46 protein-coding genes, 3 tRNA genes, 1 other RNA gene and 1 pseudogene (1 of these 51 running past the window's edge) are annotated in these 57,671 nt (G+C 31.5%); 23 read left to right on the forward strand and 28 right to left on the reverse strand.

Annotation, left to right across the window (positions count from 1 at the left end; all coding sequences use genetic code 11):
* Together ACVC5O_RS13120 and ACVC5O_RS13125 are read right to left on the reverse strand one after the other, a co-directional pair.
* A pseudogene (locus ACVC5O_RS13120) lies at nt 1–4,109 on the reverse strand (hypothetical protein); the annotation flags it as partial.
* A gap of 39 nt (nt 4,110–4,148) precedes the next feature.
* Complete coding sequence (locus ACVC5O_RS13125) at nt 4,149–4,598, reverse strand: hypothetical protein (RefSeq protein ID WP_452221943.1); 450 nt, start codon at nt 4,596–4,598, stop codon at nt 4,149–4,151.
* Between the two features lie 259 nt (nt 4,599–4,857).
* On the opposite strand from ACVC5O_RS13125, the gene ACVC5O_RS13130 reads away from it, so the two are divergent.
* The 4 genes from ACVC5O_RS13130 (at nt 4,858) to ACVC5O_RS13145 (ending at nt 8,979) form a co-directional block, all read left to right on the forward strand.
* Entirely contained in the window at nt 4,858–5,346 is a 489-nt protein-coding gene (locus ACVC5O_RS13130) for a SixA phosphatase family protein (RefSeq protein WP_452221944.1), read from the forward strand.
* Nucleotides 5,347–5,384: 38 nt separating this feature from the next.
* Complete coding sequence (gene ppk1 / locus ACVC5O_RS13135) at nt 5,385–7,433, forward strand: polyphosphate kinase 1 (protein WP_452221945.1); 2,049 nt, start codon at nt 5,385–5,387, stop codon at nt 7,431–7,433.
* On the forward strand, nt 7,433–8,335 hold the full coding sequence (locus ACVC5O_RS13140; protein ID WP_452221946.1) for a Ppx/GppA phosphatase family protein: 903 nt from the start codon (nt 7,433–7,435) through the stop codon (nt 8,333–8,335). The genes ppk1 and ACVC5O_RS13140 overlap by 1 nt, the downstream gene beginning before the upstream one ends.
* Before the next feature lie 110 nt (nt 8,336–8,445).
* Entirely contained in the window at nt 8,446–8,979 is a 534-nt protein-coding gene (locus tag ACVC5O_RS13145) for a porin family protein (RefSeq protein ID WP_452221947.1), read from the forward strand.
* Nucleotides 8,980–9,046: 67 nt separating this feature from the next.
* Here ACVC5O_RS13145 and miaE read toward each other — a convergent pair whose 3' ends face one another.
* From miaE to dnaX, 3 genes are read right to left on the reverse strand one after another with little or no spacing between them, the layout of a single operon-like run.
* Nucleotides 9,047–9,628 carry a tRNA isopentenyl-2-thiomethyl-A-37 hydroxylase MiaE gene (gene miaE, locus ACVC5O_RS13150; RefSeq protein WP_452221948.1) on the reverse strand — a complete coding sequence of 194 codons (582 nt, stop codon included), beginning with the start codon at nt 9,626–9,628 and terminating at the stop codon, nt 9,047–9,049.
* Nucleotides 9,615–10,184, reverse strand: a complete 570-nt coding sequence (locus ACVC5O_RS13155; RefSeq protein ID WP_452221949.1) for a hypothetical protein — start codon at nt 10,182–10,184, stop codon at nt 9,615–9,617. The genes miaE and ACVC5O_RS13155 overlap by 14 nt, the downstream gene beginning before the upstream one ends.
* 10 nt (nt 10,185–10,194) lie before the next feature.
* On the reverse strand, nt 10,195–11,907 hold the full coding sequence (gene dnaX, locus ACVC5O_RS13160) for a DNA polymerase III subunit gamma/tau (RefSeq protein WP_452221950.1): 1,713 nt from the start codon (nt 11,905–11,907) through the stop codon (nt 10,195–10,197).
* Nucleotides 11,908–12,114: 207 nt separating this feature from the next.
* Here dnaX and ACVC5O_RS13165 point away from each other — a divergent pair, with 207 nt between their 5' ends.
* A complete protein-coding gene (locus ACVC5O_RS13165) occupies nt 12,115–12,924 on the forward strand; it encodes an alpha/beta hydrolase (protein ID WP_452221951.1) in 810 nt (269 codons plus the stop codon).
* A gap of 62 nt (nt 12,925–12,986) precedes the next feature.
* Nucleotides 12,987–13,299: RNase P RNA component class A (gene rnpB / locus ACVC5O_RS13170), an RNA gene on the forward strand.
* 58 nt (nt 13,300–13,357) lie between these two features.
* Here rnpB and ACVC5O_RS13175 read toward each other — a convergent pair.
* The 4 genes from ACVC5O_RS13175 to ACVC5O_RS13190 form a co-directional block, all read right to left on the reverse strand.
* Nucleotides 13,358–13,885: a hypothetical protein gene (locus ACVC5O_RS13175; RefSeq protein WP_452221952.1), complete on the reverse strand. Its 528-nt coding sequence runs from the start codon at nt 13,883–13,885 to the stop codon at nt 13,358–13,360.
* 123 nt (nt 13,886–14,008) lie between these two features.
* A complete protein-coding gene (gene rsmD, locus ACVC5O_RS13180) occupies nt 14,009–14,557 on the reverse strand; it encodes a 16S rRNA (guanine(966)-N(2))-methyltransferase RsmD (protein ID WP_452221953.1) in 549 nt (182 codons plus the stop codon).
* Entirely contained in the window at nt 14,557–15,378 is an 822-nt protein-coding gene (locus ACVC5O_RS13185; protein ID WP_452221954.1) for a DUF3822 family protein, read from the reverse strand. The genes rsmD and ACVC5O_RS13185 overlap by 1 nt, the downstream gene beginning before the upstream one ends.
* A complete protein-coding gene (locus tag ACVC5O_RS13190) occupies nt 15,359–16,099 on the reverse strand; it encodes a hypothetical protein (RefSeq protein WP_452221955.1) in 741 nt (246 codons plus the stop codon). Before ACVC5O_RS13190 ends, ACVC5O_RS13185 begins: the two co-directional genes overlap by 20 nt.
* 125 nt (nt 16,100–16,224) lie before the next feature.
* On the opposite strand from ACVC5O_RS13190, the gene ACVC5O_RS13195 reads away from it, so the two are divergent.
* Genes ACVC5O_RS13195 through ACVC5O_RS13220 form a run of 6 tightly spaced genes read left to right on the forward strand, consistent with a single transcriptional unit; the run spans nt 16,225 to nt 21,488 of the window.
* Nucleotides 16,225–17,664 carry an ATP-dependent DNA helicase gene (locus tag ACVC5O_RS13195; protein WP_452221956.1) on the forward strand — a complete coding sequence of 480 codons (1,440 nt, stop codon included), beginning with the start codon at nt 16,225–16,227 and terminating at the stop codon, nt 17,662–17,664.
* Nucleotides 17,665–17,715: 51 nt separating this feature from the next.
* Complete coding sequence (locus ACVC5O_RS13200) at nt 17,716–18,282, forward strand: DUF4126 domain-containing protein (RefSeq protein WP_452222068.1); 567 nt, start codon at nt 17,716–17,718, stop codon at nt 18,280–18,282.
* A gap of 50 nt (nt 18,283–18,332) precedes the next feature.
* Entirely contained in the window at nt 18,333–19,061 is a 729-nt protein-coding gene (gene kdsB / locus ACVC5O_RS13205; RefSeq protein ID WP_452221957.1) for a 3-deoxy-manno-octulosonate cytidylyltransferase, read from the forward strand.
* 53 nt (nt 19,062–19,114) lie between these two features.
* Nucleotides 19,115–19,819, forward strand: coding sequence for an HAD family hydrolase (locus tag ACVC5O_RS13210; RefSeq protein ID WP_452221958.1), 705 nt, complete (start codon nt 19,115–19,117; stop codon nt 19,817–19,819).
* A 36-nt stretch (nt 19,820–19,855) separates the two neighbouring features.
* A complete protein-coding gene (locus tag ACVC5O_RS13215; RefSeq protein ID WP_452221959.1) occupies nt 19,856–20,938 on the forward strand; it encodes an iron-containing alcohol dehydrogenase family protein in 1,083 nt (360 codons plus the stop codon).
* Between the two features lies 1 nt (nt 20,939).
* Nucleotides 20,940–21,488, forward strand: a complete 549-nt coding sequence (locus tag ACVC5O_RS13220) for a 1-acyl-sn-glycerol-3-phosphate acyltransferase (protein ID WP_452221960.1) — start codon at nt 20,940–20,942, stop codon at nt 21,486–21,488.
* Between the two features lie 250 nt (nt 21,489–21,738).
* On the opposite strand, the gene ACVC5O_RS13225 is transcribed toward ACVC5O_RS13220, so the two are convergent.
* The 12 genes from ACVC5O_RS13225 to thrA form a co-directional block, all read right to left on the reverse strand.
* On the reverse strand, nt 21,739–22,161 hold the full coding sequence (locus ACVC5O_RS13225) for a hypothetical protein (protein WP_452221961.1): 423 nt from the start codon (nt 22,159–22,161) through the stop codon (nt 21,739–21,741).
* An 84-nt stretch (nt 22,162–22,245) separates the two neighbouring features.
* Nucleotides 22,246–22,992: a YebC/PmpR family DNA-binding transcriptional regulator gene (locus ACVC5O_RS13230; protein ID WP_452221962.1), complete on the reverse strand. Its 747-nt coding sequence runs from the start codon at nt 22,990–22,992 to the stop codon at nt 22,246–22,248.
* Between the two features lie 53 nt (nt 22,993–23,045).
* On the reverse strand, nt 23,046–24,080 hold the full coding sequence (locus ACVC5O_RS13235) for a hypothetical protein (protein WP_452221963.1): 1,035 nt from the start codon (nt 24,078–24,080) through the stop codon (nt 23,046–23,048).
* Nucleotides 24,081–26,141, reverse strand: coding sequence for a carboxy terminal-processing peptidase (locus ACVC5O_RS13240; protein WP_452221964.1), 2,061 nt, complete (start codon nt 26,139–26,141; stop codon nt 24,081–24,083). It abuts the gene before it with no gap.
* Between the two features lie 23 nt (nt 26,142–26,164).
* Nucleotides 26,165–26,455, reverse strand: coding sequence for a 4a-hydroxytetrahydrobiopterin dehydratase (locus ACVC5O_RS13245; RefSeq protein ID WP_452221965.1), 291 nt, complete (start codon nt 26,453–26,455; stop codon nt 26,165–26,167).
* Between the two features lie 62 nt (nt 26,456–26,517).
* The gene (locus ACVC5O_RS13250; protein ID WP_452221966.1) at nt 26,518–27,348 is read right to left on the reverse strand and encodes a sugar nucleotide-binding protein; all 831 of its coding nucleotides are present in this window, start codon (nt 27,346–27,348) and stop codon (nt 26,518–26,520) included.
* Between the two features lie 32 nt (nt 27,349–27,380).
* Nucleotides 27,381–28,463 (reverse strand): glycine cleavage system aminomethyltransferase GcvT, encoded by a 1,083-nt coding sequence (gcvT, locus tag ACVC5O_RS13255; RefSeq protein WP_452221967.1) that lies wholly within the window; start codon nt 28,461–28,463, stop codon nt 27,381–27,383.
* Nucleotides 28,464–28,683: 220 nt separating this feature from the next.
* The gene (locus tag ACVC5O_RS13260) at nt 28,684–29,814 is read right to left on the reverse strand and encodes a T9SS type A sorting domain-containing protein (protein ID WP_452221968.1); all 1,131 of its coding nucleotides are present in this window, start codon (nt 29,812–29,814) and stop codon (nt 28,684–28,686) included.
* A gap of 114 nt (nt 29,815–29,928) precedes the next feature.
* Nucleotides 29,929–30,753 (reverse strand): hypothetical protein, encoded by an 825-nt coding sequence (locus tag ACVC5O_RS13265; protein WP_452221969.1) that lies wholly within the window; start codon nt 30,751–30,753, stop codon nt 29,929–29,931.
* Between the two features lie 2 nt (nt 30,754–30,755).
* Nucleotides 30,756–32,048 carry a threonine synthase gene (gene thrC / locus ACVC5O_RS13270; protein WP_452221970.1) on the reverse strand — a complete coding sequence of 431 codons (1,293 nt, stop codon included), beginning with the start codon at nt 32,046–32,048 and terminating at the stop codon, nt 30,756–30,758.
* Nucleotides 32,049–32,184: 136 nt separating this feature from the next.
* Nucleotides 32,185–33,114, reverse strand: coding sequence for a homoserine kinase (locus ACVC5O_RS13275; protein ID WP_452221971.1), 930 nt, complete (start codon nt 33,112–33,114; stop codon nt 32,185–32,187).
* A 28-nt stretch (nt 33,115–33,142) separates the two neighbouring features.
* Nucleotides 33,143–35,590 (reverse strand): bifunctional aspartate kinase/homoserine dehydrogenase I, encoded by a 2,448-nt coding sequence (thrA, locus tag ACVC5O_RS13280; protein ID WP_452221972.1) that lies wholly within the window; start codon nt 35,588–35,590, stop codon nt 33,143–33,145.
* Between the two features lie 237 nt (nt 35,591–35,827).
* On the opposite strand from thrA, the gene ACVC5O_RS13285 reads away from it, so the two are divergent.
* A complete protein-coding gene (locus ACVC5O_RS13285; protein ID WP_452221973.1) occupies nt 35,828–37,393 on the forward strand; it encodes an NAD(P)H-hydrate dehydratase in 1,566 nt (521 codons plus the stop codon).
* 189 nt (nt 37,394–37,582) lie between these two features.
* Here ACVC5O_RS13285 and ACVC5O_RS13290 read toward each other — a convergent pair whose 3' ends face one another.
* The gene (locus ACVC5O_RS13290; protein WP_452221974.1) at nt 37,583–38,632 is read right to left on the reverse strand and encodes a TlpA family protein disulfide reductase; all 1,050 of its coding nucleotides are present in this window, start codon (nt 38,630–38,632) and stop codon (nt 37,583–37,585) included.
* A gap of 132 nt (nt 38,633–38,764) precedes the next feature.
* On the opposite strand from ACVC5O_RS13290, the gene hutH reads away from it, so the two are divergent.
* Entirely contained in the window at nt 38,765–40,291 is a 1,527-nt protein-coding gene (gene hutH, locus ACVC5O_RS13295) for a histidine ammonia-lyase (protein WP_452221975.1), read from the forward strand.
* A gap of 15 nt (nt 40,292–40,306) precedes the next feature.
* Here hutH and ACVC5O_RS13300 read toward each other — a convergent pair whose 3' ends face one another.
* The 4 genes from ACVC5O_RS13300 to ACVC5O_RS13315 all read right to left on the reverse strand — a co-directional run bounded on the left by ACVC5O_RS13300 (nt 40,307) and on the right by ACVC5O_RS13315 (nt 44,228).
* Nucleotides 40,307–40,696 (reverse strand): PLDc N-terminal domain-containing protein, encoded by a 390-nt coding sequence (locus ACVC5O_RS13300; protein WP_452221976.1) that lies wholly within the window; start codon nt 40,694–40,696, stop codon nt 40,307–40,309.
* Entirely contained in the window at nt 40,680–41,057 is a 378-nt protein-coding gene (locus ACVC5O_RS13305) for a hypothetical protein (RefSeq protein ID WP_452221977.1), read from the reverse strand. The genes ACVC5O_RS13300 and ACVC5O_RS13305 overlap by 17 nt, the downstream gene beginning before the upstream one ends.
* A 149-nt stretch (nt 41,058–41,206) precedes the next feature.
* Nucleotides 41,207–41,602 carry a hypothetical protein gene (locus tag ACVC5O_RS13310; RefSeq protein ID WP_452221978.1) on the reverse strand — a complete coding sequence of 132 codons (396 nt, stop codon included), beginning with the start codon at nt 41,600–41,602 and terminating at the stop codon, nt 41,207–41,209.
* Nucleotides 41,603–41,687: 85 nt separating this feature from the next.
* A complete protein-coding gene (locus tag ACVC5O_RS13315) occupies nt 41,688–44,228 on the reverse strand; it encodes an ATP-dependent Clp protease ATP-binding subunit (protein WP_452221979.1) in 2,541 nt (846 codons plus the stop codon).
* A gap of 258 nt (nt 44,229–44,486) precedes the next feature.
* Here ACVC5O_RS13315 and gyrA point away from each other — a divergent pair, with 258 nt between their 5' ends.
* Entirely contained in the window at nt 44,487–47,039 is a 2,553-nt protein-coding gene (gyrA, locus tag ACVC5O_RS13320) for a DNA gyrase subunit A (RefSeq protein WP_452221980.1), read from the forward strand.
* Between the two features lie 20 nt (nt 47,040–47,059).
* Entirely contained in the window at nt 47,060–48,292 is a 1,233-nt protein-coding gene (locus ACVC5O_RS13325) for a tetratricopeptide repeat protein (RefSeq protein WP_452221981.1), read from the forward strand.
* A gap of 54 nt (nt 48,293–48,346) precedes the next feature.
* Here ACVC5O_RS13325 and ACVC5O_RS13330 read toward each other — a convergent pair whose 3' ends face one another.
* Together ACVC5O_RS13330 and ACVC5O_RS13335 are read right to left on the reverse strand one after the other, a co-directional pair.
* On the reverse strand, nt 48,347–49,096 hold the full coding sequence (locus ACVC5O_RS13330) for a C40 family peptidase (RefSeq protein WP_452221982.1): 750 nt from the start codon (nt 49,094–49,096) through the stop codon (nt 48,347–48,349).
* Between the two features lie 87 nt (nt 49,097–49,183).
* On the reverse strand, nt 49,184–50,362 hold the full coding sequence (locus ACVC5O_RS13335; protein WP_452221983.1) for an acetyl-CoA C-acyltransferase: 1,179 nt from the start codon (nt 50,360–50,362) through the stop codon (nt 49,184–49,186).
* Between the two features lie 151 nt (nt 50,363–50,513).
* On the opposite strand from ACVC5O_RS13335, the gene ACVC5O_RS13340 reads away from it, so the two are divergent.
* The 7 genes from ACVC5O_RS13340 to ACVC5O_RS13370 form a co-directional block, all read left to right on the forward strand.
* Entirely contained in the window at nt 50,514–52,556 is a 2,043-nt protein-coding gene (locus ACVC5O_RS13340) for an HD family phosphohydrolase (RefSeq protein WP_452221984.1), read from the forward strand.
* Between the two features lie 90 nt (nt 52,557–52,646).
* A tRNA-Ser gene (locus ACVC5O_RS13345) sits at nt 52,647–52,735 on the forward strand.
* A gap of 34 nt (nt 52,736–52,769) precedes the next feature.
* Nucleotides 52,770–52,844: transfer RNA gene (locus tag ACVC5O_RS13350), tRNA-Pro, on the forward strand.
* A 14-nt stretch (nt 52,845–52,858) separates the two neighbouring features.
* Nucleotides 52,859–52,932, forward strand: a tRNA-Arg gene (locus tag ACVC5O_RS13355).
* Nucleotides 52,933–53,070: 138 nt separating this feature from the next.
* A complete protein-coding gene (locus tag ACVC5O_RS13360; protein ID WP_452221985.1) occupies nt 53,071–54,096 on the forward strand; it encodes a ligase-associated DNA damage response exonuclease in 1,026 nt (341 codons plus the stop codon).
* Nucleotides 54,093–55,679 (forward strand): ATP-dependent DNA ligase, encoded by a 1,587-nt coding sequence (locus ACVC5O_RS13365; protein WP_452221986.1) that lies wholly within the window; start codon nt 54,093–54,095, stop codon nt 55,677–55,679. Before ACVC5O_RS13360 ends, ACVC5O_RS13365 begins: the two co-directional genes overlap by 4 nt.
* A protein-coding gene (locus tag ACVC5O_RS13370) for a ligase-associated DNA damage response DEXH box helicase (RefSeq protein ID WP_452221987.1) crosses the window boundary here: on the forward strand, nt 55,680–57,671 show its 5' portion. 465 nt of this gene lie beyond the right edge of the window; the window shows 1,992 of its 2,457 coding nt (coding positions 1–1,992); the start codon lies at nt 55,680–55,682; the stop codon falls past the right edge of the window.

Genomic DNA, 57,671 nt, shown 5'->3' on the forward strand with positions numbered 1-57,671 from the left:
GTTACAGAACCATTAGTAGGATTGGTGTTAGCAGTTACAGTTTGGTTATCGCCTTCAAAATCTTCATCATTAGTTAATACATTACCAGAAACAGGTTGACCGATAAAAGTATTGTTGATATCTACGATGGCGTCTGTACAATTTGTTAATATTTCAGTACTTACAGTTGCTGTACAACCATTTGCATCTAACACCGTAATTGTATAATTTCCTATTGCTAAATCAGTAAACTCGCCACTAGGTTGGTAACTTGTACCTCCATCTATAGAATAACTATAAGGTTCAATTCCTCCAGATCCTTCAACTAGGATTTCTCCTAAACCTTCACACACAATATCGTCTTGTCTAATAATAGAAACAGAAACATTAGTTGCAGGTTCAATAATTGTAGCAGAATTAGTTGTAGTACATCCATTTTCATCGGTTATAGTTACTGTATATGTACCTGCAACAACATTAATCAAATCTTCTGTAGTTGAATTATTAGCATCATTCCAAGAAAAAGAATAATCACCAGTACCACCATTAACTGTAAGATCTAAAGAACCAGTAGCATCACCTCTACAAAATATATTAGAGATTGCAATACCAGAACTAAGAATATTAGGTTCATTAATAGTTATGGTTGTACTTGTTGTACATAACGTAGTTGTATCAGTAACAGTTAATGTATAATCACCAGCAGGTAGGTTATTTACAGATGTAGTTGTATTAGGTATAGAATCCCAGCTATAAGTAAAATTCCCAGATCCACCTATTACAGTAGCAGTTATAGTACCATTACTTTCACCATTACAAATTGCAGGAGTAGAAGTTCCGGTAACTGAAAGATTATTACAAGTTCCAGGGTTTACAGTTACAGTTGTAGAATCTGTACATCCATTAAAATCAGTAACAGTAACTGTATATGTACCAGCACTAAGACCAGAAATTGACTCTGTAGTTTCGCCTCCAGGAGACCAAGAAATGGCATAAGGCTCTACACCACCAGTAACTGTAGCTGTAGCTGTGCCATCACCAGTTGCAGGACCTAACTCATCTGTAGTAGTAGCTGTTACGTTAAGTGCGTTAGCAGGTTCTGTAATAGAAATTGTGTCTTCTACAGGTTGGCAAACTGTACCATCAATAGTTACACTGACATTATAAACACCAGCTGTTAAGTTTGATAAGGTACTCGAAGTTACACCAGTATCTATTTGACCTGTTGACCATTCGAAAGTAAAAGTAGCATTAGGATTTGCACTAGAACTAGCCGAAACAGTACCAGAACCAGTATTATCACTTGTACATAGTACATTTGTAACGTTAGTTATAGATATTTCAGCATCACAAGTATTTACACATTCTATAACTATGCTTTGTGTTATTTGGCATCCATTATCATCAGTAACTATTACGCTATGTGTACCATCTGGTAAATTTGTTGCAGTAGCAGTTGTTTGATTATTAGCAGAAGCACTCCATTGGTAGCTGTAATCTGGTGTTCCTCCAGAGACAATAGCTGTTGCTTGTCCGTTATTACAACCTTGGGCAGTAGTAGCATCAATTTTACTAATATTTAGACTTAAAGGACTGGCAGGTTCAGTAATTGTTGCACTTAGAGTAGTTGTACAACCATCTACAGCATCTGTTATAGTAACGTTATATGCACCAGCTAAAACATTAGATAGATCTTCTGTAGTTGAATTATTAGAATCATTCCAAAGAAAAGTGTAATTTCCTGATCCACCAGAAACAGTTATATCAATGTTACCTGTTGCTTCACTTGTACAAAATACATTAGTTACGTCTGTTACTGAAGCAGATAAAACTTGTTGATTAACTGTAATTACTTGCGTATGCGTCGTTGTTAAGTCACATTCATCTGTAGCAATCCAAGTTCTAGTAATGTTATAACTACCAGTACATATATCTCCAGATTGTACTTCATTAAAAGTTACAATAGCATTTCCGCAGTCATCATTAGCTGTAAGAGTAGGAGCATTTGGAATATTATTAATATCAACAGTTTGGTTACTTGGTAATGTTTCAACAAATGTAGGAGGCGTATTGTCTTCTACAGTTATAGTTTGAGTATGTGTGGCAGTTAATCCACATTGGTCAGTTGCAGTCCAAATTCTAGTTAAAGTATAATTTCCAGGACACGACCCATCAATTCTAGTTTCATTTAAAGTAACATTTACGGTACCACAATTATCAGTTGCTTGAACATTTGCTGGATCAAGAACATTGTTACAATCTGATGTAATATCACTTGGCAAAGGGGTTGTGAATTCTGGGTCAGTAGTATCATTTACTGTTATTACCTGAACATAATTAGCGATTGTCACTCCACATTCATCAACAAAATTAAATGTGTTTGTATATGTACCATTATTGGTACAATTGCCATTAGGAACAAAAGGTCCAGCTGTTTTAATTGGAGTTAATCCATTACAATTTGCTACAGGAATTAAGGCTTGTGCTTGTTGTAAAGCAGAAGAATTATTACATTCAATAGTTCTGTCCAATTCTCCAACAGCTGTAACCCAAGTTGCAGTAGGTTGATTTATAGTTACTACATCTGGAAGTAAATTTCCAACATTACATTCGTCCACTGCAGATGAACTAGTTGTTGTTTGTTGCTCAGGATTAATAACACCATTATAGGTGGCAACAAATTGCAGCGAAAAATCCAAATCACAAGATTGATCTAAAAAATAACATTCATCTTGTAGTTCGAAATCGAAACTTATATTTACAGGTAAACCTCCAGCATTTGCTAATCCATCGGCAACATTAAAAGTTAATGTGTTATTAGTAAACGTAAAAGTTACACCATTTGGCAAGTTGTTGGCTATAACATTAGCTACTTGTGGTGGAACTGCTGCGGTTATAATAAGGTTTTCTACATCATCATTACCAGAGTTTTGAATATTAAAATCAAAATTCACAAAATCTCCAGGATTAGATGCAGCACCTCCAGTATTTAAATCTAAAACAATTGGGCTAACATCAGGCTTATAAACCTCAATAGCTAATCCCATAAGGTATAAACCATACGTTTCTTGATTAGAAGTCATTCTAAATGTAGCAGATGTCTGGTTGTTACCAATTAATGAATTGGAAGGATTATTTAATGAAAATAATGCCGCATCAAAACCTAAAGTATTTGTACTAGCTGGGTTTCTGTTTGTAAAATTAGAATTACCAACAGTAATACGACTATTAAAAAAATTGTTTGCTGGTCGTTGAGGAGCAGTAATATCAACAAAAGTATTAGAGGTGTTTCTAATTTGTAAACGATCTCCAGTTAAATCTCTATCGCCTTCTAAAGCTCCAATTACTAAATTTGATCTTACATTTCCATTAGGTACAGTTTGAAAACCATCAAAATCTATATTAAAATTGTTAACAGAACTTGTGACATGAGCATAACCATCAAAAAGCGTAATATTTTTTTGAGGTAATTCTGGACTTTCGTAAACAAAAACAACTTGCCAGCCACCTGATGTTCCTGTATTACCTCCATCATGAGAAGTTAAAGAACCCGTTTTAGCTTCAACATTAGCAACTTGGTATTTTCCAAAGGGATCAAGATTATCTATTAAATTAGAAATATCTTTTACACATATATAAGGATCGTTAACAAAATGTGTGTCTCGACCTCTAAATAAAACCTGGTCTGCAGTTAAAGTTGTATAACTTGTCTGGCCAGGAAGCATTAATTTTACATCGTTGAAATTCCAATTTGGTTGGTTATCTCCGTTAGTTGAAGGCTCTCTATCTGCAGCAGCCCAATATAGATAAGCTTTAATTACAGTTAAACATTTAACACTAGGATTTGGATTGGTAAAATTGGCACTACTGGAATTAAATGTGGTATTATCATTATCAATATCTACATACACATTGTCTGTAAAATCATGATTTCCATCTTCACCATTATAGTTTCCTGTTGCAGTCCTTGATAGCATGTTATTTGCTATCATGCCAAAATCTCCCCTTACAGTTTCATTAAACCTAGGTTGAAATTGTTGTTGTATTTGAGAAAAAGCAGAGGTTACACTTAAAAACAAAAGTGCAACAAATGCTAATTTTTTTATACTCAAAATAGTAATATTCTTCATAAATCCCTTTTTTTAGAATAACTTTTTTATAGCCTATAATTAGTTGACCTTAGTTGGGTCTTGAACTAGCGAGTTCATTTTTATTGAAGTCAAGATGTTAGTTTGACTATTAGAAGCTTCAATAGCACTGCAATTCCATGCGGAATGAGGTGCAGTATTTGGAGCAATTTTCTTTAAATAAAATTTAACAGAACTGTTTCCACTAACTGAAATTTTACTAATCTGTCGCGTTCTTTCTAAATTATAAAATTCAAAAGTAAAGTCTGTGTGTTGTTTGTGAAATTCATCTCTACAATTTAAATTCTTATTCTTTAAATCTAGAGAAGTGGTACTAGAAGTGTTATTTGTAATTTGTAATACATACAAATGTGTTTTTTCAGTATTTGGCTTATCGCTTTTTTCAACGATTGTAAACTGAAAGTCTTCTTGTGCAGAAATCATATTGAGTCCAGAAAAGAAAATTACAAATAGTATTATTATATTTTTCATACTTTATAGTTTAATTTGCTTTATATTTTGATTACAAACTAATTTTCTAAAATATTCTGGAGGGAAAATCGTGCTTCAAAGAATTACGACGCAGAGTTTTAGGTTATGATTTGGGATCATCATATTGTTTAATAGCTTAACAAATTAATATTGTAATCAATTATTATTCAAATATAGAAGCTATAAAACTTAAATACTCGTTAAATTGTTCAACAAAAACTATTAATCGATAAAACACATTATTTAATCGACAAATGTAATGAAAAAAATACAAATCATTCGGCACGCTAAATCTTCTTGGAAATATGACCTTGTAGATCATCAACGACCGTTAAAGAAAAGAGGAAAAAGTGATGTAAAACTTGTCGCTAAACATCTTAAAAACAATATAATTAAACCAGATTTAATTTTATCTAGTGATGCAGTTAGAGCAAAGCAAACAGCTTCAATTTTTATTAAAAAAACAAGATTAAAAATTGTTGATTTTGAATTAAATAATGCGCTCTATGATTTCTCTGGAGACTCATTAATTGAAGTCATAAAATCTACTCAAAATTCTGTAAATATTTTAATGCTTTTTGGTCATAATTATGCGCTTACAAATTTTGTAAATTCTTATGGAAATTTAGTTATAGATAATGTGCCTACAAGTGGGTTTGTAGAGATAGATTTTGACATAAATTCTTGGAAAAATTTAAACAGAGGTAAAACAGTAAGAAGAGTATTTCCAAAAGATTTAAAAGATTAAATTTAATAGAATATATTTGTAAAAAATTGATAGAGAAAATGACAAAAAGCAACACCTATATTAATCGAGAATTAAGTTGGTTACAGTTTAATTCTAGAGTGCTTCAAGAGGCTGCAGATGAAAACGTTCCACTTATTGAGCGTCTTCGTTTTTTAGGAATTTTTTCAAATAATTTAGATGAGTTTTTTAAAGTACGATATGCAACTGTAAAACGTATAGATCAAGCAGGAAAAGGAGGTAAAAGTGAGTTGGGAATTAAAGCAAGTGAACTTTTAGAAATTATTACTCAAACAGTGATTAAAAAGCAAGCAGAAAGCCTTGTTATTTTAGATGATATTCATAAAAAATTAGAAAAAGAAAATATTTTTATTATTGATGAAAAGCAAGTCGATTCTTATCATCATGAGTTCATTAAAACTTACTTTTTTCAAAACGTTAGTCCAGCGTTAGTTACGATTGTTTTAAATGAGGATGTTGACCTTCCTAACTTAAAAGATAGTGCAGCCTATTTGGCCATAAATATGGTGCTCCAAAATAACAAAAATCAATATGCTTTAATAGAAATTTCTAAAAGTACAGATCGCTTTGTAGTATTGCCAGAAAAAGAGGGTAAGAGCTATATTATGATATTAGACGATTTATTGCGCTACTGCTTAAAAGACATCTTTAATATCTTTAATTACAAAACAATTTCTGCGCACATGATTAAAATTACACGCGATGCAGAGTTGGATTTAGAAAGTGATTTGAGTAAAAGTTTTATGGAAAAAATTTCCGATAGCGTAAAAGACCGTTTAGATGGTGAGCCTGTAAGGTTTGTTTACGATAAAACTATAGACAAATCTACTTTAGAGTTCTTAATGTCTATTATGGGAATTGACTCTACAGATAGTATAATACCTGGTGGACGTTACCATAATCGTAGAGATTATATGGATTTCCCAAGTTTAGGCCGACAAGACTTATTATACGAAAAAATAAAACCTTTACCAATAAAAGGACTTAATTTAGAAGACAGCTTGTTTAAAGCAATTTCTAAAAAAGACTATTTACAATACACACCATATCATACATTCTCTAATGTTGTTAAGTTTTTAAGAGAAGCCGCCTTAGATCCAGAAGTAAAAAGTATAAAAATCACTATCTATCGATTAGCTCAAAATTCACAAATTGTAAGTTCACTAATAAATGCTGCTAAAAACGGCAAACGCGTAACCGTTTCTATGGAAATACAAGCACGTTTTGATGAGCAAGCTAATATTGATTATGCCGAGCAAATGCAACGCGAAGGCATAAATCTAATATTTGGAGTTCAAGGATTAAAAGTACACAGTAAAATGTGTGTGATAGAACGTCTTGAAGGCCGAAAATTAAAACGTTATGGTTTTGTAAGTACAGGAAATTTTAACGAATCTACGGCAAGAGTATATACAGATTACACACTATTTACAACAAATCAAAAAATTTTAAAAGACATTAATAAAGTATTTAATTTCTTTGAAGTAAATTATAAAATTAATAGATACAAACATATAATTGTCTCTCCACACTACACAAAATCTGCATTATTTAAGCTAATTGATAAAGAAATTGAAAATAAAAAAGCAGGAAAAACAGCTTATATTAGACTTAAAATGAATAGCATCTCTAGCTATAAGATGATAGATAAGTTATACGAAGCTAGTAGAGCAGGAGTTAAAATACAAATGATTGTAAGAGGAATTTGCTGTTTAATTCCAGGTGTTAAAGGTATGAGTGAAAATATTGAAATCATTAGTGTTGTCGATAAATTTTTAGAACACACAAGGCTCTATATTTTTTGTAATAATAATGATGAAAAAATTTACATATCATCAGCAGATTGGATGACAAGAAACATAGAAAATCGAGTAGAAGTAAGTTGTCCTATTTACGATCCTGAAATTAAAAAAGAACTTATAGATACTTTTGAAATATGTTGGAACGATAACGTAAAAGCTAGAATTTTAAATAAAGCACAAAACAATGTTTATAAAAAGAATTCTAATAAAAAAATACGTTCGCAATTCGAAACTTATACGTACTACCAAAATAAATTAAAAGCCTAATGTTAGTAATTAAAAAATATGCTGCCATAGATATTGGATCTAATGCTGTTAGGTTGCTAATTGCAAATATTATTGAAGAAAAAGGAAAACCAATTCGCTTTAAAAAAAGTTCGCTTGTAAGAGTGCCAATACGATTAGGAGCAGATGTTTTTTTAAAAGGCAAAATAAGTAAAGAAAACACAAAACGCATGCTAGATACCATGCAAGCCTTTAAACTACTAATGCAATCTCATAAAGTACAAAAATATAAAGCTTGTGCCACTTCTGCTATGCGAGAGGCAACAAATGGAGCAGATGTTGCAAAACAAATTTTAGACCACACCAACATACAAATAGATATTATTGAAGGTGAAGAAGAAGCTGCAATAATTGCTGCAACCGATTTGCACTCATTTATAGACGATAATAAAACCTATTTATATGTAGATGTTGGAGGCGGAAGCACAGAGTTTACAGTAATTGAACGCGGAAAATCTATAGCCTCACGCTCCTTTAAAATTGGTACAGTACGATTGTTAAATGATATTGTTAAAAAAGAAACTTGGGAAGAATTAGAGTATTGGATTAAAAAACATACTGCAGATTACGATAAAATTGAAGTTATTGGGTCTGGAGGAAACATTAATAAAATTTTTAAACTCTCTGGTAAAGCTCTTGGCAAACCATTAACCTATTTCTATTTAACGTCTTATTACAATATGTTACAATCCTATTCTTACGAAGAGCGTATAACAAAATTAGACTTAAATGAAGATAGAGCAGATGTAATTATACCTGCTTCGCGCATTTATTTATCTGCAATGAAATGGAGTGGAGCAAAAGATATTTACGTCCCTAAAATTGGACTAGCAGATGGTATAATTAAAAGCATGTATTATAACACTGTTAAAAGTCATACATAGTGTAAAACACACTTTTTATCTACAAAATATTTTTAATTTATTAAAATAATATATATTAGCTTTGTTTTTAACGAATCGAAAATAAAAATAAAATAAATAACTAATCAATTATGAAAAAATCTTTACTATTATTTGCCTTAATACTTACTTCTTTTTACGGCTTCTCACAAGATGCCTTGTATGGTGTAAGAGCTGGTTATAACATTTCTAACCTAGATTTTGAAGATGAGTTTGCAACTACAGTACCACATAACCATAGAAATGGTTTTGCTATTGGTTTTTTTGCAGAATATGGAGTCTCAAAAAAAGTATCTATTGCTCCAGAAATTCAATTTTCTGCAGAAGGTTCTAAACAAGAATCTTTACGTATAGATTACATACAAATGCCAATTTTAGTAAAATTTAAGCTTAGTGATAAACTTTCTATTGGAGTAGGACCACAGGCAAGTTTAAAAGGACATGAATATGAAGATGGTTATAAAAACTTTGCCTTTTCAGGAATTGGAGGCTTAGAGTTTATGATATCTGATGAGTTTTTCTTTGATGCAAGATACACTTACGGAATAACAAATGTTTTTGATGATGAAGTTGGAATTGAAGCTAAAAATGCTAACATTCAAATTGGATTTGGTGTAAAATTCTAAACCAATAAAGAGTTATAAAAAAAAAGCCAATACTAGTCGTAATGGCTTTTTTATGTGTTATAATTTTTTATCCATGTATGGTTTCTTTTTTACTTAACTTTTTCATTATTTCTGCTTCAAAGTCAAGTAAATCATTCCATTTTTTATCTACCTCTGTTCGGTCTCCATATTGTCTTGCAAAGCCTAAAAACATGGTATAGTGATTGGCTTCACTAACCATTAATTTTCTGTAAAACTCAGCTAGTGTTTCATCTTCTAGCTCTTCCGATAGTAACCTAAAACGCTCACAACTTCTAGCTTCAATTAAAGCAGCATAAAGTAACCTATGGACTAATTGCGTTGTTCTGCTTCCTCCTTTAGGGAAAAATGTAATAAGCTCTAAAACATAGTCGTCTCGTCGGTCTCTACCTAAGGTCCAACCGCGTTCTAAAATCTTATCGTGTACCATTTTAAAATGGCTAATTTCTTCTTTTACCAAAGCAGTCATTTCTGTAACCAAATCAGAATATTCTGGGAAACTTACAATTAATGAAATTGCAGTACTAGCCGCTTTCTGCTCACAAAACGCATGATCAGTTAAAATATCTTCAATATTTTTTTCTACAATATTTACCCAACGAGGATCGGTTGGTAGTTTAAGTCCTAGCATTATTATTTATTTCTTTTAAATTATAGTTTCCGTTAGTATCAATGGTTAAATAAAAATCCGGACAGTTTACACTTCTGGGAATACATTGCGAAATAATAATATTCACTTCGTTTGTTGTTAATGTTGTAAGCTCATCGACTACTGCAACGTTACTCAAGTACTCATTACCTAGGGCATACTTATTATTTAGTGTGTTTAAAAAATCGTTTGTCAAGTTTTGACTAAAAATAAGCTTATCATTTTTATACACCTTAATATCGTTTATTAGCGTTCTATGGTATTCTAAATGTGTAATTGTAGCAACCTTATATTTTTTTAAAACACTACTATCCATATCGAGATAACTTTTAATTTTAACTCTAAATCCATTACTTAAAATGGTATCTGTTTCCGTTTCTGCATAAGATTCTGGAATATACTTTACATGCTCAGAAAAAGAATCTAAAAGTTTATTTTCTACTAAAATTTCTTCTGGAGATTTATGTATTCTGTCACGTCCATCGCAACCAGCAAATGTAATGATGCAAAGGAGTAGTATAAGTGATAAATATTTCATTTTAAAATAATTAAATGTCTAAATCAAAGGTTTTCCGAAGGGTATCTAAATTTGGATTCTTTTCGTTTAAAAGATCAAATTTTTCGCGTGTAGAATAAGCGTATTTCTTTTCTAACTCTTCATTAACCTCAATAACCAAGTTAATATCAAAGTTATTTAATTTTTTTCGGATGTATCCTAACAAATCATATTGTTGGCGTTCTAATTCGACTTTATTAGTAGCATTAGGGAATTCTAAATGCACTTCTGTTCCTTTTACTTTAGGTGTGTCTATTGATAAAATGGAGGCTAGATTGTGTTTTCCTTTTTTTATAATTAACTCAATAAACTCATTCCAAGCTTCAATAAGTTGTTCTTCGGTAAAATCATCTTTTGGTAAATCTTCTTCGTCTAAAACAACATCCATTTGTTTTATTAGGTGCTCTTTTTTAGCTTTTATACTTTTTAAAGACAGTCCAGAAGTTGGTTTTTTATCTGTAGTGTTTAAAACAATTTTAGAAGTGTTTACGACTTCTGGCTTTTGCTTAGCTACTTGTTGTGCCGTTTCAGAGACGTTTTCTTGTGTAGGAGTTGTTTTTTGTGGTTTAACTACAGCAATAGGAGTGATGCCTATTTTTTTAAAATAGCTTGCAGGTATTATGTAGTTTTTGCTATTTTTTTTTTCTCCATCAAAAGTGATAGAGGCTAATTGCATTAATGTTAACTCAACTAGGAGTCGTTGGTTTTTACTGCTTTTATATTTTAAATCACAGTCGTTCGCCAACTCAATGCCTTTGAGTAAAAATGATTGAGAGGCTTTTTTACTTTGTTCTAAATACTTAGCTTTTGTTTGTTCGCCAACTTCTAGTAAAGTAATAGTGGCTTCGTTTTTACAAACCAACAAATCTCTAAAGTGACTTGCCAAACCAGCTATATAATGATGGCCATCAAAACCTTTAGATAATGTGGTGTTAAATTGAACGAGTAATTCGGGAATTTTATTTTCTAAAATTAAGTCTGTACTATCAAAATAAGTTTCGTAATCTAAAACATTTAAGTTTTCGGTAACGGCTTGTCTTGTTAAGTTGTTACCAGAAAAACTAACTACACGATCAAAAATAGAAAGCGCATCTCGCATTGCACCATCCGCTTTTTGAGCAATAATATGTAGTGCATCGTCTTCGGCAGTTATGCCTTGTTCTTTTGCTATAAACTTTAAATATTCTTTTGCATCTGTAACTGTAATGCGTTTAAAATCGAAAATTTGGCAACGCGATAAAATGGTTGGTATAATTTTATGTTTTTCAGTTGTTGCAAGAATAAATATGCAATGTTTTGGAGGCTCTTCTAAAGTCTTTAAAAAGGCATTAAAAGCAGCTTGAGAAAGCATGTGAACTTCATCAATTATATACACTTTATATTTACCTACTTGTGGCGGAATACGTACTTGGTCTGTAAGATTTCTAATATCATCGACCGAGTTATTGGAAGCAGCATCTAGTTCAAAAATATTAAATGCAAAATCCTCGTCGCTAGCTTCAGAGCCATCGCTATTAATCATTTTAGCCAAAATACGAGCACAACTGGTTTTACCAACACCACGTGGTCCTGTAAATAGTAAAGCTTGCGCTAAGTGATTGTTTTCAATAGCATTTTGCAACGTATTTGTAATCGCTTGTTGTCCCACAACATCTTTAAATGTTTGAGGTCTGTATTTACGCGCAGAGACTACAAAGTGTTCCAAAATTTGGTAGAAATTAGATTAGCGTTTTAAACACTAAATTTGATTTATAGCAAAGTTAAAAAATCCAATCATAATTTAGTATTCTTACTTTATAATTTAATAGGAGTTATTAACAAAAAATGAGTTACGAAATCATTGTATTGAATTTGTCAAAAAAACATCGATTTTAGTAACTTGCTTACAGTTAATTTTCAATACATAGAAAACATGAAAAAAACAATCTACTTTTTATTAAGTCTAACATTATTTTTTAGTTGCAAAAACAACTCAATTGTGAATAATGATACTATTCCAAAGCATGATAGTTTAACACTATCTTCAAAATTTGTGAATGAGGACAGAGTAATCAATGTTTGGACACCACCAAATTATAATGAATCTGTAGATCGTTTTCCTGTTTTATATATGCCAGATGGAGGAATAAAAGAAGATTTTCCGCATGTTGCAAATACGTTATCTAAATTATTAGTGGAGAAAAAAATCCCTCCATTTATTTTAGTTGGAATAGAAAATACAGAGAGAGGAAGAGATTTAACTGGGTTTTCTGAGTCTGAATACGATAAGCAATTTTGTCCTGTAACAGATGGTGCCAAAAATTTTAGAGCTTTTATCACCAATGAGTTAATGCCTGAAATAAATAAAAGCTATAAAACAAATAAAAGTAAAGGTATTATTGGCGAGTCACTTGCAGGTCTTTTTGTAATGGAAACATTATTTTTAAAACCAGATAGTTTCGATTTTTATATTGCAATAGACCCTTCGCTTTGGTGGAATAATCAATATTTAGTTAAAAATGCAGATTCCTTGTTAACGAATTTACCAAATAGAAATACAAAATTGTGGTTCGCAGGATCTGATGCAAAGGATATCTCCAAAGCAACACGACGCTTAGAGAAAATTTTAGAGAATGACTCTACAAAAAAGTTAACATGGAAATACTCCGACGAACCCAACGAAAAACACAGTACAATTTTTCGAGCTACTAAAGAAAAAGCATTAATATGGTCTTTAAATTAAAGTTTGAAAACAAATTAGTATTTCGTTTATTAATCTAGACTTCTTTATTGTAATTTTGCTAGTAAGTAAATCGCCTTATCGAACCAAACGTGTTTTGGTTAGGAAAGTCCGAACACCATAGTGTAAACATAGTGGCTAACAGCCACCAGTCGTAAGGCTAGGAAAAGTGCAACAGAAAGTATGTACAGGTAATGCTGTAGTGAAACCAGGTAAACTCTATGTGGTGCAATGCCATGTAAACTAGTGCTTGAGCGTACACGCGCGATGCTAGAGGGTAGGCAGCTAAAGTTTATTAGTAATAATAAATGTAGATAAATGATAAGGGTCTCAATATTAATTGGGATACAGAATTCGGCTTATAGATTTACTTACTTATACAAAACCCTTCATGTTAAATTTGAAGGGTTTATGTTTTTTATACTATGTTTTAGTGTTATTGTTTTGGAGGAACCAATTGGTAACCTAACGCTTTTGCGACTGATAAGTCATCATAATAAATAGTACTTTTTTCAATTTTTCCATTGTTTACAAAAACGGTTAATTGATAAGGCATTTGTATATCTTTTCCGTTTTGAGTAAAGGAATACGTTCCCCATTGATATACCCAATCGCCCTTGTATTCGCCTTGTTTGACTCTAATGGTTGCCGATACAAAGTTTACCTTTTCATTGCTTCTAACTTGGTGTATTTCTGTCCAAGATTTAATAGTTTCTTTTTTAGTAATAGAATCATTAAGAGCAGGACCATAACCTATATAGATGTCGGAGAGCAATTTTTCGGCTTTAGACATGTCGTTTCCAACTAAAGCGTTAACGTAATCGCTAACCACTTTAATGTCTGTATCTGCTTTTGGGTTTTCACCTACTATATCTTTATAGCTTGGTGCTTTTTCTTGCGAGAAAGTAAATTGACTTCCTATTATTAAACATAGCAGTAATAGTGTTGTTTTTAACTGTTTCATAATGTATAGTGTTGATTAATAGCGACTACAAGATATGAAAAAAAACAAATAAACCAATATAACTAACTGATTTACAGTATAATTACGTAAGAAAATAAATATGGAAATATTTTAAAAGCGTGTTTAATCAGCCTTAGGCAACTCAAAAAAACTAAACATATTTCCTCCATAACTTTTGGAGTAGGCGTAGTGTGGCAAATGAGAAATACTTGTGTGTTTGGAATGTTCTACAATTAAAACACCATCATCTTCTAATAAGTTATTTTGAAACACTAGTGTTGGTATTTTTTCAAATTCTTCAACAGGGAAATCGTAAGGTGGATCTGCAAAAATAATGTCGTGCTTTTGTGTTGATTTTTCTAAAAATTTAAATACATCGCTTTTGATGGTATTTATATTCATATCAAAAGCTTCAGCTGTAGTTTGAATAAATTTAATGCACCCAAAATTAGCATCTACACACAAAATATGTTCTGTACCTCTAGAAGCAAACTCGTAACTTATGTTTCCACTTCCAGCAAATAAATCGAGTACAGAAATATCGTCTAAATAATAAAGATTGTTAAGTATATTAAACAATGCTTCCTTTGCCATGTCTGTTGTTGGACGTATTGGTAACTTTTTGGGAGCTGTAATTTTTCTTCCTTTATATTGTCCAGAGATTATTCGCATTATAGGCTTTTTAAGAGAGTGAAATCAGAGTAGTTAGTTTTTGGTGCTTCTGTGTAGGTAAAAGTATCGTAACGGTTACCAAAACTAACGTTTCTAATATATTTGTAGGCTATTTTATAATAATCATCATCTTTATTTATGTTTCCTAAAAGAATGATATCAGCTGTTTCAGGATTTAAATTAAGTTGCTCTATAGTGAATAGAATATAGTATATAAAATCTTCTTTTGAATTTATTTCAAAGGAATTATAAAGTACTAATTTTCCTGATTTTGTAGCTACTATTTCAAAATGATTTTCAGAACAATTTACATGTATTTTGGTAGTTAGCGTGTTCTTTTCTTGTTTCAAAATAGTTTCGACTAAAACTGTAGAATGATGCTTATAGGTAAAATCGCCAAAGTGATCGAATATAAAATTATTAATATTTACGTAAGGTACATAAACATTAACGCTGTCGTTTATATTAAGCATATCGTAAGCTATAAAATCTGTACTTAAAATCTTGGCATTAAATTTTAAATAATCGGCTTTACAATCTTCGTTAAACAGTGCTTTAGGCACAAATGTAGATAATGCATTAACGTGTATAAGCTGTACAGTTTTAAACGATTGATTTAGTACAGCTTCTGTATTAAAAACATGTTTTAAGGCATCTAAAAGCGTAAAAGGAGTTAGTGTATTTTGTGAGGGAAAGTGTTTTAAATGTTCTATTGTGTTGGTCTTTGAGTTTAAAACACAAAAAGAAAGTCCACTCAAACTAATTTGAATGGACACTTCCAGATTGGTTAATATATTATCCTTATTTTTTTGTATTGCCATACGTTTGTGGCCAGTTTCCGTTTGTTTTTACATCTTCCATAGATCCTACTCTAATGGCATTACCATTAACAGCTTCTACAGATTGTACTAGATTTTCTTTAATTACAAAATCTTCTTGCTGATCGTGTAAAATATCTCTTTTTAAAACAAAAGCTTCAAAAACAGGCGTTTTAATGTCTTCGCCAATTTGGCCAGCATTCATTGTAAATTTTGTACCTTCTTTTGCAAAAGGTACATTCATCATTGTTTTATATCTATTCGAGGTCTTAAATAAAGAATCTTTTACAGGAGCGTAACCAAGAGTATCAACAACAACAATATCTTTTTTAAATTCCACACCTCCATAAAGCCTTGTCTTCTCTTTATCTATAATTGTAGAATCCTTACGTTGCGTTATAGTAAACTTAGCAGTATCTATAAATTTTACAAGTTCATCAAAACTAGCAGTATATTTTCCTGTCACTTCTTTATAGGCTAATTGAGAGTCTCTAATATCAATTAATTTATCAATTGCAGCAGCGTAACGTTTTTCTTTTATTTCGTTAAATTTAATTTCGCCGTAAACAGACATAAATGTTTTATAGCCTAAAAAAGCAATAAGTACCCAAAGTAAAATCATTAAAACAGGTTTAAATTTACGAGGCATAAATTTATCTATTACCCAAACAATAAGAATAGTTAGTAATATTACTGCTACAGCAATAAGAATTAAGTTTAACATAGTGTATGTATTAAATTATAATTAATGGTCTAACGCAAATCTACAATTTTTTTTTATTCGTAAAAACGATAAAGAGTAAAAATCATTTTTATATTTGAATAAATGTTGAAAACTGCCTTGATTTAATGACGAAATCCGAATTTTACACACTCTTAAAAAAGCAATTCCCTTTTACACCAACTACAAAGCAAGATATTGTGTTGCAACAACTATCTCAGTTTATATTTGACGATTCTAAAAATAGTGTATATTTATTAAAAGGCTATGCAGGAACTGGTAAAACTTCAATCATAGGTACAATAGTTTCTAATTTATGGCATGCTAAAAAAAGTGCAGTTTTAATGGCTCCAACAGGTAGAGCAGCAAAAGTAATTTCTAATTATTCGGGCAAAGAAGCCTTTACAATTCATAAAAAAATATATTTTCCTAAAAAGGATAAAGGAGGAGGATTAAAATTTATTTTACAACCCAATAAACATAAAAATACCATTTTTATAGTTGACGAAGCCTCTATGATACCAGATATTGCAGGCGAATCTAAATTTTTTGAAACTAGCTCTTTGTTAGACGATTTAATGCAATATGTGTATCAAGGTCATAAATGCAAATTGCTATTAATAGGCGATACTGCTCAATTACCTCCTGTAAAACTCGATTTAAGTCCTGCATTAGATGAAAACACATTAAGTCTTAATTACAATAAAGACGTAATTAAAATGGAGTTGGATGAAGTGGTTAGGCAAGAGCAAGACTCAGGTATTTTACTAAATGCAACCGAGTTGAGAGAAAGTATTGCTAATAATTTTTTTGAAAGCTTTAAATTTAATATTAAAGGTTTTAAAGACATTGTACGCTTAGTAGATGGCTACGATATTATGGATGCTATTAACGACTCTTACAGTACTTTAGGACAAGAAGAAATGGCAATAATTGTAAGAAGTAATAAACGCGCCAACCTCTATAACCAACAAATACGAAGTCGCATCCTCTTCCAAGAAAACGAATTAAATTCTGGAGATTATTTAATGGTAGTTAAAAATAATTATTTTTGGATTAAGCCTACAACCGAAGCTGGTTTTATAGCCAATGGAGATATCATTGAAGTTTTAGAAATTTTTGCCATTAAAGAATTGTATGGTTTCCGATTTGCAGAAGTTAAAGTACGTATGGTAGATTATCCAAAAATGCGTCCTTTCGAAACCGTTTTAATGCTAGACACCATCTCTGCAGAAACACCATCGCTTCCTTACGAAGATTCTAACCGTTTGTACCAAGAAGTGATGAAGGATTACGACAATGAAACCAGTAAATATAAAAAGTTTTTAAGCGTAAAAAACAATAATTATTTTAACGCGTTACAGGTTAAATTCTCGTATGCAATAACTTGCCACAAATCGCAAGGAGGACAATGGAATACTGTGTTCGTAGAACAACCCTATTTACCAAACGGAATAGATAAAGAGTATTTACGCTGGTTATACACAGCAGTAACCAGAGCCAAAGAAAAATTGTATCTTATTGGCTTTAAAGACGATTTTTTTGAAGAAGAAGAATTAATAAATTAAATAAAAAGTAGTCTTCTATTTTAGGAAGCAATCACAAGGTAAAACATGGAAATAACACCAGAAACAATTATTAGTATCTGTTTAGGTATAGGCTTATCGGCATCGGTTGGTTTTAGAGTATTTGTGCCACTATTTGCGTTAAGCTTAGCCTCTTATTTTGGCGCTTGGGAGCTCAACGAGTCTTGGCAATGGGTAGGAAGCCTCTCAGCAGTAATCATACTTGGAGTGGCAACTCTAGTCGAAATTTTCGCCTACTATATTCCTTACATTGATAACGTATTAGATACCATTGCTGTGCCATTGGCAGCAATTGCAGGAACAGCAGTCATGGTCTCTACAGTTGCAGATTTGAGTCCAGTTATCACATGGACCTTAGCCATAATTGCAGGAGGAGGCACTGCTGCAGTAGTTGCAGGTAGTACAGGAACCACACGTTTAGCCTCTACAACCACAACTGGAGGTTTAGCAAACCCATTAGTGACCTCTGTAGAAACAGGAACATCAGTATTACTATCTATAGTTTCTATAGTGTTTCCTTTTTTGGCAATTTTTTTAGTAATTATAGTGTTTTGGATTATTTTTAAAGTTTACAAAAAGTTTAGTAAATCCAAAACCTGAAATAATATTAAAAGTCTTACTTTTGAGTACTAAACTATTTCTCTTTTAAAATGAAAATAATCGCAATGATTCCTGCACGATACGCAGCTTCCAGATTTCCTGGCAAGCTTATGCAAGATTTGGAAGGAAAGCCTGTTATTATTCGTACTTTTGAAGCTACAGTTAACACAAAGTTGTTTGACGATGTTTATGTAGTAACAGATAGTGCCATTATTTATGATGAAATAACTGCACATGGTGGCAAAGCTATTATGAGTAAAAAAGAACATGAGTGCGGAAGCGATCGTATTGCAGAAGCTGTAGAATTAATGGACGTGGATATTGTTGTAAATGTTCAAGGCGACGAACCTTTTACAGAGGTGGATTCACTTAAAAAGTTAATACAAGTATTTAATAACGACCCTAAAAAGGAGATAGATTTAGCCTCATTAATGGTTAAAATTACAGACTGGGAAGAAATAGAAAATCCAAATACCGTAAAAGTAATTGTAGATAGTAACGATTTTGCTCTATATTTTTCTAGAAGTCCAATCCCTTTTCCAAGAGATAAAAGTGTAAGCGCTAAGTACTATAAACACAAAGGAGTCTATGCTTTTAGAAAAGAAGCTTTATTAGATTTTTATAGATTACCAATGTTAACTTTAGAAGCTTCAGAAAAAATTGAATGCATACGCTATTTAGAATATAGTAAAAAAATAAAAATGGTAGAAACAAATGTTCAAGGTGTAGAAATAGACACACCTGAAGATTTAGAACGCGCAAAAAAACTTTGGAAATAACGCACTATTTTTATAAAAAAAACAGAAAAGAGATAGTAAAAATTGAAAATTAATTGAATAAAGAATACCAAAATATAAAAGTAATTGGCTTTGATGCAGACGACACGCTTTGGGTTAACGAAACCTATTTTCGTGAAGCCGAAGAGGAATTCGCTAAACTATTAAGCCATTATGAAACTCCAAATAAAATAGACCAAGAGCTTTTTAAAATGGAGCTTGCAAACTTGCCAATTTATGGTTATGGTGTAAAAGGCTTTGTTTTAAGTATGGTAGAAATGGCTCTGGAATTATCTAATAAAAATGTATCTAACGCTACGATTCAAAAAATATTAGACATAGGAAAGTCTATGCTAAATAAACCTGTTGAATTATTAGATGGAGTAGAAGATGTACTAAAAGCGGTCTCTAAAGAGTATAAACTAATTGTTGTTACTAAAGGCGACTTATTAGATCAGGAAAGAAAATTAGAAAAATCAGGATTGCTTAGTTATTTCCATCATATTGAAGTTTTAAGCGATAAAAAAGAAGATAATTACTCTAAATTATTAAACCATTTAGATATAAATCCAACACAGTTTTTAATGATTGGGAATTCGTTAAAATCAGATATTTTACCATTAGTAAATATAAACGCTAAGGCTATTCACGTACCTTTTCATACTACTTGGGCACACGAGCAAGTCACAGAAAAGGAAACAAATGGCAAAGACTATAAAACAATTAAAAGCCTAAGAGCGCTTTTGGAGGTTTTAAATTAATTAAAAAAAGTATATTTTTATCACAGAAATAGAGCGATGAGTTATAAAAATTTTCCAATGGTGTCCAAAGTAATTTTTGGACGAAGTTGCTTTAATCAATTAGAAGAAATTGTTTCTCCTAAACGAAAAAATGCGAACGCACCATTTATATATTTTGTAGATGATGTTTTTAAAGGAAACTCTTGGTTAACCTCCAGAATTCCTTTGTCTTACGAGGATAAACTTATTTATATCTCTGCAAAAGAAGAACCAAAAACATCTCAAATTGATGCTTTAGTAGAGCAAATAATTTTAGATTATAAAGAACTTCCCTCTGGAATAATTGGCATAGGAGGAGGTACAGTATTAGATATTGCAAAAGCAGTTTCAATAATGCTTACTAATAAGGGTGAATCTAGCGATTACCAAGGCTGGGATTTAGTAAAAAATCCTGCTGTGTATCATGTAGGAATACCTACTATTTCTGGAACAGGAGCAGAAGTGTCTAGAACTACTATACTCACTGGACCCAAACTAAAATTAGGTATAAACAGTGATTATACACCTTTTGATCAAGTTATTTTAGATCCTGAATTAACCAAAGATGTGCCAAAAGACCAATGGTTTTATACAGGTATGGATTGCTATATCCATTGTATAGAATCTTTAAACGGAACCTTTTTAAACGCTTTTAGCCAAACTTATGGAGAAAAAGCACTGGACTTATGCAAAGAGATTTTTGTAGAAGATTCTCTTTCAACACAAGATTCGCAAGATAAATTGATGATGGCGAGTTGGCATGGCGGAATGAGTATTGCTTACTCTCAAGTTGGTGTTGCTCATGCAATGAGTTATGGTTTGTCGTATTTATTAGGTACAAAACATGGCATAGGAAACTGTATTGTTTTTGATCATTTAGAAGAGTATTATCCTGATGGCGTAAAACTTTTTAAACAAATGAAAGCTAAGCATAATATAGTATTACCTCAAGGCATTTGCGCAGAACTAAGCGACAAAGAGTTTGATATTATGATTAATGTTGCCTTAAGTTTGGAGCCTTTATGGGAAAATGCCATTGGTAAAAATTGGAAAAAAACTATTACGCGAGAAAAGTTAAAAGCGCTATATCAAAAAATGTAATATGCGCGCAATTGCTAAATTCATATATTTTAAACTTTTAGGTTGGAAAGTTGTAGGTAATACAAATTTTTCTAAAAACACAGTAAAGAAAGCTGTAATAATAGCCATACCACACACAAGTTGGCACGACTTTTATATTGGCGTTTTATTACGAAAAGTTGTAGATGTAAAAACTAATTTTGTTGGTAAAAAAGAATTGTTTAAATGGCCATTTGGCTATTATTTTAAAGCAATTGGTGGTGCTCCCTTAGACAGAACTTCTGGTCAAGATAAAGTGCAAGCCATTGTGCAACTCTTTAAAGAAAAAGAAGAATTTAGATTAACACTAGCTCCAGAAGGTACCAGGAAAAAAGTACACTCTTGGAAAACTGGCTTTTACTATATTGCAAAAACCGCTAATGTGCCTATTATAATGTTTACTTTAGATTTTAAAAACAAGCAAAACAAAGTATCAGAGCCTTTTTACCCAACAGATGATAAAGAAGCAGATTTTGATTTTATGAGATCTTTTTTTGAAGGTGTAAAAGGTAAAAAACCTGAATATTCTTAATTTTTTTTTGAATTATAATAAATAGTTTTATATATTTATTTTGTTATTTAATCTTATAAACTAAATAATTCCCTCTTTAATTTATTGAAATATTAATTTAATTTCCAAGCACTTTTAATAAAAATTTGGCATGGATTTTGAATATTGTTATATGTAATTATTAATGAAACATAAAGTAAACGTAAGTCCCTAAAAAGAAACATTAATCATTGCAAAATAAAGCTGCCTTATCTACTTAGGCAGCTTTTTTTTATTCTAATTTTTTAATAGCACCAGAAAGCTTACTAGATTCGTAACCTTCTAAATACGATGTAAAATATTGTATATCGTTTTTAATACTATCTATTTGAACAAATAAACGTTTATTAAGCATTTCTGGTGGCACTAATCCTTCTTCATCTTTAGGATTAATAGGAATTAAAGTGTATAGACAATCGTTAATCCAATTGATTTTAAAATTTATAGAATGATTTGTATTAATATCTTTTTCATATTGAATTGAGTCGTTACGAATAATCACAGAAGTATGGTTTATGGCTTCATCCTCGATTATAAACTTACCTGTTTTAAAGCTCCTGCAGTCTTTTTTAGAGGCTTTACTACTTGTTATTGCACTACCACAGCCAAATAATATAATTGCGAAAACAAAAGTAAAATTTATTAATTTTTTCATAGTGATTTAAAAGGTATGTTTTTGGAAAAAAAATAGAGGGAATTTCCCTCTATTTTATATTAAATAATTATATAAAAATTTTTGTTATTCCGAAGATTCTTCCATAGTATGATATACGTTTTGTACGTCATCATCTTCTTCAATTTTTTCTAAAAGCTTTTCTACATCTGCAACTTGCTCTGGAGATAATTTTTTAGTGACTTGTGGAATGCGTTCAAAACCAGAAGAAATAATTTCTAAATTGTTTTTTTCTAAATAGGATTGGATATTTCCAAAGCTTTCAAAAGGCGCATAAATAAGTACAAAGGTTTGTTCCTCTCCGTTTTCATCTTCATCTGTATCTTCAAAAATTTCTTCTACACCATAATCTATAAGTTCTAATTCTAATTCTTCTAAATCTAAATCTTCTACTTTTATTTTAAAATTACAGGTATGGTCAAACATAAACACTACAGATCCAGAGGTTCCTAAACTACCATCACACTTATTAAAATAGCTTCTTACATTGGCTACTGTTCTGTTATTATTATCTGTTGCTGTTTCTACTAAAACTGCAATTCCATGAGGTGCATAGCCTTCAAAAATAACTTCTTTATAATCGCCTTGATCTTTTTCGCTGGCTTTTTTAATAGCGCGTTCTACATTATCTTTAGGCATATTTACAGATTTCGCATTCTGTATAACTGCTCTTAATCTAGAGTTACTATCAGGATCTGGACCTCCTTCCTTTACAGCCATTACAATGTCTTTGCCAATACGTGTAAAGGCTTTACTCATTGCAGACCAACGTTTCATTTTACGTGCTTTACGAAACTCAAAAGCTCTTCCCATTTTAATCTATTTTTTTATTATTATCACAAATTTAAAAATTCTACACTATCCTACTAATCATTTGGAATGTGTTTACTCAAAAATTTAGAATTTGTTGCGTTTAATTGTTCTACAATTTTTTGACGTTTTGCATTTAACGTTTTATTTACTTTATTATAATTTGAAATTGCTTTATTTACTTCTTTCACCTTTTTATTAAACCCATCAACTTGCTCCTTGGTTCTCTTTTTTTGTGGCGTTTTTTCAATTGTTTCTTGTAGGGATTTTACATCTTCGCTTAAAACATAAAAGTCAACTATTTGAGGAATATATTTATCGACTTCTTCTATATAAAATTCAAAAGTTTCTTTAGTATTTTCTATTAGTGATTTATCGTTTTTATAAATAGGTGCAGTTTTTAAAAGCGTTAAACCTTCGATTGCACTGGTTTTTAAAGCATTTGCATTTTGTTGTATTGCACTTACATCTTGTTTGCTTATAGCATCCCAAAGATATATTTCGTTTATCCTAACTTTAAAGTTTAATAAGTACATGTCGTTATAAATTTTAAACACCTCGTTAGAGAGTTTCATGTTTTTACTTAAATCACTTTCGTTTTCTATAATATTTACGTTGTATTTATCTGCAAATGCTTGAAATTGTTGTTCGTACAATTCCTGCGCTTCAGTCATTTTTTTATCGGCTAATTCTCTTGCTAACAAATAGGCTTCCATTAAATCGTATGATTGCTCTGCAACCTCTTTCATGTCTATAATTTTTGCATAATCTTGGTTAAGCATATTTTCGTTTAAACGCATAAGTGCTAACACTTGGTTTTTAAACTCGTCTCCATCATATCCTTCTGCGCGTTGTAATTTTAATAGTGCTTTTTGCACAGATTTAACTAGTACGTTACGTTTCCCTTTTATTGTTTTTGCACTTTTGCTATGCGCTATTGCTTTAGTATATTTCCAATTATTTTTTGTAATTGTATTTAATTCTTTACCTACAAAATTTAAATAGTCAACAGGAGTTTTAAATTTTTGCGCTTGAGCAGAAAATGTGATTAAGAAAATTGCGAGGAGTAAAAATTTAGTAATTATTTTCATTTAATTAGGTTTGTTAAGGTTTAGATAGTCTTTTAAAATGTTATAGGCTTCATGTATGTAAATATTTTCTCTAAGTTCTTTTACTTTAAAATCGTTCTCTTCTTTTAAACCATCGTCAAAGCCTATTTTTTCTTGAGTGGATTTTGTGTTTTTTACTTGTATTTTTAAACTATTTTCTGGTTCGTTTTCAAAAAGCTTATTCCATTTGTCGTAGTAATCATCTTTTCGTTTTTGTACACGCTCTAAAGTTATTGGATAACTTTTTGCTATTCCAAAGTAATTATCTATTAAATGTTTGTTTACACGTTTGGTTAACGAAAAATCTATTGAGGAATCTACACGTTTTTTGCTTTGCGTTATTAGATTGTTTATCTCTAGTTTAGAATACGGTTTATGCTTTAGTTTTACTGAAATGGTATCGTTTTTTAAAGCATATTTCTCAAACTTTTCGCTGGTTTTAAAGTTATCGTAAGGCGATGGTAAAATAATATCAGGAATTACGCCTAAACTTTGGTGGCTTTTACCTGTAACTCTATAAAAAGCTTCAATTGTTAGTTTGCAAAACCCAAGATCTTCAGTTGTGCTTAATGGGATTACAGTTTGTGCGCTCGATTTGCCATGCGATGGTGAGCCTACAATAATAGCTCTATTATAATCCTGCATAACACTTGCAAAAAACTCTGATGCAGACGCACTATAATTATTAATTAACACTACAATGGGTTTATTAAAAAACGTACCTCGTTTTGGGTCTCTTATTGTAAAGTGCTCATCGTTTTTATATCTTAATATGGCTAATGGTCCTTTATCTATAAACATGCCAGAAAGCTCAGCAGCTTCTAACATTGAGCCTCCACCATTAAAGCGTAAATCGAGTATAAGACCTTCAATTTTTTCTTTTTGTAGTTTATACAGTTCTTTTGCAATATCGTGTGTTAGTCCTAATCCATGTATAGAATCGTCATTGGTATAAAAGCTTGGTATATTTATATAGCCAATTTGGGAGTCTTCACCAATTAAAAACCCTGTTAAGTCATTTTGCCTCACTTTAGTTTTACCTTTTGTGAGCGTTATAGTTTTTAAATCTCCGTTTTCTTTTTTTATTTTAAAATGTGCTGTACTGTGAGATTCTTCGTTTAAAAACGAAAGGATATCGTTATTAGAAAGGCATAATGTTTCTAAAGTATCTCCATTTGATGACACCGATTTTAGAATGTCGTTTTCAGAAAAATTACCGTTTTTATCTGCAGGACTTCCTGGTGTGATGAAAGTTATTATAATGTCTCCATTACTATTTTTATCGGTTAGTAGTCCAAAAGTAAGCGCGTTACTAGAGAGCGAGTTTTCGAACTGAGTTTTTTCAGAATAATTAAAAAATGAAGAATTTGCATCGTGATAATGTACATAAGCATTTAAAAACGCTTCTTTTACAAATCGATCTAAGCTGCCTAATTGTTTTTCGAATTCATCAATTTTACACAATTCATTTTGAATAATTTTAGGTTTTGTAATTTTTTCTAAAGCTAAAAAATTGGCTTGTAGGCTATCAAAATTATCAGACTCATCTACAATACTCTCTAATATTTTACTTCTTATATTTTTGTTCCAATAGCGTTTTACACTTTTATCGCTTTTAAAATAATTAAATAATGATGTTTTTGTAAAGCGTATGGTGTCCTTACCAGAATAGTCAAAAGTTTCGTTTTTTAAATTAGAAAGTATGCTTTTGGTTTCGCTAACCCGTTGTTGTAATTTGGTGGTGTATTTATCTAAAAAAGTACAAGTATTAGTTTGTAAATAATTATCTAATAACAATTCATCTGAATTAAAAAATTCTATATCAGATTGATGAAAATAGTTTTTTTCTACATCTATATATTTTAAAAACAGTCCAAAAACACCTTTGGATAAACTGTCGTTATTAGGTTTTGCTTTGTAATGATTTTCTTTTACTACCTTTTGGATTGCAGCAACTTGTTTACAAAATAAGGTGTCTTTTTGTGCAAAAGTAAAGCCAACACATACAAAGTAGGTGAGTAGCGCAAGTTTATATTTAGTCATTTAATTAGTGGTAATTGTGGGAATTAGTCTTGCACTTCTACAATGGCTTCTATTGCTTCTGCTAATTTAAAATCTTTAGTAGTAACGCCATTTGCATCGTGAGTGAACAACGTAATTTTTAATGTGTTATAAGTGTTAGACCAATTAGGATGATGTTGTTGTGCTTCGCACTCAAAGGCAATTCGACTCATTGCACTAAAGCAATCTTTAAAATTATCGAATTCAAATTCTGCGTGTATGGCATTGTCATAAAAGTCCCAATCCGGAAATTGTAGAAGTCGTTTTTCAATATCCTCCTCATTAAGCTTAGTCATAGTTAATTTTGTTAGATAATAAATGTAATTAAAAAAGTAATAAAAATCAACATAAATGGATTTTAAACGTCCAATTCTGTTAAGATGTCTTCACTTTTTAACTGAAGGTGTTTAGGTAACCTATTAAATTTTGGCAAAACAGCCAGATAGCGTTCATCGTTAGTAGTATAAACTTGCTTTAATTTAGCAGTGTTAAGCTTTAACGTTTTTATAATTTCTTTAAAAAAATCATCGTGATGCACTAAATCTGAACTACCACAATGAAAGATACCATATTTTTTGCGGTTAATAATGTAATGAATTTGCTGTGTGACTTTTGTGTCTGTAGTCACATTCATTATTAAATTAGGAAACACTTCTATTGGCTCTTTCTCTGCAGTGAGTTGCTTAATGTCTTTTACTCTTGGCGATTGCGCACCAAACACCATTGGTAATCTTAAAATAACAATTTGCTGTTTTGGTAAACGCAACAACATATTTTCTATTTTAATTTTAAAATGACCATAAATACTATGGCTTAGCGTTTTATCGTTTTCGTAGCTTGGAAATTTGCTATACGCATCAAACACATTTGCTGAAGAGAGATAAATGAGTTTAGCTTTAGCGTCTAATAAATAATCCAAAATATGGCTATGTGCTATTACTTGTGCCGAAAAGTTACCTCGTAAAGCTGAAATTATCACATCTGGTTTAACAGCATTTAGAATGTCGAAAACATCATCTTCTTCTACATTATATTGAAAAAAATGTTGATTCTTTTCTAATGAAGAATTAGTGGTGCAATACGTACCAAAGGTTCTAAAATAGGAGCAAAGCTCTTTATAAATCGCCTGACCTATAAAACCGCTTGCTCCAAGTATAAGTATTGTATGTTTGCTTTTTTTCTGCTTCATTAATTAGCCTTCTCCAACAAAAAACATACCAATTACCCTTTGTAAAAAGGTAATTTAACTACAGTAGCTGGTACTGCATTTTTACGTATTTGAATATTTATTTTGCTATTTACATCTGTAAAAACGGTTGGTACATAGCCTAAACCAATTCCTTTACCTAACATTGGACTCATTGTACCAGAAGTAACTTCGCCAATTTTTTTACCTTGTCCATCTACAATATCGTAGCCTTGTCTTGGTATTCCTCTATCATCTAACTCAAAAGCAACTAATTTGCGATCTACACCACGACGTTTTTGATCTTCTAACGCTTCAGAATTTGTAAAGTCTTTTGTGAATTTTGTAATCCAACCTAAGCCAGCTTCTAGAGGAGAGGTGGTGTCGTCTATATCATTTCCGTATAGGCAATACCCCATTTCTAGTCTTAAAGTGTCTCGTGCAGCCAAACCTATTGGTTTAATGCCATAATCTGCTCCAGCTTTTAACACGCTATCCCAAATTTGTTTCACTTCGCTGTTTTTACAATAAATTTCGAATCCACCACTTCCTGTATAACCTGTTGCAGAAATAATTACATGCTCTATACCTGCAAAATCGCCAACTACAAAATTGTAGAATTTAATTTCTGATAAATCATGACTGGTTAAAGATTGCATAGCCTCAACAGCTTTTGGACCTTGTATGGCTAGTAAAGAGTAGTCTTCACTTAAATCCTTCATGGTTGCTCCAACATCGTTTTTAGCGCTAATCCAATTCCAATCTTTTTCAATATTACTAGCGTTTACAACTAATAGATATTGTTCTTCTTTAAGTTTATAGATAATTAAATCATCTACAATTCCGCCAGTTTCATTTGGTAAACAACTGTATTGCGCTTTACCAACTGTAAGTTTAGACGCATCGTTACTCGATACTTTTTGTATTAAATCCAAAGCATGAGGTCCTTCGATTAAAAATTCTCCCATGTGGCTTACATCAAAAACACCAACACTTTTTCTTACTGTTTCGTGCTCTATGTTAACACCTTCGTATTGTACAGGCATATTGTAGCCAGCAAAAGGAACAATTTTAGCACCAAGTGCTTTGTGAGTATCAGTTAATGCAGTGTTTTTCATTGTAAATATGTTTTGTTTTTCTGAATGACAGAAAAGGATTTAAATGGTTTAATATTAAGTCTCAAAGATATTTAAAATTTATTGATTTTTATAGCTAGAAATGGTCTTAAAAAGAAGATTTAAAAATAATTTAAAGCTGAAGGATTAGCGCTTTTGAATTTGTTATAAATGCTGAAAATAAAACCATTAAAACGTCTATTTCCAATTTTTTTTGATGAATTTATTGTTTTATAAATTTTTGGACACTCGAAGCGTGGTTTTTTAATTTAATAAAATATACACCACTTGATAGGTTAGAGATATCTATTGTCATATTTTCTATTTTATAACTCCCTACAAATAAGCCTATTGAATTGTAAATTTTAATGTCGTCAAGATGTTTTAAGCTATTAGATTTAATAGTAATAAAATTAGTCGTTGGATTTGGGTAAATGGAAAAATTAGATTTTTCTTCTGCAACGTCTAAATTAGACAAAGTACTTCCAGAAACACCAGTCCAACTACTTAGGTTTGATACAGTATTCCATGCCACTTGTTGCATAATTGTAGCTTGATTGCTAGTTGGCATATTTGCATAAGGTGTATTCCATTGGTTATTTATACTTGTAGTTAAACCAACAGGAGATTCTCTATAAATTGAAGCGTACATTACACATGCTATAAAATAATTACCTGCATTTGTTAAGTGAATATCATCAGTAAATAAGTCTGTAAAACTTGTAATACCAGGAAGATTTCCAGCATCAATTTCGGCTGCTAAATTATAAAAGGCTTGTCCAGCAGGTATCATCCAAATTTCATCGTTGTTAGGGTTTTGGTTACGTACATCTGTTACTATACCTGACCATAAAGAAAAATCTGCCTGCAACCTTGGTTGCCAAAGTGTATTACTATTTGCCGAATTATCATAGTCACATCCAGCAGGTAAGCCAGAGTTTATACAGTGCCAAGTTTCATAAATATAAAACCTTAAAGGAGTTCCATTGTTATTGTTTTTTGCATAATTATAAAAATTATTTGCATAGGTATAAGTATCACTCCACGTTAAATGGTTTTGTAACGGAATTGCTTCTGTGATGACCAAAGTATTAAAATTACCCGAAGGAAATGCTGTGGTGTATGGTGTGCCTTGTGCACTAGCTGCATTATTGTAGTTGGCTTGTAATGTAGCTCCATTAGTAATTTGCTGATCAAAAAAACTTGTTTTTCCTGCATCATTTGCTAATGCTTGTACCATTAAAGGCATATCAAAATTAACTAGACTGTGACCAACGTAAAACGGATTCTGTTCTTGAGCAAACCCTATTAACAAAGAAAAATATGTAATTATAAAAAAATAAACCTTTTTCATTTTTTATGTATTAGAAGTTCTTATTGAAATATAAATACTAAAGTTCGACTTTTATTATGAGATAATAAAATCATTATATAATTACTAAAAATACTAAAATTTTAATTTCTTAATTTAATAACTCACATAAGATTTTGCCGTTTCCCAATCACTTTTATAATAATTTAAAATAAATTCTTGCAACTCTTTATCTATAGTATAGGTTTTCGATTTACGATTTTTTAAACGGTTTTGACAAAGGTCTCTTGGTGTAAGTTTATATTTTTTAAAACGTTTGGAGTAGAGGCTAGGTAAAAATTTAATACGTTCTAATTTATGGCTTAATTTGTTGAGTTTTTTTAATGTTTCTACTTGGTAAACTGTTTTAACACCAACATTTTGTGGTTTGGATTGTATGGTGTTATACTCTAACGTGTCGTCTATATTTAAAAAGGAAATTAGTGCATTTATAAACTGTTGAGGCGTTTCTTTTAGTGTTTCTTGCGAATAGATAAAAACATCATCAAACTCTTGCTTTAAAATCTGAATTTTTTCAGCTAGAAATAGATCTTCTTGCTTTAAAATTCCTGTATTTTCTATATTAAATAATTCTGAAAGGTCATTAAATCCTTTTTGATGTAACTGTTGTTTGTAGAGTGACAAGATAAATTGGTCGTGTCGTCGAATCCCAAACATAATTTTAGGATTTTTATAAAGCGTTTTTAAATGCTGAATATTTTTCTTGAAAGTTTTAAAATACTCGCCTTTCCATGGGTCTCCAGAAATGCCTTCGTCTGTAATAATTACTTGTTTACTAAAATCAGAATTGATTAAATAACGTTGGTTATGCCAAGCTCTAATTACAGTTAATGATTTTAATCTTGGAAAAATTTCATTTTGAATGTAAGTTGTTCCTGTTTTATGTAAACCAATATGTATAACGATTCTGTTGTCTTTCATAATTATTTTAATAGAAACGCTTTTAAATCGTTATAAGTGCTAATTTTGGTTGCTACTTTCTCTTTTCCCATTACAGCTTTAATTTGCTTAGGTAATGTTTGTTTTTCTTTAATCACTTCTTCAACAACATCTAAAAATTTTGTTGGATGTGCAGTTTCTAAAAACACACAATGTACATTTGGATGCTCTTTTAAATAGGCTTTGCAACCTAAATAACCAACTGCTCCATGAGGATCTGCAACGTACTTGTAATTGGTGTATATTTCTTTTAAAGCGATTTTAGTTTCGCTATCTGTAAAACTAAAAGACGATAGGTTGTTTTTTAATGTATTGAAATCGTTTTTGTAAATTTCTTGAATACGAATAAAATTACTTGGATTTCCTACATCCATAGCATTACTAATGGTTTGCACAGAGGGCTTTGGAGTGTATTTTGCAGTTTTTAAATAGTTAGTGACTACGTTATTTTCGTTATTTGAGGCAATAAAATGTTTAATCGGTAAGCCTAATTGTTGAGCCATCATGCCTGCACAAACATTTCCAAAATTTCCGCTTGGTACAGAAAACACAATCTCTTTGTGTGTGTTATGTAATTGTTTGTAAGCAAACATAAAGTAAAGTAGTTGTGGTAGCCAACGTGCAACGTTTATAGAATTTGCAGAGGTTAACTGCATTTTACTAGTTAATTCTTCATCTAAAAAAGCACGTTTAACCATGTCTTGACAATCGTCAAAAACACCATTAACTTCTAATGCTTTAATATTTTGACCTAAAGTGGTGAGTTGTTTTTCTTGAATATCACTTACTTTCCCAGAAGGATAGAGAATGACGACATTTACGCCTTTAACACCTAAAAAACCATTGGCTACAGCTCCTCCTGTGTCTCCAGAAGTAGCGACTAAAACAGTGACTTGGTTAGTATTATCTTTATTAAAATGCGCTAGACAACGCGCCATAAATCGAGCACCAACATCTTTAAAAGCCATTGTTGGACCATGAAACAACTCTAAAGTTGAAATGTTCTCGTCTAAATTAATAACAGGAAAGTCAAACGATAAGGTCTCCTTAATTATTGTTTTTAAAACATTTTCTGGAATGTCTGGAGAAACAAATTGCTTTAAGGCTTCAAACGCTATGTCATTGTAAGATAAATTATCAATATTTTGAAAAAATGAAGCTGGCAAAGGTGTTATGCTTTCTGGAAAATACAACCCTTTATCTGGAGCAAGACCTCTTATTACAGCATCTTTAAATGTGGTGTCTGGTGCTTTTTTATTAAGAGAGTAATATTTCATGTTATCAGTTATCAGTTATCAATTATCAATTTTCAATTATTAGTTATTAGTTAGCTTTTAGCTGTTAGCGGAGTTATGAAATATTAATTTTTAATTTTTAATTTTTCACTTTTCACTTTTCACCTTTCACCTTTCACTACTCACTACTCACTATCCTAACTCCTAAAGTGCTAATTTTTGAGTTAAAAATGGTAAATTCAATTCCTGTAGGTTTGTAAGCGTTTTGCATGTTTTCTAACACTTTATTGGCAATGGTTTCTCCTTTACTAATCGCAAAAATTGTTGGTCCAGCTCCTGAAATTCCAGCGCCTAAAGCTCCTGCTTGTAGTGCTGCATTTTTTACTGTATCAAAATGTGGAATTAATTTTTTTCTTACAGGCTCCACAATTACATCTTGTAGAGATCTACTTATTAAGTCATAATCGCTAGTGTATAAACCACTAATAAGTCCGCCAACGTTAGACCATTGTGTTATTGCTTTTTGTAATGGAATGTGTTCTGGTAATACATTACGAGCATCTTCGGTTTTAATCTCTATTTGCGGATGCAAAGCGGTTACAAACAAATCCTTAGGAACAGGTAAGCTTACAATTTCTAAGGGATTATAACTTCTAATTAATACAAAACCACCAAAAAGTGCTGCGGAAACATTATCTGCTATTGGTGTGCCACAAGCCACTTCTTCTCCTAGCATTGCAAACTCTACAAGCTGAGTCGTATTAAACGGTTTATGTAATAACTCATTGATAGCAAAAGCAGTACCTGATGCACTTGCTGCACTAGAGCCTAAGCCACTACCTGGTTTAAATCCTTTATAAATTTCTATATCTAAGCCAAAATTAGCGTTAGCTTCTTTTAACATCTGTTTTGCAATAACACCAACAAGGTTTCTTTCTATATCATAAGGTAAATTAGCACCTTCTATTTTAGTAATTACAAGTGTATTATCTGTTCGTTTTGTAAACACCATTTCGTCACCTTTACCCTCTAGAGCAAGACCTAAGGCATCAAAACCACAGGACACATTGGCTACAGTTGCAGGTGAGAAGATTTTAATGGTATTCATTTATAATTTAATAGTTTATGATTAGAAACTAGCTGTTAGAAACTCTTATAATATCTGCAAATAAACCAGAAGCAGTAACATCTGCTCCAGCTCCTGCACCTTTAATAATTAAGGGTTGTTTTTTGTAGCGTTCTGTATAAAACATTACAATATTATCTTTTCCTTCTAAGTTATAAAATGGGTGTCCTTTTTCAATATGTTTTAAACCAGTACTAGCTTTATCTTTTTTAATTTGAGCTACAAATTTTAATTGAGCGTCTTTGTTTTTTGCTTCTGCGTATAATTTTTGAAAGTGAGGTTCGTCTTCTTTAAGCGTGTCGTAAAAATCATCTACAGTGTCGCTATTCAAATTTCTTTCAGTTAAAAAAGAGGACATCGAAATATCATCGAAAGCCATATCTATTCCGCTTTCGCGAGCAAGAATTAAAATTTTTCTGGCCACATCAACACCACTTAAATCTATTCTTGGATCAGGTTCTGTAAAGCCTTCAAATTGAGCACGTTTTACAGTATCATGAAAATTTGTACGCTCACTAAAGTTATTAAATATAAAGTTTAAACTCCCTGATAAAACAGCTTCAATAGAACTAATTTTATCTCCAGACGCCATTAAATTATTTAGTGTATCCAAAACAGGCAAACCTGCACCAACATTAGTTTCAAAATAAAAAGGTGTATTGTATTTAAGCGATAATTTTTTAAGTGTTTTATACTCTTCCAAACTACCAGAACATGCAATTTTATTGCAAGCAACTACTGCAATACTTTCTTTTAAATACTTTTTATACGTCTCGGAAACCGCTTTATTGGCTGTGATATCCACAAAAATACTATTACGTAAATTCATAGCTGTGGCTTGCTCGAAAAAACCAGTGATACTAGACTTTTGTCCTTGACGAAGTTTAATTGGCCATTGGTTTAAATCGATTCCATTGGCATCAAAAACCATATTTCTAGAGTTTGAAATCCCAACAATATTAATACTCGTTTTTAGTTGATTTTTTAAATAATTTTTTTGTTCTTGGATTTGTTCTATTAGTTTTTGTCCAACATTACCAACTCCTGTAATAAAAACGTTAAGCTGTTTGTTATTACCTTCAAAAAAGCGATCGTGCAGTGCATTAAGTGCTTTTTTAACGTGTTTTTCTAAAATTACTGTCGAGATATTTCGTTCTGAAGCACCTTGTGCAATAGCGCGAATATTAATGTTGTTTTTACCAAGCGTACTAAACATACGACCACTAATACCTTGGTGTTTTTTCATTTTATCACCAACTAAAGCTAATATTGCTAATTCGCTTTCTACACGAATTGGGTCTATTTTATGGAGAGCAATTTCGTTTTGAAAGGTAAAATCTATTAATTCTTTAGCTTTTTCTGCTTCACTTTCATCAATAGCAATACAAATTGAATGTTCTGATGAGGCTTGAGTAATGAGAATAACATTTATTTTTTCTTGAGCTAAGGTTTCAAACAAACGCTTAGAGAAACCAGGAATACCAACCATCCCACTACCTTGTAGTGTAATGAGCGCAATATTACTAATGTGGCTAATCCCTTTTACAGGAGTTGTAGTATTATTATGTTCTTCTTTAGTGATTAAAGTCCCAACATCTTCAGGCTTTAACGTGTTTTTTATGTTTATTGGAATATTAGCATCTAAGGCAGGTTGCACTGTTGGTGCATACAATACTTTAGCACCAAAATGAGACAATTCCATAGCTTCCTGATACGATAATTGTTTAATAGGAAAGGCTTCTTTTACCAATTTAGGATTAGCAGTAAACATACCACTAACGTCTGTCCAAATTTCTAACTCTTCAACTTTTAATGCAGAAGCAATAACCGAAGCTGTAAAATCTGAACCACCACGTCCTAAAGTAGTTTGTACACCAGTTTTAGATTTTGCAATAAAGCCTGGAAGGATTGTAATTTGTTGGTCTGCTTTATCAAAATAGGCTTTAATATTTGCCTTAGAGACATTAAAATCTATTTGTGCTTTGGTGTAATTATTATCTGTTATTAGTAGCTCTTGTGTGTTTTTTCGTTTTGCATCAATGCCTCTTACTTCCATCGTTTCCGCTATAATGAAAGAGGAGAGGAGTTCTCCAAAACTTAATAATTTATCTAAAGTTTTTGGAGATAATTCGTTAATTAAATAAATACCATCTAGTAATTCTTTAAGTTCTTCTAACTTTTTTTCAATTTTTGAAACTATTTTTTTATTGTTTTTTACAATAAGCTCTTCGGTTATAGAAACATGTATTTTTTTAATGTTTTTAAACACTTTTTTATACTCTGAATCCTTGTTTTTAGCCAATTCGCCAGCTTCTAATAGTTTGTTAGTAATGCCACCAACAGCAGACACTACACATATTAATTTGCTAGATTTGGCCTGTTTTTCTAGAATAGAAATAACAAGGTTTATATTTTTTGAAGAACCTACAGATGTTCCACCAAACTTTAATACTTTCATTTAAATACCATTGAAAATTAATACGCGTAATTTAAGCGACAACCAAAACCTGAAGCTTTAAAATTCTTATAGAATGAAAATTCTAAAAAAGGATTGTAAACCTTGTAGGTTAAAAGAGTGTTCTTTTTATTTTTTTTAGCACTATACCTATCAAAAGTATTACTTTTACTGAGATAAAAAAACAAATTTGTTTTTTTTGTAGTATTGTTAAAAAACAGAACAGATAATTATTAAAAAATGAAAATTTTCTCCAAAGAACAGATTTACGAAGGCGATGCATTAACAGCAAAAAAACAGGCAATTACCTCTACAGATTTAATGGAACGTGCTGGAATACAAATATTTAATTGGTTACATACACGTATGCAAGGTGCGCAAGTACCAATCCATGTGTTTTGTGGTATTGGAAATAATGGAGGAGATGGTCTAGTAGTTGCCAGACATTTAATCACACATGGATATAATGTAAATACTTATGTAGTAAATTGCAGTGATAAACGCACAAAAGATTTTTTAAACAATTACGATCGCATTAAACACGTTACAAAAAAATGGCCAACATTATTAAGTTGTGAGGACGATTTTCCGCCAATAGACGAGCGCGATATTATTATAGATGCTGTATTTGGAATTGGGTTAAACAGACCAATCGATGATTGGGTTAAAGCCTTGTTTAATTATTTTAGAACCACTAAAGCTTATACCTTATCTGTAGATATTCCTTCTGGTTTATATACAGATAAAACGCCAGACGATGAAGAAGCAGTTGTACAAGCTGCTCATACCTTGAGTTTTCAAACACCAAAACTAGTTTTCTTTTTACCAGAAACAGCAAAATACACAATGCAATGGGAAGTTATTGATATTGGTATAGATCCAGAATACTTATTTACAACCCAAACCGAAGCTGAACTTATTGGTAAACACGAGGTATTGCCAATATATAAACCAAGAGAAAAATTTTCAAACAAAGGCACTTTTGGTCACAGTTTACTAATTGGAGGTAGTTATGGTAAAATTGGTGCAGTTACATTAGCTAGTCGTGCGTGTTTAAGTGTAGGAGCAGGAAAAATTACCGCTTACATCCCAAAATGTGGTTATACTATTTTGCAAACAGCATTCCCAGAAGCTATGGTAATTACAGATGTAAATGAGGATGTAATTACAGATATAACTTTTGATATTAAGCCTACAGTAATTGGCGTTGGAGTAGGACTTGGCACAACAAAACAAACACAAGATGCTTTTGAAGTATTTTTAAAAAATAATAAAAGTCCATTAGTAATAGATGCCGATGGTTTAAACCTATTAGCAAAGAAAAAAACGTTACTTAAACTTTTACCACAAAGCACTGTTTTAACGCCACATCCTAAAGAATTAGAGCGTTTAATTGGTAAATGGAAAGATGATTTTGATAAACTAAAAAAAACCAAAGCATTTAGTAAAAAATACAATTGTATCGTGGTTATTAAAGGTTTTAATACGATTACAGTTTTTGGTGATAAGTTATATGTAAATGCTACAGGTAATCCAGGTTTAGCAACTGCAGGAACAGGAGATGTTTTAACTGGTATGATTACTGGTTTAATTTCGCAAGGTTACGATCCATTGGCAGCAACGCTTTTTGGAGTGTATTTACACGGAAAAGCAGCAGATATAGCAATTCAAGATTTAGGTTACCAGAGTTTAATTGCTAGCCATGTTATTGAGTTTATACCTGAAGCGTATTTAGATTTATTTAAACAACCAGAACCACCACAGCAGCAGCAACAGAAAGCTAATTCTAATAATGAAGAAGAGTAGTTGCGATAACAGCTAGTATAAATAAAATTACGAATTACGGCAAGTAATTATAATACTGTTACATTAGATGCCATCGAAAAATTTTACTTTTGGATACTAAAAAAATCTTATGGCGCTTAATTAGACAAAAAATTAAGCATAAAAAAAAGCGACCAATTGGTCGCTTTTTTTTTATAAATTATATAAGGTTTAGATATTCTCTAAACTATTAAATAATGTTTTTAATTTTGGACTAGATGGTCTTGGAGCATCAGCATCTACAACATTTCCAGCAGGATCAATTAAAATAAAACGAGGGATTCCGTTAATTTTAAACCCTTGTACAAATTCAGATTTCCAACCCTCTGCAGAATGCAATTGAACACCACCTAATTCTTTCTCTTTTACCATCTCTTGCCATCCTTTTCTTGCAGCTTCAGCGTCACCTTTGTAACCTCTACCATCATCAACAGAAAGACTTACAAATTCAATGTTTTTATCATGAAATTCTTTTTCTACTTCCTTTAACGAAGGAATTTCTCTAATACAAGGTCCACACCACGTTGCCCAAACATCTACATAAACATATTTACCTTTTAAGTCAGATAACGAAGTTTTACCACCTTTAGCATTTTCTAAATTAGTAAACTTAGGAGACGGTTTACCAATAAACTCTGCAAACATTGCTTTTCTAGCTTTTTGTTGCTTGTAAGCAGATAAGATTTGGGTTTTTAGATTAGAAATATCTTTCTTCTCGTTTGCACTAAAAGTAGAATCTAATTTAGTAGCATATTTATCATGAAACTTATTTAATTCAGTTTCTATGTTTCCTAACTTATTATTGAAAGCATCTTCTTCTAAATCTAAAAGATCCATTCCAATTAAATCTTCCTGCAAAAGTGTTTTTTCAACCATATAATTATTATCATCTGCACCTTTACCAGAAAACTTTAAACTTTCGTCAAATTCTTCAGTATTTAAAGTAAGGTTTAAATCATAATCATTTTTTAAATACAAATTTGCACTTTCTGTACCATCGTAAATACCATAAATTCCTGGCTCTACTTTAAGAGTATCACTAAAAGTGCCATCCTCGTTTAAACGTATTGTTTTAGAAAAATTTCTACCTTGGTACACAAATAAAGAGTCACTATTTGGATTTTCTATTTTACCAGATAGAGTTACGTAGTCTTTAGGCGCTTCTTCTTTACAAGAAAACAAAGCTAAAGCTGCTGTTAGACATATAAATAATTTTTTCATTTTTATAGATATTTAATTTATTAGGTTGCAAAAATATACATTATTAGGTTTTAAAAAGAAAATTTATTAATTATTAATAAAAGTTGCATATTAATTTATGAATTTAGACTTTTGGAGTACTTAACAAACCACATGGACAACTATCATATAATTTCTACAGACACATTAGATATTGTAACTATTTATAATATTTTTAAAGACAATAAAAAGCTAAAACTATCTCAAGAAGCTATTAAAAAAATAGAAACTTGTAAACGCTATTTGGATAAAAAGTTAGACGAGGCCGAAAACCCTTTTTATGGAATTAATACAGGTTTTGGATCGTTATATAATGTAGAAATTTCCAAGAACGATTTAACAAAATTACAAGAAAATCTTGTGATGTCTCATGCTTGTGGTACAGGAGAGCGTGTGCCAGAAAGTATAGTAAAAGTGATGTTGCTTTTAAAAATACAATCGTTAAGTTATGGACATAGTGGTGTGCAACTAGCTACTGTAAACCGCTTAATAGATTTTTTTAATAATGATGTGTTTCCGTTTGTTTACACTCAAGGGTCACTTGGTGCTTCTGGAGATTTAGCACCTTTAGCGCATTTGGCTTTACCATTATTAGGTAAAGGTAAAGTAATACATAATAAAGAGGAAGTTAATGCAAATGCCATACTTAAAAAGTTTAATTGGCAACCAATACAATTAGAAGCGAAAGAAGGCTTAGCACTTTTAAATGGTACGCAATTTATGAGCGCTTATGGAGTGTATTTACTATTAATGTCGCACAAAACATCATATTTGGCAGATGTTATTGCCTGTATCTCTTTAGATGCTTTTGATGGCAGATTAGACCCTTTCCATGATTTAGTACATAAAGTACGTCCGCACGCTGGACAACGCAAAGTAGCAAGGCGTTTTAATGAATTTTTAAATGGAAGTGATTTAATTAATAGAGAAAAAGAACATGTACAAGATCCATATTCGTTTCGTTGTATTCCTCAAGTTCATGGCGCAACAAAAGATACTTTAGATTTTGTGCAGCACACTATTTTAACCGAAATTAATGCAGTTACCGATAATCCAAATATTTTTCCTGAAGAAGATTTAATTATTTCTGGCGGAAATTTTCATGGTCAACCCTTAGCCTTAGCCTTAGATTATTTAAAAATAGCAATGGCAGAAATAGGAAATATTTCTGAACGTAGAGTATTTCAATTAGTTTCAGGATTACGAGGATTGCCAGCATTTTTAGTCGATAATCCAGGATTAAATTCTGGCTTTATGATTCCGCAATACACTGCAGCAAGTATAGTAAGTGCCAATAAACAAATGGCTTCTCCTGCAAGTGTAGATAGTATTGTTTCTAGTAATGGACAAGAAGACCACGTAAGTATGGGAGCAAATGCAGCAACCCAAGCTTATACTTTAATAAGAAACGTTAATAGAGTACTTGCTATAGAATTAATGAATGCGTCGCAAGCTTTAGAATTTAGAAAACCTCTTAAAACCTCTCCGTTTTTAGAGTCTTTTTTAATGGAATATAGAAAACATGTTCCTTTCGCAACTAAAGATCGTGTGTTGCATGATGATATTGAAGCCTCTATTCAATTTTTAAATGATATAGATATTGAAATTGAAGAGCTTTTTTTAAATAATTATGGGATTTAAAACTGTAGTAAAACGTTAAGTTGTCTCTTCTTTTTTTAATAATGAATTATTTTTTTTATTCGGAATAATCTCAACAAAATAATAAACTATAGAGCCTACTGTAGAAGTAAATACCAAAATTAAACTCCACATTAATTTCTTATTGCTATCGTTAGCAGCATTATTGTTGGCATGTATTATATAATAAATCATAATACCAAGTGCAGACAAACCTCCTAAACCTATACATACAAAAAGTGCAATAAAAGTAGAGAAAAAGTGAACAGGAAACTCATTTTGGTTTTGTTGCTCTATATTTTGAAACGTTCCAACAAAGAACACAAAAAACAATATAAAATAAGCAATACAAAAGAGTAGTGGTAAGAAGGTTAAAATACCTAACCAGATTTTACGAGATGTTGACATGTTTTTCTATAGTTTTTTTAGACCAATTAATAGCACGTTCTAAAGTATTAAAAACAACAAAAGGTTTATTTAAAAACAGTTTTTCAAACAAAGCATTTTTTATTGATGCAAAATTAGAAGAAACTACAACAAAACCTAATAAATTATCTATGTTAGAAGTATTGGAGTAAATATTAGGATCTACTGAATACGAATTTATGCGATGCGTTATATAAACAAAGGGTTTATCTTTAAAATAATTAAGAATTACTTTTGTTTGATGATTACTGTTTGCTTGAGTTACAGTTTCTCCTTCAAATACTTTGCAAATCACAATGTTATCTTGAAAATTTAGCTCACAAAAACTTAAAAGTTTAATCATTATACTTATAATTAATAACTTTAAGTTACTAATTTAGAAAGTATTCATCATTATATAGAATAATGTAAAAGAAGAATTCAATAAAAAACTTTGTTTTACCGATATTCTGTATAGTAAATTGTTGGTTTGGTAATACTTATAAAATAAAGTTACTTAAATTTTAAAGCATTGGAATTTAATGTGTTTATCGTATCTTTTGTCCATTCCACAGCATCATCCAATTCATCAAAAATTTTAATAGGTTTTTTTAAAAAAATTTGTTCTACTTCTGCATTGTGTGCATGCGAAGTATTGTTAGACACAATAACAAAAGTATGAAGATTTTCTAAGAGCGAAGTAAGCTCGTAAACTCTAGGATCAATGGAATAAGAATTAATTCGATTAGTAATGTATATAAAAGGATTGTCCTTAAAATACTCAACTAGTATTTGAGTTATTTGCAGACTAACAGATTCGTTAATTAAAACACCTTCGTTAATTGTAATTATAGAATATCCTTCGTAAAAAACAAGTTCGCAAAAATCTAAAGTTATGCTGTGTTTCATGATTTAAAAATACAAATATTTTGCAGTAAAAAAGCTTCAGTATCCTAAAATAGTGAAGCTTAATTATTAGTTTAAATATAATAGTCTAAGACTCAGTAGGTTTTTCAGCTTTGTCTATTGTAATTTTTAATTCTCCTAAATCTTTATCCAAATCCATTTTAATAGTGTCGCCTTCTTTAAGGTTGGACGTTATAATTTCTTCAGCTAAAGCATCTTCAATATATTTTTGTATGGCACGATTTAAAGGTCGCGCTCCATATTGTTTATCAAAGCCTTTGTCTGCAATAAAATCTTTAGCAGATTTAGTTAATTTTAGGGTATATCCTAATCCTTTTATGCGTTTTAAAAGTCTTTCTAACTCAATGTCTATAATTAAGTTTATATGTTCTTTTTCTAAGGCGTTAAATACAACAACATCATCAATTCTATTTAAAAATTCTGGTGCAAACGATTTTTTAAGGGCGTTTTGAATTACACTACGAGCATTAGCATCTTCCTGCGATTTTTGCGAGGCTGTTCCAAAACCAATTCCTGTTCCAAAATCTTTTAATTTACGTGCTCCAATATTAGATGTCATTATAATAATGGTGTTTCTAAAATCGATTTTACGACCTAGAGAATCTGTTAAATACCCATCGTCTAATACTTGTAATAACATATTAAATACATCTGGATGCGCTTTTTCAATTTCGTCTAAAAGTACAACAGCATAAGGTTTACGTCTTACTTTTTCGGTTAATTGACCACCTTCTTCGTAACCTACATATCCTGGAGGTGCACCAACCAAACGAGAGATTGAGAATTTTTCCATGTATTCGCTCATGTCTATTCTTATAAGTGACTCTTCACTATCAAATAACTCGCGAGATAACACTTTGGCTAATTGCGTTTTACCAACTCCTGTTTGACCTAAAAATATAAACGACCCAATTGGCTTGTCTGGATCTTTAAGTCCTGCACGATTACGTTGTATAGCTTTAACCACTTTTGCTACTGCTTCGTCTTGACCAATAACTTTACCTTTAATAAGTTCTGGTAATTCTGCAAGTTTATTACTTTCGGTTTGTGCAATTCTGTTTACAGGTACACCTGTCATCATAGACACAACATCTGCAACATTATCTTCTGTAACAACCTCTCTGTGCTGTTTCGTTTCTTCTTCCCATTTTTCTTGAGCAATAGCTAAGTCTTTTTCTAAACGTTTTTCATCATCACGCAGTTTCGCAGCTTCTTCATATTTCTGTTTTTTTACCACAGAGTTTTTTGTTTCCTTAACTTCTTCAAGCTTTTTTTCAAGCTCTAAAATTTGTTTAGGCACTTCTATGTTTGTAATGTGAACACGAGAACCAGCTTCGTCTAAGGCATCAATTGCTTTGTCTGGTAAAAAGCGCTCTGTCATATATCTATTAGTTAATTTTACACACGCTTCAATAGCTTCGTCTGTATAATCAACATTATGGTGTTCTTCGTATTTTCCTTTTATATTATTAAGGATTTCAATAGTTTCTTCAACAGTAGTTGGCTCTACAATTACTTTTTGAAAACGACGTTCTAAAGCACCATCTTTCTCAATATATTGTCTGTATTCATCTAAAGTTGTGGCACCAATACATTGTATTTCGCCTCTTGCTAAAGCAGGTTTAAACATATTAGAAGCATCTAAGCTTCCTGTTGCTCCACCAGCTCCAACAATAGTGTGTATTTCGTCAATAAATAAAATAACATCGTCGTTTTTTTCAAGCTCGTTCATAACGGCTTTCATACGTTCTTCAAACTGTCCTCTGTATTTTGTACCTGCAACTAAGCTTGCTAAATCTAAAGTGACTACGCGTTTATTAAATAAAATACGAGACACTTTACGTTTAACAATTCTATTGGCTAAGCCTTCGGCAATTGCAGATTTACCAACACCTGGTTCACCAATTAATAAAGGGTTATTCTTTTTTCGACGTGATAAAATTTGAGATACGCGTTCTATTTCTTTTTCACGGCCAACAACAGGATCTAGTTTTCCCTCTTCTGCCATAGCAGTTAAATCGCGACCAAAATTATCTAAAACAGGAGTTTTAGATTTTTTGTTTCCTTTATTAGATGGTGAATTAAAAATGTCTTTAGAATTATCGTCTTTTTGAGGTGCATCGTCCTGAAATTCGGATTTTGGCTCCATAAAATTATCGTCGTTTGAAATCATAGATTTAAATTGTTCTTTTACATTATCGTAATCCACTCTAAGCTTATTTAAAAGCTTTGTTGTTGGATCATTTTCATTTCTAAGTACACATAATAATAAATGTGCAGTATTAATTGAGGTGCTTTGAAAGAGCTTTGCCTCTAAAAAAGTGGTTTTTAAGGCGCGTTCTGCTTGCCTTGTAAGGTGTAAATTCTTTTTTTCGTTAGAAGTTATAGTAATATTAGGATTAGCAGGACTTAAAATTTCGACTTTTCGTCTTAAATGATTTAAGTCTATATCTAGCGCATTAAGTATGTTAATTGCTTTACCATTACCATCTCTTAATAAACCTAACATTAAATGCTCTGTACCAATAAAATCATGGCCTAAGCGCAATGCTTCTTCTTTACTATACGCTATAACGTCTTTTACTCTTGGTGAAAAATTATCATCCATATATATCTTCTTTCTGCTTTAAAAATACTAAATCATATTAGCATAGGCAAAAACTATACCTTAAAATATGATAAGTATGCTAATAGACAAAAAATAGTTTATAAAATCAAAACATTTAACAAGAGAGTTATTAACGAAAAAGCAGTAGCAAATTGTTAATAAATATTACCAAAAAAAACGACATAAAGGCTTACCATTACTAATGAAAGTTTTATATTAGCGTGTTTTGAAAATTTAGAAATAAAAAAAAAATTATATATGGCAGAAGGAGAAAAAGTCATTCCAATTAACATTGAAGATGAAATGAAATCGGCTTACATAGATTATTCTATGTCAGTCATTGTGTCACGTGCTTTACCAGATGTAAGAGATGGTTTAAAACCAGTACATAGACGTGTACTTTATGGTATGCATGAACTGGGTGTTAGAGCCAATAGTGCGCACAAAAAATCTGCAAGAATAGTTGGTGAGGTTTTAGGTAAGTACCATCCTCATGGAGATACTTCGGTTTACGATGCAATGGTACGTATGGCTCAGGAATGGAGTTTACGTTACATGTTAGTAGATGGACAAGGTAACTTTGGGTCTGTAGATGGAGATAGTCCTGCAGCAATGCGTTATACAGAAGCGCGTATGCGTAAAATTTCTGAGGACATGTTGGCAGATATTGATAAAGAAACTGTAGATCATAAATTAAATTTTGATGATACTTTAGAAGAGCCAACCGTTTTACCAACACGTATTCCTGGTCTATTAGTAAATGGAGCCTCTGGTATTGCAGTAGGTATGGCAACAAATATGCCTCCTCACAATTTATCTGAAGTTGTTGATGGAACTATTGCCTATATCGAAAATAACGCTATTGAAATAGACGAGTTAATTACACACATTAAAGCACCAGACTTCCCAACAGGTGGAACTATATATGGTTATGATGGTGTAAAAGAAGCTTTTCAAACAGGTCGTGGCAGAATAGTAATGCGTGCAAATGCTAACATTGAAGAAGTACAGGGAAGAGAATGTATTATAGTTACAGAAATCCCTTATCAAGTTAACAAAGCAGACATGATTAAAAAGACTGCTGATTTGGTTAACGAAAAGAAAATGGATGGCATTGCAACTATTAGAGACGAGTCTGATAGAAACGGAATGCGAATAGTTTACGTTTTAAAACGTGATGCGATTCCTAATATCGTTCTTAATAAATTATATAAATATACTGCATTACAATCCTCTTTTAGTGTAAATAATATTGCATTAGTTAATGGAAGACCACAATTATTGAATCTTAAAGAATTGATTCATTATTTTGTAGAACACAGACACGAGGTTGTAGTAAGACGTACCACTTATGAGTTACGTAAAGCAGAAGAGCGTGCACACATATTAGAAGGTTTAATTATTGCATCAGATAATATTGATGAGGTTATTAAAATTATCAGAGCATCCTCTAATGCAGATGAAGCACGTAATAATTTAATTGAACGTTTTAAACTATCAGAAATACAAGCGAAAGCTATTGTAGAGATGCGTTTACGTCAATTAACAGGTTTAGAGCAAGATAAATTACGTTCTGAATACGAAGAGATAATGAAAACGATTGAAGACCTTAAAGACATTCTAGATAAAAAAGATAGAAGAATGGATATTATTAAGGAAGAGCTTCAAGTTGTTAAAGACAAATATGGAGATGAACGTCGATCTAAAATTGAATATGCAGGAGGTGATTTAAGTATTGAAGATATGATACCAAACGAGAAAGTAGTCATTACTATTTCTCATGCTGGTTATATTAAACGCACATCTTTAACAGAATACAAAACACAAAATAGAGGAGGAGTTGGGCAAAAAGCATCCACAACTCGAAACGAAGATTTCTTAGAGCATTTATTTGTAGGTACAAATCACCAATACATGTTATTCTTTACCCAAAAAGGAAAATGTTTCTGGATGCGTGTTTATGAAATTCCTGAAGGTAGTAAAACCTCTAAAGGTAGAGCAATACAAAACCTTATAAATATTGAGCAAGACGATAAAGTGATGGCATTTATTTGTACTCAAGATTTAAAAGATGAAGATTACATAAATAGTAACTATGTAATTATGGCAACTAAAAAAGGTCAAGTTAAAAAGACGTCTTTAGAGCAATATTCTCGTCCAAGAACCAATGGTATTAACGCCATTACTATTAAAGAAGGAGATGAATTGTTAGAAGCAAAACTAACCACAGGAGAAAGTCAAGTGATGTTAGCCTTAAAGTCTGGAAAAGCTATTCGTTTTGAAGAAGCTAAAACAAGACCAATGGGTAGAAATGCTTCTGGTGTTCGTGGTATTCGTCTTCAAGATGAAAAAACAGACGAAGTTATAGGTATGATTGCTGTGGACGATATGGAAAGTAACATCCTTGTAGTCTCTGAAAATGGATATGGAAAACGATCTAGTTTAGAAGACTATAGAGTGACCAATCGTGGTGGAAAAGGTGTAAAAACTATTTCTATTACAGAAAAAACTGGTAACTTAGTAGCAATAAAGAATGTAACAGATACAGATGATCTAATGATTATTAACAAGTCTGGAATTGCAATTCGTATGGCTGTAGAAGACTTAAGAGTTATGGGTAGAGCAACGCAAGGTGTTAAGCTTATAAATTTAAAAGGAAACGATTCTATTGCAGCAGTTGCAAAAGTAATGCAAGATGAAGACGAAGTAGAATTAGATGAAGATGGAAATATAATAATTCCTGAAACACCTACAAATACTGAAGAATCTGAGTCTGGCACAACTATTGATAATTCTGGAGAAGAAGAATAATAACAATTAAAAATAGTAAAATGAAAAAACAATTAATCCTAACATTTGCTTTATTAATAAGTGTAATCACTTTTGCTCAAAAAAAAGAAGTGAAAGCACTAGAAAAAGCAGTTAAAAATAATAACTATGCTGAAGCTAAAACTTTAGCTACTCAATTAGAAGGCATGGTTTCTCAAATGGATGATAAATTAAAAAATAAGTTTTTAATTAATAAGGCAAAAACTTTTTATGCTAATGGAGGAGGTGACATAGAAGATGTTGATGTTGCAATAAATACTTTATCTAATGTGGATGGTATGGAAGCAGAAGTTAAAGATTTAAAATCTAAAATGCAAAATAGTATTTTAGAAAAATCTAATAAACAATATACTTCTGGTGATTTCGAAAAAGCTTCAAAAGGTTTTGAGAGTTTATATAGAATAATGCCTAAAGACACTACATATTTATATTATGCAGCGTCAAGTGCTGTATCTGGTCAAGATTATGATACTGCATTAAAACATTATGAAAAACTTAATGAATTAGGTTATACAGGTATCGAAAAGCAGTATTACGCAACCAATGCTGAAGGCAAAGAAGAGGTTATGTCTAAAAGCCAAAGAGATATTTTTGTAAAATCAGGTACTTATACTAATCCTGGTGAACGTATTACTGAATCTAAGGCAGCTGAGATTATAAAAAATATTGCAATGATTTATATGACTCAAGGAAAAGATGACAAAGCTTTGGCAGCTATTAAAAAAGCCAGAAAATATGATTCTAAAAATGTTAATTTATTGACTAGCGAAGCCAATTTGTATTATAAATTAGGAGATGTAGAAAGCTATAAAGTTTTAATAGAGGAAGCTATTCAATTAGATCCTAATAATTCTGATTTGTTTTTTAATCTTGGAGTTTTAGCAAATGATTCTAATGATATCTCTAGAGCTAAAGAATATTATAAAAAAGCAATTAAGATTAACCCAGAAAATGTTAATGCATTAACAAATTTGGCTGCATTAATTTTAAGTCAAGAAAAAGCTATTGTAACTGAAATGAATAATCTAGGAAGCTCTGCTGCTGATAACGCAAAATATGACGCTTTAAAGTTAAAGCGTCAAGATATTTATACCGAAGCTATACCTTATTTAGAGTCTGTATTAGTTCTAAAACCTAATGATATTGATATTTTAAAAACACTTATGAGTATTTATAGCGCTAAAGGAGAAACAGATAAATACAAAGAATTAAAAGCTAAAGTAGAACAAATGTAATTATGTGGTTTATTATCACTAAAAAACCGTTACTAAAGTTAGTAACGGTTTTTTTTATATTATTTTTTTTATAACTCTAAGTTTATGAGTGTGCATTCGCCTTTCAGCATTATATATGCCAGTATGATCCAACCTATCTATTCTCACTTTTCCGTGAGCATGAATAATATAATTATCTTCCATAATAATACCTACATGCACAATATTACCTTCGCTATTATCAAAAAAAGCTAAATCTCCAGGCTCACTTTCCTCTATAAAACTTAACGCTTCACCTTGTGTAGCTTGTTGTGAAGCATCACGTAAAATAGTATATCCATTAAGTTTATAAACCATTTGTGTAAAACCAGAGCAATCAATACCAAAAGGTGTTTTTCCGCCCCAAAGATAAGGCGCGTTTAAGTATAAAAAAGCAGTATTTATTAAATTAGATTTTTTGTTTTTTTCAGTAGAAAAATTACCATCAAAAGAATGGCTTAAAATAGACAATGCGCTTAAGGACGAGCCTAAGGATATAGGATAAAGCTGATTGTCCTTATCTTGAACAAACTCAATTAAATCTGTAGAGAGTTTTATTTTTTGAGACTGAAGAGTATTGTATTCCTCTTCAGAAATCTCTACATATTGTTTGTTATCTATCCAACCTTCATAGTTATCGAAAGCTAACCGAATTCTACTCCAAGATTTTCTAACTTCTAAAATTTTAAAATGCTCTCCATACAATACCTGCGACACAAGTTCGCATGAGTCTGTAGGCTCAAAACGAAGCGAAACTATGCTTAAATTACAAATCCCGTATTGCATTAATAATGATAAAATTTATTTTTGATTAGTTAGGTTAGGAGTAAACACTATTAAGTGAAAATTGTAAACTGTTACTGAATACTTTATTTAACTTCTTTCAATAACAATTGCAGAAGCTCCACCTCCTCCGTTACAAATAGCAGCAGCTCCTAATTTTGCATCATTTTGTTCTAATACATTGATTAATGTAATTAAAATTCTAGCTCCAGAGCAACCTAACGGATGTCCAAGCGAAACCGCTCCACCATTAACGTTTACCTTAGAGTCGCTAAGGTTAAGAATTTTCATATTTGCTAAACCAACAACAGCAAAAGCTTCGTTAAATTCAAAAAAATCAACCTCTTCAAGTTTTATATTTGCTTTATCTAGTGCTTTTGGTAAAGCTTTTGCAGGAGCAGTTGTAAACCATTTTGGTTCGTGTGCAGCATCCGCATAACTTTTAATTATAGCTATAGGCTTTAAACCTAATTCATCAGCTTTTGTTCTACTCATTATAACTAGAGCAGCAGCACCATCGTTTATAGTAGAGGCATTAGCAGCAGTTACTGTACCATCTTTTGTAAAAGCTGGACGTAAAGCAGGAATTTTTTCCATTTTCACGTTCGTATATTCTTCATCTTTATTAATAACTAAAGCGTCACCACGTCGTTGAGGTACTTCTACAGGTACAACTTCATTATCAAACTTACCAGCATCCCAAGCAGCAGCAGATCTTTTGTAAGATTGTATTGCGTAAGCGTCTTGATCTTCTCTAGAAAAATTATATTCTGCAGCGCAAGCATCTGCACAAACACCCATTGCATTTTGATCGTAAACATCCACCAAGCCATCTTTTTGCATACCATCTTCCATTTTTGCAGGTCCAAATTTTGTTGCAGATCTTGCATAAAAATAGTGAGGTATTAAACTCATGTTTTCCATTCCTCCTGCAACAACAATATCTGTATCTCCAGCAGCAATACTTTGAGCAGCCATCATTACTGTTTTCATCCCAGAAGCACACACTTTATTAACAGTTGTACAAGGAACAGTATCAGGAATTCCGGCAAAAATAGCAGCTTGTCTTGCAGGAGCTTGACCTGTACCTGCTTGTACCACATTACCCATTAAAACTTCTTCAACAAGTTCTGGTTTAAGATTAATTTTATCTAAAGCACCTTTAATCGCTATAGCTCCTAATTTTGGAGCAGGAATAGTTGATAAAGCACCTAAAAAACTTCCTATTGGTGTTCTCGCAGCTGAGACAATGACTACTTCTTTATTCATTTTTAATGATTTTAATTTTCGAATCACGAAATTAATGATTTTTATGTAAAAACGAGAAATATAAGCGTAATATAACTAGTATTAAAACATTAATATTTTTTACTTTTGAAAAAAGCCTTAGACTTTAAATAATTTAATAGTTCCATAATTAATGAAAGATTTTATAAATACTTTATTTAGAAACCACTCTCTAATCTATAAAGTATTATTGTTTATCGCTACAACTTTCATAATTGTATATTTATTTCCTAAAAGTGGACGTTTTAAATATGATTTTCAAAAAGGTAAACCTTGGCAATCCGAAACTTTATTAGCACCTTTTGATTTTGCAATTAAGAAATCTGCTGAAGAAATTAAAGCTGAAGAAACTCAAATACGAAAAGAAGCATTACAATACTTTAATATTAAGACTGAAATTTTTAAAAGTGTAAGCGATAAATTTGATGCGCTTTTAACATCCTCTTTACCAGATTCTATAAGTACTAGAAAACAAAAAGAATTAAGTGATTTAGGAACTAAAATATTGGAGTCAATCTATTCAAATGGGTTGTTAGATTCTGATTACGGTTTTAGCCCTGAAACGCAAGTAGTTTTGCTAGAAAACAATTCAGAAAAGAAGATTGTAACCTATTCGGAATTAACGCAACAAGATGAAATATCAAAAATAGTTAATCAAAATTCTAATGAAGATTTTGCTAATGCAAAGGTAGTAACTGCAATACTTTATGATGCACTTGAGGCTAATTTAAGTTATAATAAAACATTCTCTGAAAAAGTTTTAGAAGAAGAGCTCAAAAAAATAGCGTATGTAAGGGGAAGTATAGAAAAAGATCAATTAATTATATCCAAAGGAGAAGTTGTTGAAGGCGAAAAATACGATATTTTAAAATCACTAGAGCAGGAGTATGAGTCGCAAGTTTGGAATCAAGCAAATTATAATCTAGTAGTAATTGCATACACTGTTTTAGTTGCATTAGCATTATTAATGCTTTTGCTCTTTCTTAGAAAATATAGATTAGAAGTTTTTGATAATAACACTAAAGTTACATTTATATTCTTCAATGTGTTTTTGATGATATTTATAACAATACTAGTGGTAAATTATAATTCCAAATATGTATATGTTGTTCCTATTTGTATTCTTCCGTTAGTTTTAAAAGCTTTTTTTGATGCAAGACTAGGACTCTTCACTCATGTTATTACTGTTTTACTTTTAGGATTTATTGTTCCTAATAGCTATGAGTATATGTTTCTTCAAATTATCGCAGGAATAGTAACTATTTTAACAGTCTCTGAACTTTATAAGCGTGCAAACCTCTTTATTTCTGTTGGACAAATAACATTAATTTATATCATCTCTTATTTTGCTTTTTTTGTAATTCATGAAGGAAGCATTATAGCCTTGGAGTGGAAAACCTTCGGATTATTTATTCTTTGTGGATTAGCTACTTTATTTGTTCAACCACTTATTTATGTCTATGAAAAAATATTTGGTTTGGTTTCCGATGTTTCTTTATTAGAATTATCAGACACCAATTCTAAACTTTTAAAAGAATTATCAAACACAGCACCAGGCACGTTTCATCATTCACTAAATGTAGCAAATCTTGCAGAAGCAGTAGCTAACGAAATAGGAGCAAATACGATGTTGGTTAGAGTTGGAGCATTGTATCATGATATTGGTAAGATGAAAAACCCAACCTACTTTACAGAAAATCAATCTAATGGTATAAATCCGCATGACGAATTATCTCCTAAAGAAAGTGCTAAAATTATAATAGATCATACCTTCGATGGTATTGAAATTGCAAAAAAAAATAATTTACCAGATCGTGTTATAGACTTTATCCGTACACACCATGGCACCAGTAAAGTCTATTATTTTTATATGAAAGCTAAAGCCATAGATGAAGAGGTTAGCGAAGACGATTTTGCGTATCCTGGCCCAATGCCATTTAGTAAAGAAACAGCAATTTTAATGATGTGTGATAGTGTGGAAGCGGCATCAAAAAGCTTAAAAGAACCTACATCAACTAAAATTGATACTTTTGTTGAAACAATTATAACAAAACAAATGGAGAGTGGCCAATTTTTAAATGCAAACATAACTTTTAGAGAAATTGAATCTATAAAAAAAGTGCTAAAACGCAAGCTTGCAAATATTTACCATTTAAGAATTGAGTACCCAGAATAAAAAATTAAAAAAGTAAATAAATTTGTTGCTTAATTTAGGATGTTATGTTACATTTGCATCCGCAATTTATTGCAAAGTTCATTAATAATCGGAGAGGTGCCTGAGTGGCCGAAAGGAGCGGTTTGCTAAATCGTCGTAGGTGGAAACACTTACCCAGGGTTCGAATCCCTGTCTCTCCGCAATTTTTTCAAATTAATTTTTGATAACCATTTTCGGGGTGTAGCGTAGCCCGGTTATCGCGCCACGTTTGGGACGTGGAGGCCGCAGGTTCGAATCCTGCCACCCCGACTTTTTTGAGTTAAGGGCTCTTAGCTCAGCTGGATAGAGCACCTCCCTTCTAAGGAGGCGGTCGAAGGTTCGAATCCTTCAGGGCTCACTTAAAGCTTCACTATATTTAGTGAAGCTTTTTTGTTTCTACCATTATTTTTAAGCAATTGCATTATAAATTTATGTTATAAAGTTAAATTGTATATTTCCTAATCCTTAACTTTATAAGCATTCAAAATTTTAATTATTGAAACTTATAAAATTCACTAAAAAAGGGATTTACTGTATTCCTGGAAAATTCTATTTAGATCCTTGGCTACCTGTTGATTATGCTATAATTTCTCATGGACACGCAGATCATTCGCGTTGGGGAAATAAGCACTACTTATGTCATGACGACTCTAAAGCCATTTTAAAACACCGCTTAGGTGCTGATATTTCTATTGAAAGTATGGGATACAATCAACCAAAAACTATTAATGGTGTGAATGTTACTTTTTTTCCTGCAGGTCATATTATTGGCTCTGCACAAATTCGACTTGAATATAAAGGCTATACTATTGTGTTTTCTGGAGACTATAAAACCCAACCGGATTTAATCTCAACACCTTTCGAATCGGTTAAATGCAATGAGTTTATTACCGAAAGTACCTTTGGGCTTCCTATCTATAACTGGAAAAGTGAAGCTAATCTACAAGAAGAACTTCAAAATTGGGTCACTCAAAATAAAAAAAACAATAGAACAAGCGTTTTTATAGGCTATTCTTTAGGAAAAGCACAACGCATTATGTCGTTAATTGATGGAATGGATAATATCTACGTGCATAGAGCTATACATAATTTAAATACAGCAATAGCTTCATCTGGTATAAAATTACCAGACACACAATTGATTGCTAATGATTTCGATAAAAAAACTATTCAAAATAAAATAGTAATTCTACCTCCTGCATTATTAGGTTCTAAACTCCTAAAACGTGTTCCTAATGCTTCAACAGCTATATGTTCTGGTTGGATGCACATTAGAGGAAATAGACGATGGAAAGGTGTAGATGCTGGATTTGCAGTTAGTGATCATGCAGATTGGAAGGGTTTACTTGATGCTGTTAGAGCAACAGAAGCCGAAAAAGTATATGTAACTCATGGCTCGCAAGCTACATTTTCAAAATATCTTAATGAAATCGGAATCTATTCCGAAGAATTAAGAACCGAATATGGCGAAGAAGAATTAAATAGAGAAGCTAGTACAATTGAAAAAGAAATTGAAGTATGAAAAATTTCTCAACATTAATTAGTGCTATAGAAATCACAAATAAAACTAATGCGAAAATTGAAGCTTTAGTGCATTATTTTAAAACTGCACCAGATAAAGATAAACTTTGGGTTATAGCCTTATTTACTGGGAAAAGACCATCTCGACCAGTAAAATCTACTTTACTTAAACAATGGTGTATGGAAATCACTAATTTACCAGAATGGTTATTTTTAGAAAGTTATAGTACTGTTGGAGATTTAGGAGAAACATTAGCGTTATTATTACCAAATACAGAGCAAAAAATTGAAAAACCTCTACATCTTTGGATGTCAGAGCTTAAAGCTTTAAAAGCTAAATCAGACATTGAAAAAAAAGACTATGTACTAGAAGCGTGGAATGGTTTGGGTACTCAAGAGCGTTTAATTTTTAATAAGTTAATAGGAGGGAGTTTTAGAATTGGTGTCTCTAAAAAAACATTGGTTAATGCTTTGGCTAAGCTTTCTGGCATTGATGCCAATCAATTAATGCATAGTATAATTGGTAATTGGACAGTAGATTCCATTGCATTTGAGGAGTTACTTACAGGACAACATATAAACTATGATAATTCTAAACCCTATCCATTTTTCTTGGCTTATGCTTTGGATAAAGATTTAAATGAATTAGGAAATACAAACGAATGGCAAGTAGAGTATAAGTGGGATGGTATTAGAGGTCAAATAGTAAAACGTAATGATGAAATTTACATTTGGTCGCGTGGCGAAGAGCTGGTAACTACTCAATTCCCAGAGCTTGTTGACGCTATTTCCCAACTTAAAGGTGACTTTGTTATCGATGGCGAAATATTAGCAATTAAAGACAGTACAGTATTGCTATTTAATGATTTGCAAAAGCGTTTAAACAGGAAAAATGTAACTAAAAAATTATTGACAGATGTGCCTGTTGGCTTTTATGTTTATGATTTATTAGAAATAAATGGCGAAGATATTCGTAATCTGGGCATGCAACAAAGAAGGGAAAAACTAGAACAACTTTTTAAGTTTAATAAAAATGAATTACTTAAGCTTTCTAAAATTATACAATTTAATAATTGGAACGAATTAGATGTATTAAGAAATTCGGCTAGACGTTTTAATAGTGAAGGTTTAATGCTGAAACAGAAAGCCTCTCCATATCATGTTGGTCGTAAAAAAGGAGATTGGTGGAAATGGAAAGTCGATCCGCTAACCATTGATGCTGTTATGATTTATGCACAAAAAGGTAGTGGAAGACGAAGCTCTAAATACACAGATTATACCTTTGCAGTTAAAAAGGACAATACATTAGTAACTGTAGCTAAAGCGTACTCTGGTTTAACTGATAAAGAAATTACAGAAGTTTCGCGTTGGGTAACAAAAAATGCTACCGAAAAATTTGGACCTGTTCGTACAGTAAAACCAGAATTAGTGTTTGAAATTGCTTTTGAAGGTATTGCAGTTAGTAATCGCCATAAAAGTGGAGTAGCCTTACGTTTCCCAAGAATTAAGCGATGGAGAAGAGATAAAACCGCAGACGAAATAGATACTATAGAATCTGTTAAAGCCTTAATAGAAGCACAATAAATGAGCACATTTAAACATACTGAAGGCTATAAAATAATTGAAAACTGGATGGCAGATAAAAATCAGCAACCCTTTAGCTTTCAGTCCCAAACTTGGGAACGTTACAGCAATAATTATAGTGGTGTTGTAGTTGCTCCAACTGGTTTTGGTAAAACGTTTTCTGTTTTTATTGCAGTAGTTATTGATTATTTAAACCAACCCAAACACTATAAAAAAGGATTAAAGTTAATTTGGGTAAGTCCACTGCGTTCTCTTGCAAAGGATTTGGCTAAAGCAATGACTGTAGCTGTTAATGAGATTGGCTTGGATTGGACAGTAGAAGTTCGAAATGGAGATACACCTCAAAAAGACAGAAGACGTCAGGAACGTTTAATGCCTGATGTTTTATTAACAACTCCAGAAACTTTACACTTATTATTCTCACAAAAAAATAATTCCAGATGGTTTAAAACTCTAAATTGTGTGGCTGTGGACGAGTGGCACGAATTACTAGGATCAAAACGAGGTGTACTTACAGAATTGGCCATAACACGTTTAAAAGTCTTATCGCCTAAATTAAGAATTTGGGGAATAACAGCCACCATTGGAAATTTAGAAGACGCTAAAAACGTTTTAATACCATACAAAGGTGTTAAAACCACAATGATAAAAGCTAAAGAGAAAAAGAAAATTGATATTATATCTGTGTTACCAGATGTTGTAGAAGAGTTGCCATGGGCTGGACATTTAGGTAAATCTATGAGTTCTAAAATTGTACCAATAATTTATGAGAATAATACCACGCTAATTTTTACAAATACACGTAATCAAAGCGAATTGTGGTATCAAATTATTTTAGAAGAAGCACCAGATTTGGCAGGACAAATTGCTATCCACCATGGTTCTATAGATAAAGCACAGCGCAATTGGATTGAGGACGCTATTTCTAACGGCTTACTAAAAGCAGTAGTATGCACTTCGTCACTAGACTTAGGTGTCGATTTTAAACCTGTAGATTGTGTAATACAAATAGGTTCTGTAAAAGGAATCGCACGTTTTATGCAACGAGCAGGTCGAAGTGGTCATTCTCCTTACGAGCGCTCAAAAATATATTTTGTGCCAACACACTCCTTACAACTTATTGAGGTTGCAGCTGTTAAGGAAGCGGTTAAACAAAACGAAATTGAAGCCAGATATCCAATGGTATTAACTTACGATGTGTTGGTTCAGTTTTTAGTTACTTTAGCTGTTGGAGAAGGTTTTAAAGCCGAAGACACCTTCAATTTAATTAGAAATACGCACGCATTTTTATATCTTACAGAAGATGATTTTAATTGGGCCATCCATTTTATAACCCAAGGAGGAAATACATTAAAAGCTTACGAAGAATTTCATAAAGTTGTTTTAGACGACGATGGTATTTATAGAGTAAAGAGCAGAAGAATATCCATGTTACATCGCATGAACATTGGAGTTATTGTAAGCGAATCCATGCTTTTAGTTAAATTCTTTCCAGGAGGATATATTGGTAGAATTGAAGAGTTTTTTATTTCCAAACTAAAAAAAGGAGATGCTTTTGTTTTAGCAGGAAGAGTTTTAGAGCTCAAACAAATAAAAGATATGACTGCTTTGGTAAAATTAAGCAAATCTAAAAAAGCAATTACGCCAAGTTGGCTAGGAGGAAGACTTCCGTTAACCTCTTATTTAACCCATTTTTTAAGATTAAAACTAAGCGATGCTTTAACGCCAAATAATAGAGAAAAAGAACTAAAATTTTTACATCCTCTTCTTTACAGACAAGACGATTATTCTCATATTCCTAAAGCCAATGAGTTTTTAGTTGAATTAATTGAAACAAAAGAAGGACATCATTTATACATGTATCCTTTTGAAGGTCGCATAGTGAATGAAATCATTGCCTCTTTAATGGCCTATCGTATTAGTAAATTAAAACCATTAACGTTTACAATTGCAATGAATGATTATGGATTTGAACTACTTAGTGACCAAAAA

The sequence above is a fragment of the Lacinutrix salivirga genome (assembly GCF_053604675.1).

Bases quoted from the DNA above. Each gene is read 5' to 3' on its own strand.
- rsmD (WP_452221953.1), bottom strand. From the start codon at position 14,557: ATGCGAATAATCTCTGGACAATATAAAGGAAGAAAAATTACAGCTCCC.
- ACVC5O_RS13195 (WP_452221956.1), top strand. From the start codon at position 16,225: ATGACGAAATCCGAATTTTACACACTCTTAAAAAAGCAATTCCCTTTT.
- ACVC5O_RS13190 (WP_452221955.1), bottom strand. From the start codon at position 16,099: ATGTTAAACTTAATTCTTATTGCTGTAGCAGTAATATTACTAACTATT.
- ACVC5O_RS13130 (WP_452221944.1), top strand. From the start codon at position 4,858: ATGAAAAAAATACAAATCATTCGGCACGCTAAATCTTCTTGGAAATAT.
- thrA (WP_452221972.1), bottom strand. From the start codon at position 35,590: ATGAAAGTATTAAAGTTTGGTGGAACATCTGTAGGTTCTTCAAAAAAT.
- kdsB (WP_452221957.1), top strand. From the start codon at position 18,333: ATGAAAATAATCGCAATGATTCCTGCACGATACGCAGCTTCCAGATTT.
- ACVC5O_RS13315 (WP_452221979.1), bottom strand. From the start codon at position 44,228: ATGGATGATAATTTTTCACCAAGAGTAAAAGACGTTATAGCGTATAGT.
- ACVC5O_RS13325 (WP_452221981.1), top strand. From the start codon at position 47,060: ATGAAAAAACAATTAATCCTAACATTTGCTTTATTAATAAGTGTAATC.
- ACVC5O_RS13310 (WP_452221978.1), bottom strand. From the start codon at position 41,602: ATGAAACACAGCATAACTTTAGATTTTTGCGAACTTGTTTTTTACGAA.
- ACVC5O_RS13265 (WP_452221969.1), bottom strand. From the start codon at position 30,753: ATGAAAGACAACAGAATCGTTATACATATTGGTTTACATAAAACAGGA.
- ACVC5O_RS13175 (WP_452221952.1), bottom strand. From the start codon at position 13,885: ATGAAACAGTTAAAAACAACACTATTACTGCTATGTTTAATAATAGGA.
- ACVC5O_RS13335 (WP_452221983.1), bottom strand. From the start codon at position 50,362: ATGAATAAAGAAGTAGTCATTGTCTCAGCTGCGAGAACACCAATAGGA.
- ACVC5O_RS13290 (WP_452221974.1), bottom strand. From the start codon at position 38,632: ATGAAAAAATTATTTATATGTCTAACAGCAGCTTTAGCTTTGTTTTCT.
- ACVC5O_RS13260 (WP_452221968.1), bottom strand. From the start codon at position 29,814: ATGAAAAAGGTTTATTTTTTTATAATTACATATTTTTCTTTGTTAATA.
- ACVC5O_RS13235 (WP_452221963.1), bottom strand. From the start codon at position 24,080: ATGAAAATAATTACTAAATTTTTACTCCTCGCAATTTTCTTAATCACA.
- ACVC5O_RS13215 (WP_452221959.1), top strand. From the start codon at position 19,856: ATGAGTTATAAAAATTTTCCAATGGTGTCCAAAGTAATTTTTGGACGA.
- ACVC5O_RS13305 (WP_452221977.1), bottom strand. From the start codon at position 41,057: ATGATTAAACTTTTAAGTTTTTGTGAGCTAAATTTTCAAGATAACATT.
- ACVC5O_RS13330 (WP_452221982.1), bottom strand. From the start codon at position 49,096: ATGCAATACGGGATTTGTAATTTAAGCATAGTTTCGCTTCGTTTTGAG.
- ACVC5O_RS13245 (WP_452221965.1), bottom strand. From the start codon at position 26,455: ATGACTAAGCTTAATGAGGAGGATATTGAAAAACGACTTCTACAATTT.
- ACVC5O_RS13155 (WP_452221949.1), bottom strand. From the start codon at position 10,184: ATGAAATATTTATCACTTATACTACTCCTTTGCATCATTACATTTGCT.
- ACVC5O_RS13220 (WP_452221960.1), top strand. From the start codon at position 20,940: ATGCGCGCAATTGCTAAATTCATATATTTTAAACTTTTAGGTTGGAAA.
- ACVC5O_RS13225 (WP_452221961.1), bottom strand. From the start codon at position 22,161: ATGAAAAAATTAATAAATTTTACTTTTGTTTTCGCAATTATATTATTT.
- ACVC5O_RS13145 (WP_452221947.1), top strand. From the start codon at position 8,446: ATGAAAAAATCTTTACTATTATTTGCCTTAATACTTACTTCTTTTTAC.
- ACVC5O_RS13165 (WP_452221951.1), top strand. From the start codon at position 12,115: ATGAAAAAAACAATCTACTTTTTATTAAGTCTAACATTATTTTTTAGT.
- ppk1 (WP_452221945.1), top strand. From the start codon at position 5,385: ATGACAAAAAGCAACACCTATATTAATCGAGAATTAAGTTGGTTACAG.
- ACVC5O_RS13240 (WP_452221964.1), bottom strand. From the start codon at position 26,141: ATGACTAAATATAAACTTGCGCTACTCACCTACTTTGTATGTGTTGGC.
- ACVC5O_RS13365 (WP_452221986.1), top strand. From the start codon at position 54,093: ATGAAAAATTTCTCAACATTAATTAGTGCTATAGAAATCACAAATAAA.
- hutH (WP_452221975.1), top strand. From the start codon at position 38,765: ATGGACAACTATCATATAATTTCTACAGACACATTAGATATTGTAACT.
- ACVC5O_RS13185 (WP_452221954.1), bottom strand. From the start codon at position 15,378: ATGGCAATACAAAAAAATAAGGATAATATATTAACCAATCTGGAAGTG.
- thrC (WP_452221970.1), bottom strand. From the start codon at position 32,048: ATGAAATATTACTCTCTTAATAAAAAAGCACCAGACACCACATTTAAA.
- gyrA (WP_452221980.1), top strand. From the start codon at position 44,487: ATGGCAGAAGGAGAAAAAGTCATTCCAATTAACATTGAAGATGAAATG.
- ACVC5O_RS13125 (WP_452221943.1), bottom strand. From the start codon at position 4,598: ATGAAAAATATAATAATACTATTTGTAATTTTCTTTTCTGGACTCAAT.
- ACVC5O_RS13300 (WP_452221976.1), bottom strand. From the start codon at position 40,696: ATGTCAACATCTCGTAAAATCTGGTTAGGTATTTTAACCTTCTTACCA.
- ACVC5O_RS13230 (WP_452221962.1), bottom strand. From the start codon at position 22,992: ATGGGAAGAGCTTTTGAGTTTCGTAAAGCACGTAAAATGAAACGTTGG.
- ACVC5O_RS13275 (WP_452221971.1), bottom strand. From the start codon at position 33,114: ATGAATACCATTAAAATCTTCTCACCTGCAACTGTAGCCAATGTGTCC.
- ACVC5O_RS13340 (WP_452221984.1), top strand. From the start codon at position 50,514: ATGAAAGATTTTATAAATACTTTATTTAGAAACCACTCTCTAATCTAT.
- ACVC5O_RS13250 (WP_452221966.1), bottom strand. From the start codon at position 27,348: ATGAAGCAGAAAAAAAGCAAACATACAATACTTATACTTGGAGCAAGC.
- miaE (WP_452221948.1), bottom strand. From the start codon at position 9,628: ATGCTAGGACTTAAACTACCAACCGATCCTCGTTGGGTAAATATTGTA.
- gcvT (WP_452221967.1), bottom strand. From the start codon at position 28,463: ATGAAAAACACTGCATTAACTGATACTCACAAAGCACTTGGTGCTAAA.
- ACVC5O_RS13285 (WP_452221973.1), top strand. From the start codon at position 35,828: ATGAAAATTTTCTCCAAAGAACAGATTTACGAAGGCGATGCATTAACA.
- ACVC5O_RS13140 (WP_452221946.1), top strand. From the start codon at position 7,433: ATGTTAGTAATTAAAAAATATGCTGCCATAGATATTGGATCTAATGCT.